The organism is Marseilla massiliensis, assembly GCF_023336985.1.
In the GTDB taxonomy this organism is placed as follows: domain Bacteria; phylum Bacteroidota; class Bacteroidia; order Bacteroidales; family Bacteroidaceae; genus Prevotella; species Prevotella intestinigallinarum.
The window spans coordinates 1-57671 of the sequence record NZ_JAMBLP010000020.1; the positions used below are offsets into that span (position 1 = coordinate 1).

Sequence of the window (57671 nt, forward strand, 5' to 3'; positions counted from 1 at the left end):
ATAATAGGCGGCGCTTGTCGCAGCACGGCCTGAAAGCCCTGACGCCCCGAGGGCCGTTTAGGCCGCACAGGCATGCCGGCATAGCAACATGGCGCCCCAGCATGCCAGGACAACAGGCAGAGGCATTGGCAGAAAAATGTTTACCCTAACCCCAGCCCTACCGATACCGCAGCGCAAAACGGCACGAAACGCACCACAATACGGGCCGTTCGGCCGTGAAAAACGGCCCGTATCGCAAAGGGCAACGGGCAACGCCGCAACAGCCTGTGGGCCACGACGTTGCGGCGCCACACCGAAACGGACATGCCGAGAAATAATGTTTACACCTCGAACGTTAGTTTTTTCAACCCATAACCATTAAAATTTACCGATAAAAATGCTATTTTTGTGGAATAACAATATCAATATTCCACCATAGCCACGCAAGTGCGCCACCACCGGCCGGCTTGTGGCAAAAGCATGGCAAACGAACTGACGAAACAAAATCACCCTATTAACCACAAAGAATCATGAGAGCCATCGACTTTTACAAGCCTCGCGCTGTCACCGCAACAGCCACAGACGGCCACGCCACAGCAGGACGGAGCCACCGGCAACACAAGGACGGCCTCTACGGCACAGGCGGGCTACCGGCCATCCACACGCCAACAATTGCGTGAGGCACGCCAACCATAACATAATAACGACTAAAAACAACAGCAACATGAAAGGAAAACGAAACACAGCGGCAAGGCTGGCAGCGGCAATGACGATTGCCCTGGCGGCCACGGCATGCAGCAATGACGGCAATGCCCCCGCGCTCACCGACCCGCAGGAGATGTGCAACCCCAAACTTGTAGGCTATTCACAGCAAGTGACCGTGAACGGCACCGACACCTACAGTTGCATGGTGGAGTTTGCGAAGAATGCAGACGACACCACGAAGATGGACATGAAGATAGTTGGCATAAGCCCCGACAAGACGGAGTGGAACGCCACCGTGACTACCGTTCCGGCCGAGGGCTGCGTGAGGTTCGCGGGAACCGACAGCACAGACAACTACCGCCTCAGCGTGGAAGGCACATGGACGCCTCCGGCCAACGGCGAGACGTATGCCACGGTGAGGGCAGCCTGCAGGATAGAGAGGCGCGGCAGCTTCCCGGCACTGGGCCGCAAGCTCACGTTCCCGTTCACCGACGGATGGGCCAACACCTACGTCAGCGGGATGGACGAGGTGGAATATGAGGGTCAGAAGTACAGCGCAAGCATGGCCGTAGACAGTGCCATGACTTACATAGCGCGCCAACTGGCACGCGACTACGAGGCCCTGGAACTGTGCTTCAACCAAGACGGCACGCTCACGGTGGGGCTGAGGGGGCACGGCGCTCTCCAGGCCGAACCGTGGATGACGTTCAAGTACTGGCTCGACGGCAACACAGTGACAGTAGAGATAGACGACGAACAGGCAGCGAAAGTGGAAAACGACTGGTTTGGCGAGATGGACGCCCTGTGGTGGGAGCCCTTGTTTGCCGGCAGCTACGGGCGCAACACCCTCGTGCTGAAGTTCAACCAGCAGCGCGACTATATGTCGATGCTGCTATGCGGCCACGACTTCTCGGCCGCCATGCGCATGTACTCAAAGGGCAACGGCACACGGATGGCCGACCCACGGGGCAGCAAGTGGGTGAAAATAGCGGCCAGGGCCATGAACGACGACTGGATTGTTACATGCAAATCTGAGCCATTGGCCAATTGAGTTTGCCATCAGCCGCCGCACCAAAGGCCGCAATGGGGTTTGCGGCCCAGGCCCGGGCTACAGCCTACATTCACGTCAACGCCATCCGACGGGCTTGGGATGCAACGGCCCGGATGCAACAGAGACGGCCCGCCACAGCGTGTGTGGCGGGCCGTCTTGCCTGTCAGGCCGGGCTGAGAAGCTGTCTGTTTACATTTTTAAGTAGTTGTTGTCGGCGCCGCCCCGGGTGGCCCTGCAGCCATGGCCGCACGCCCGCCTTGCGGCAAACCGGCCGTGCACCCGGCCAGGCAGCCAATCCGGCCTCGAATTCCGGCCCCGGCAGGCAGCGGAATGTATAGCAACAGCCTCCGAAAGCCAATGGCTCAATATCCCGGGTTCTGCATTTTCTCCTTCTCTTCCTTGCTCAGCGAAGCCCCGCCCGCATTGGTTATGCCGTCGAGGAACGACTGCGGTATGGGACGGTAATAGTGCTTGGCAGGGTCGAACTTGCCTATTCCGCGCTGCGAGCCGTCGTTGAACGCATTCCAGCGAGCCTCGAGCGTCTTGGTGCGGGCCAGGTCTTCCCAACGCTGGCTCTCGCCGATGAGCTCGCGGGTGCGCTCGTTGAGCAGGAAGCACATCATCTTCTCTGCGTCGGTGTTGCACTTCAGGGCCTCGTATATGGGCTTGTCGGCCTCGGAGTTCAATATGTCGGCCACGCTGCCCAGGTGCATCCGGCCCTTTGTCGAGGCTGTGGTCACAGGCATGTTGTTAGACTCGAAGTAGGTGTTCTCGTCGGTATAGATGGCACCCTCGGCCGAGAATCCGCCGCCTTTGTTGGCACAAACGGGGTTTTTCTTGTATGCCTGGCCTCCGTCACGGCTCACCGAGCGGTCTTCACCCTCGGCATATCCGGCGCGGTCGCGCACCATGTTGAGATATACTATGGCCTTGTCGTAATCGCCCTTGCGTATGTATGCCTCGGCCACCATCAGCACGTCGTCGGCCGAACGGGCAATGATGGCGTCGCGGGTTCCAAACTGCGAGGCAACAGAGTTGCGCGCGCCGTCGCGGAACTTAGACAGTGCCACGCCGCGGTTGTGGGGATAGATGGTGTAGTAGTTGCCCGAGTGGGTGGTGTTGTCACGGGCCGTGTTCCACTGGAAAGGCTGGCCCGCATAGTAGCGCACAAACGTGTGCTCGGGGCAAACCTTGCCGTCTTTGAGCACGTAATCCTCCGACTTGGTCTCACGTCCGTCCTTGTCGTGACCCGGAGTGAAGCGCGGGTCGCCCGGATTGTTTACTATATACTTGAGCCCTATCTGCCCTCCGACAAACCGATGCTCGCCGGCCTTGGCTTCGGCAGGATACTCGCCGGGGTTCCTGGCCATGGCATCGGCATCCCACTTAGGGGCGCCGTTGGTGTAGTTGCAGCCGTACTTGGTGACAAACGACTTCCAGAAACGAGAGTCGTTGACGCGGTCGAACACCTGCATGGCATACTCGGTGGCACTGACATAGCTGAACTCGCGGTCGCCGGAGATGTCGCGCTTCATGCCGGCCAGGTTCTGGTAAACCGACGGGAAGCACAGGTGCATCTGGTTGCCGAAGCGCCCCCAGGAGTCGCTGTTGTCCGAGAACTGGGCCGCCAAGACCACTTCGGCCACCTTCTCGTTGGCCCCGTCGGGCTCGGTGTAATCCCAAAGCTCCTGGAAGTTGGCGCACAACGGGTGGGCCTTTATCACCTCGTCGCCATACCTTATGACCGCTGCCAGGTCGGCATCTTTATAGGGGGCGTTCCAAGAGTCGTGCAGCTCGGAAGCGCGGAACAGGTGGGCCTTGGCCAGGAAGTGGGCCGCAGCCGACTTGGTGAGCCGGCCCAGCTGGTTGTCCTCGGGCTTTTCGGGCAGCAAGCTGTACGCCCGCTCAAAGTCGGATATTATCTGTGCGAAGCATTCCTCCTCGGTGTTGCGCGTGTAGGTGTAGTTTATCTTGCCGTTGCTCGGCTCGAGCTTGAGCGGAACGCCGCCAAACTGCTTTACCAACTCAAAGTAGGCGTAGGCCCGGAAGAAGTAGCCCTCGCCCAGGCGCCAGCCATACTTGTCGCTGCCCTTGCTGTAGTAGCGCTCCACGTTCTGTATCAATATGTTGGCAGGCTCTATGGTTCCGTACATGTTGTCCCACAAAGGCTGGTTCGACGACGTCTCTCCCGAGTTCAGGTCTGAGCCATAGTGGTTCCATGCGGCCATGTCGTTGTTGCCGCCCGTGAACTCGTCGATGCCCATGTTGTACATGTTGTAGCCCCAGACATAGTTGAACTTGAACTTCAGCTTCTGGTATGTGCCCGTGGCCAAGTCGTTGAGCCCCGCCTCGGTATTGAAGTATGCGGTGCCCTTTTCCGTTATCAACTCCTCGTCGAGGAACGATTCGCTGCACGACGTCACGGCTGTTCCCAATGTCGCCCCCACAAGGATGGACGCGAAGAATATCTTGTTTGTTTTCATTATGAATCTTCTTTTTTAGAATCCGATGTTTAATCCGATGACCCAACTCCTTATCGTTGTGCCCGACCCATAGGTCGTTGTGTTGTTGTCATAGCTCATGAGGTCGGTGTCGAGCCACTTGCATTTCTTGTAGATGGTGAAGGGGTTCATGGCCTGAACGTACACCTTGAGGTTGCTCATGCCGATCTTTCCCGCGATGGCCTTGGGGAAGGTGTAGCCCAGCGAGATGTTGCGCATCTTGATGTACGAGCCGTCTTGGTAGTTCATCGAGCTCGAGTAGGCATCGGCCGACTGCCCGTTTGAGCCGGGCGAATAGTACTCTGCATCCTCATTGGCGCCCTTTACCCAGTAGTCAAGGTCGCGCATGGCATACATGCCGCCCAGGGTTTCGGCTCCCTTGGGCACTGTAAACTTCCACCGGGCGTATATGAAGAACGACAGTTCAAAGCTCTTGTAGCTCAACGTGTTGTGCCATCCGCCCGACCACCGTGGCCTTACCTTGCCAACAATCTCCCTGTCGTTGGCGTCAATCTTGCCGTTGTTGTCGGTGTCTTTCACCTTTATCTGGCCGGGCTTGCGTCCGTACTTGGCCGCCTCTTCGGCCTCCGACGACTTCCAGATGCCGTCGTAGACGTAGTCATAGTACACGCCTATCTCCTCGCCGACAAATAGACGGTCGTTCACATTTTCCTCGACGCCGTTGTTAAGCTTGTCTACCCGGTTGCGGTCGATGGTCCATGTGAGGCTGGTAGTCCACGTAAAGTCTTTCGTCTTCACCGGTATGGCGTTCAGCTGCAGGTCGACGCCCCAGCCGGATGTCTCGCCCACGTTGGCGAAAGTGCTGACATAACCCGACAGCGACGGTATGGTCGTGGCCAGTATCAGGTCGGTGGTCTTGTTGTGGTAGTAGTCTACGGTACCGCTGATGCGGTTGCCTATGAACCCGAAGTCGAGCCCTACGTTCCACTGCCGTGTCTTTTCCCAGCCGAGGTCGAGGTTGGCCATCTTGTTTGGGTTCTTTGCCGATGCGTCGGAAGGCAGGTATCCCACCGACGTCGACTCGCCCCAGGTGTACACGTTTGACTGCACGGCGCCCTGCGTGGCGTATGCCGACACGGCATAGTTGCCCGAAACGCCATAGCCCAGGCGCAGCTTCAGGTTGCTCACCCACTCGGCCTTCTGCATGAAACGCTCTTCGGTGACGCGCCATCCGAGTGCCACCGACGGGAACGACGCCCACTTGTGGCCGGGGGCCAGCTGCGATGCGCCGTCGGAGCGCACACTGGCGGTCAGCATATACTTGTCGGCATAGGTGTAGTTGATGCGCGCCATGTATGAAGCCAGCTGCGTCTCGGTAAGCCCGGTGGTATACTGCAGCGGCTTGCTCAGCGAGCTCGTGTTCCACCAAAGCTCGTCGGCACTGGCCACGTAGGCCTTGATGTTGCCGTTCTCATAGTGGTACTTGGAAGCGCTCTGCAACAGGGTTATGCCTATGCGGTGGTTGTCGGCAACGGTCTTGTTGTAATAAATGAGGTTGTCGAGCGTCCAGGCCACCTTGTTCGAGGGATTATACTGAGCCACGTTGTTGCCGTCGCCGTTGATGCCCTCGGCCGCGTTGGCAATGCCCAGACGGTAGTATTGGAACTCGGGGCCGAACTGCAGGCGGTATGACAGTCCGTCGAGCGGCGCCCACACCTTTCCGAAGTCCACCTGCGCATAGGCGCTGCCATTGATGCGGAAGTCGTTGCGCTTGTTGGTGTTGTACCTCAACTCGTCGATGGGGTTGATGATGTTTACGTTGTACGACCACGGGTTGCGTATGTATTTCCCGTCGGAATCGTATGGCACCGTCCATGGAATCATGCCGTTCAACGCCGAATAGTAATCGCCGGCACCTGTCACCGACTTGCTGTAGTTGTAGCCGTAGTCCTGCACGCCGTACGAAGCGTTCATGGTGAAGCCCAGGCGCAACGGATCGACAGGGTTGGCCTCGAACGACGTGTTGAGCGTGTAGCGCTGGTATTTCTGCCCCGGCTGCACCCCCTTCTGGCCCAGGTAGCCGAAAGAGCCATACCCCTTGAACTTGTCGGTGCCGCCCGATGCGCTCAGCGTGTGCTCGTTGGTGACGCCCGTCTGCTTGCCGTGCGAAGTCCAATCGTACGAGCCCACCAGCTCGGGATGGTACTTGCCGTCTACCCATGCCTTATCGATGTTGGCCCAGCTTGCCGGCTCTCCGCCAAACAGTTTCTGGTCGCTGGCATAGTCGGGGGCAAACTCCGAGTTGGGGTCGCCGTAGCCGCCATAGTTGTAGGCCGCACGGCGGGCATAGTCCAACCACTGGCGGGCGTCCATCATCCTGGTCACGTCGTGCAGCGTAGATATGGTCACGGCACCCGAATAGTTGAGTGTCACCTCGCCGGCCTTGCCCTTCTTGGTGGTGACAAGCACCACGCCATTGGCTCCGCGGGCACCATATATGGCCGTGGCCGAGGCGTCTTTGAGCACCTCGATGCTCTCGATGTCCTGGGGGTTGATGTTTTCAATGCCGCCGTTTTGTATGATCATGCCGTCGACCACATACAGCGGGGCGCTGCTTGCTCCGATGGAACGCTGGCCGCGGATGGTGATGCGGCCCACCGTGCCGGGGCGTTGCGAGTTGGTGATGTCCACGCCGGCCGTCTTGCCCTGCATGCCCTCAAGGGCGTCTTTCACCGGCATGGCCGTCAGCGACTTGGAGTCCAGGTGCACCAGGGCGCCCGTGACGTCGCTCTTGCGCTGCACTCCGTAGCCCACAACGACCACCTCGTCGAGGGCCTTGTTGTCTTCCTGAAGCGTCACCCTGATGTCTGTCTTGCCCGCTGTGCTCACCCTCTGAGAAATGTAACCGACGTAGGACACTTCGATAACGGCGTCCTTGGCCACACGCGACAGGGTGAATCCGCCGTTGAGGTCGGTGACCGCGCCGTTTGCCGTGCCCACAACCTTTACCGTGGCGCCTATCACCGGCTCGCCGGAATTGTCGACCACAAAACCTTTCACAGTCCTTACTTGCTCCGCTATTGCTGTGGCAGCGCCAACCTGGCCCATCCCCAAGGGTGGGAAAGCTAAGGCTGAACATAACAAAACGGCAGGCAGGGCAGTGTGTTTTGAAAACAAATCTTTACCCATTTTTAGTTCGTTTTAAGTTAATTTACTATTGGCGTTAATTGGTTTTTGCTTGAATTGCTCTTGCAAAGTTATGCCTTTTAAATGTGGCATACACTAAATTATTTGACGTCTGTCTGCATTATTTGTCCAATAATACACAAAACAGGAGTTTTGGTAGATATTATTTCTGAATATGAACTACCGAAACAGTATTTAAAAACTGCCACATTATTTAACCCAAACCGTATATATGAACTTAAGCCAACGCCTTGCCGACTGCCGCGCACATGGGTCTGCCTGCTTGCGCAGAGCCCACGGGCCACCATTGGCCATGCCGCAAAGGCAGATGGCGGCCAAGGAAATCGGATGTTGTGGGGGCCGGGCTGACGCCAGGGGGCAAACGGGGCGGTGGGCTAAGGCAGCCGGGGTGAGAGCCGTGGGGAAACCTTGGCATGCGCGCCACAGCCACGGCCCATGGCTGCCACGGCGGCACTGCAAGCCGCGGCGGCCATGGGCCACGGCTGCGAATTTACATTACATTTTATAAAAAAGGTCGTATTGTCGGCCGAAACGGGCCGTGCTGCAACCCAAGACGGGCCGTTCCACAACGTGAAACCGGCCGTATTGCACGGCAAAAGCCGCCCTGTCCGGATGGCACACTGCAAACCAGGCAGTTGGCCAACGGGCGGGACGGCTTTCGGAAGGTAAAAAACATTTTACAGCCACGGGCGCGGCCACGGCCGGGCCGCCCCGCAGCTGTGGGTCAGAGCGGAGCGCACGCGCTGGCCAGCCAGCTGCACTCGTCGGCGGTGAGCAACGGCGAGAGGCGCTCGTAGACCGTGGCGTGGTAGCCGTCGAGCCATTCGCGCTCGCCGGCGGTGAGCATTTCGGCCACTATGGGCTCGCGGTCGATGGGGCACAGCGTCAGCGGCTCGAAGGCCAGGAAGCGGCCACACTCGGTCTCGGCATGGGGAACGATGAGCAGTGTGTTCTCAGTGCGCACGCCGAAACGCCCTGCGAGGTATATTCCGGGCTCGTCGGTCACGGTCATGCCCGCACGCAACGGGGCCGGCTTCCACTCCATGCGTATCTGGTGGGGCCCCTCGTGCACGTTGAGGTACGAGCCCACTCCGTGGCCCGTGCCATGCAGGTAGTTGAGGCCCTCGCGCCATAGCGGCTCGCGGGCTATGGCGTCTATCTGCGTGCCCGAAGCCCCGTCGGGGAAGACGGCGCGCTCGAGGGCTATGTGGGCCTTGAGCACAAGGGTGTAGACGCGGCGCTGCTCTTCGGTTAGCGGGCCGAGGGCGATGGTGCGGGTGATGTCGGTGGTGCCGTCGAGATACTGAGCGCCGCTGTCTACGAGCAGCAGCCCTTCGGGGCGCAAGGGGGCATCTGTGGCCGGTGTGGGCTCGTAGTGCACTATGGCACCGTGGTCGGCGTAGGCCGAAATGGTGTCAAACGACGGCCCGCGGTACAGCTGCTGCCCGGCGCGCAAGGCCTCAAGGCGGGCGGCGGCGCTCATCTCGGTCTGGCCGCCGGCCTCGACAGCCGGGCGCAGCCAGCGCAGGAAGCGCACCATGGCCACGCCGTCGCGAAGCATGGCACGGCGGAAGCCCTCGATCTCGGCGCCGGTCTTCACGGCCTTCATGGCTGCCACGGGCGACGGCAGCCCAACCACCTCGACCCCGCGCACGGCGTTGAACAGCGTGTGGCAAGTGGCGGCGGGGTCCATGAGCAGGCTGTACTCGCCGTAGGCCCTCAAGGCCCGGGCCACGTCGGCATACGGGGCAACGCCCACACCGACAGAGGCAAGGTAGGCGGAAACCTCGGGCGAGAGTTTGGCCTGGTCGACGAAGAGCGTCGTGCGGTCGCCCTCCATCAGCAGGTAAGCCACGAAGACGGGGTTGCAGTGAACGTCGGTGCCGCGCAGGTTGAGCGTCCATGCAATGTCGTCGAGCGACGACATGAGCATGCCGCAGGCGTGGTCGGCGCGCAGGGCCGCGCGCAGCCTCGACAGCTTAGACACGGCCGTCTCGCCGGCCAGGCTTTCGGGGTAGATCTCAACGGCACCGCGGGGCAACGGCGGGCGCGAAGTCCACACCGGCGCCAGGGCGTCGAAGTTGGTGCGCAGGGTGATGCCGCCCCGGCTGCGGAGCTCGGCGGCAAGGGCATCGACCATGGAGGCAGGCGCAGCCATGCCGTCGATGCCGGCCGCCGTGCCACCGCTCACGGCAAGCTGACGGGCAATCCACTCGGCAACGCCGGGAGTGCCGTCGACACGCTCGCGCATGAGCACATAGCCGGTGCCGCGAAGGGCCTCCTCGGCAGCTATGAAGTAACGCGAGTCGGTCCACAGGGCGGCAGCGTCCAATGTCACCACCGCCGTACCGGCCGAACCGCCAAAGCCACTCACCCACTCGCGGCACTTCCAGTGGTCGGGCACGTACTCGCCGCAATGAGGGTCGGTGCTGGGAAAGATGAAGGCGTCGAGCCGCTCGCGCCTCATCACCTCCCGCAACTCAGTCAATCTGTTTTCAATGTTATCATCCATCGCGTGAAATTGTAAATTAGACTTTACAAAGGTATTACTTTTCAGAATTAATAACAAATTAAAGCCCATATAAACACACAGCATACACTTTTTTTTCTTAACTTTGCGCTGAATTTGAGTGACCAGGAACGTTTAATCATTATATAATAAAGATTATGGCATTTTTAACTAACGAAAAACTGACAATCGTAGGCGCAGCCGGCATGATCGGCTCAAACATGGTTCAGACAGCCCTCACCATGGGCCTGACAAGTGACATCTGTCTTTACGATGTGTTCTCACCGGAAGGCGTTGCCGAGGAAATGCGCCAGAGCGGGTTCGGCGATGTGAAGATCACAGCCACCACCGACCCCGAGGAAGCATTCACCAATGCCAAGTACATCATATCATCCGGCGGAGCTCCACGCAAGGCCGGCATGACCCGCGAAGACCTCTTGAAAGGCAACTGCGAGATAGCCGAGGGTCTTGGCAAGAACATCAAGCAGTATTGCCCCGACGTTAAGCACGTGGTCATCATCTTCAACCCGGCCGACCTCACCGGACTCGTTACACTGCTGTACTCCGGCCTGAAACCATCGCAGGTGACAACGCTGGCCGCCCTCGACTCAACACGCTTGCAGAGCGCCCTGGCAAAGAAGTTCAACGTGATGCAGAGCGAGGTTAAGGGATGCGCCACCTACGGAGGCCACGGCGAGCAGATGGCTGTGTTCGGTTCACACGTGACCATCGACGGCCGCAAGCTGACCGACATCATCGGCACCGACGAGTTCCCCGAGGCTGAGTGGGAGCAGATGAAGAAAGACGTTACACAGGGCGGTGCCAAGATCATCGAGCTCCGCGGACGCTCTTCATTCCAGAGCCCTGCCTACCTGTCGGTAGAGATGATACGTGCCGTCATGGGCGGCGAGCCGTTCAAGTACCCTGTTGGCACATACGTAAGCAACGACAAGTACAACCACATCATGATGGCCATGGCCACCACGCTCGACACCACCGGTGCACACTATGAGGTTCCGCAGGGCACTGCCGAGGAGAACGCCAAGCTTGACGCAAGCTACGAGCACCTCTGCAAGATGCGCGACGAGCTGGTTACACTGAAAATCGTTCCGGCCATCTCGGAGTGGAGCAAGGTTAACCCCAACCTGTAATCAACATCCAGCAAGATAAAACAACTAAAAAATGGCGCAGGCATCACATTGCCCGCGCCATTTTTTTGCCAACCGGCGCCGCCCAAGTGCCCTAAGCCTCCTAGGCTTCCTAGGCTTCCTAAAAATCCTAAGCTTCCTAAGCCTCCCATCCTCCCTAGTCTTCCTAAAATTCCCTCTTCACTTCCTCCCTTTTCGGCTCTGCAGCCTCACACGCGTCATCTCCTCCCTTATGCCACCCCGCTCAACGAAGTCGCATTTCAGCCTCTCTATCAAACCGCGCAGCAACACATCAGCCTGATAAATCAGCGTAATAGCAATGTTAGCGATGGCAGTATCGGTGCGCACAGCAATAGCCTTGCGATAAAAAGCGGACTCATTGTGAGCCATGCAAGCCCTCCGGCATTGCTCATATTTATCCGAGCCAGGCAACCATAACTCAAGGTTGCGAACCCGCAGATAGTCCTTGTAGTCAAGTAGCAACTCCTGCAGACTGGCACGGGCCACATTCACAAGCTTAATGGCAGTCTCGCACGACGTCGCGCCGGCCTCAACGCCCTCAGCAATATTCTGCTTACCGCTGCGTGCAGCCTGCACCATCTGGTCGACAGTACGGTCACCCCGGCCAAGAAAGCGATGTGCAAAATAGTAAGTGACATCATATATACACTCACTCTTCTGATACGCCTTCAACCGGTCATAGTTTTGTGTCAGCGGAATAAAGTCACGCTTCGGGTCAATCATAGGCTTGTCATTTATCGGTAGGTATTTTAGTAATATTCGCGCACAGAAGACATCGAGATGCGCAAAGCGCCTTATAGCACAGAGGAAACATCCGGCCATATCAAGGAGCAAGCAACCCAACGCCCACTCAGCCGCCCCTCTCTCGCTCACAGGAGCCAAGGTAACGGGCGCCTCGCGCTTCCAAACAGTAGTCCTAAGCTTCCTAGGATTCCTAGGATTCCTAAGCTTCCTAAGCTTCCTAAAAGCCCCAGGCCTCCTAAGCTTCCTAAGAGCCCTAAGCCTCCTAAGTTTCCTAAAAGCCCCAGGCTTCCCAGGCCTCCTAAGCCTCCTACTCTACAGCTTCACCATAAACCGCTCGCGGTCGACAATAAAGCGCAGGTGAGTTCCCTCGCCAATCACCTTGTCGCCCTGAAGAGCTATGACATTAAAGTAAAGCTTGCGGCCGTCAATCTTCTCGAGAGTGGCGCGAGCCCTCACCTCAGCCCCGACAGGCGACGGCGCAAGGTGTGAAGACGAAATCTGCCCGCCAACAGTAGTGCTACCCTCGGGCAACTCTGCTGCCACGGCAAGCATGGCAGCATTTTCCATCAATGCAAGCATGGCGGGTGTAGCTAATACCGGCATGTCGCCCGAACCAAGGGCGATGGCAGTGTTGGCGTCGCTGACGACCACACTGCTTGTGTGTGAAAGTCCTGTCTCTAACATAAGATAATATTCTAAGCAAACCCAAAATTAATAAATATCCCGAAAAGCGCAAAACAAAACGACACGCTTTTGAGGAAAATAAACTAATTTTGCAATATCAAACAAATAAACAACAACGCAAAAGAAATGGCACTGATAAAACCAATCAACGGACTGACACCCCATTGGGGTAAAGACTGCTACTTCAGCGAAAACGCCACCATCGTGGGCGAGGTGACCATGGGCGACGAGTGCTCCATCTGGTTTAACGCCGTGGTGCGTGGCGACGTGGCCCCCATAACCATCGGCCACCGCACCAACGTGCAGGACGGAGCCTGCATCCATGTGACCAACACCACAGGCCCAACGGTGATAGGCAACGATGTGACCATCGGCCACAACGCCACGGTGCATGCCTGCACCATCAACGACGGGGCCCTCATAGGCATGGGAGCCACACTGCTCGACGGATGCGAGGTGGGCCGCGGAGCCGTCGTGGCAGCCGGCGCCCTGGTTCTTCAGGGCACAAAGATAGGCGACCACGAACTGTGGGGCGGCGTACCGGCCAAGTTCATCAAGATGGCGCGCGAAGGACAGGCGGAAAGCTTCGCCCAACACTACGTGGAATACTCAAGGTGGTACCGCCCGGTGACGCCACAGCCCTGACAGGCTTGCGGCGCACACCGACAAGCACCGCCCATCACTTCAGGCCAAGCACTGTCCTGGCTGCATTGTTGTCGGGGTCTATCTCGAGAACCATCTCCCAGTAGACGCGGCCGCGGGCGCGCTGCTTGGCCACAAAGGTGTAGTAATAACCAAGGTAATGGCAGGCTGCCTTCATGCGCTCGTCGGCAAGGCTCGTGCGATCGGGCATAGCCTCGACAACGGCAATGAGACGTTGCGCATAAGGCACGCCAAGCCCCTTGGCCGACTCAGGGTCCTGGCCGTTGGCCAATGTAAGCTGGCGGTATAGGGCATAGTCGGCATTCGCAGGGAAACGCTCCGACATGACCGTCAGCACCGAGTCGGCACGGCGCCATGCCTCAGCGCGCCCCTCACCAGAAAGAGTGTCACCCTTCTCTATGTATATCTCAGCCAGCAGGTTAAGGTCGTAAGCAGAAAGCAGACTGTCTTTCTGACGCTTGTCTATGTAAGCCAAGCACGCAACCTCGGCCTTGTCGTAATCGCCAAGCTCCCTGTAGGCCTTCACAATCTCCTGCATGGCCGTGACCTTGTCTTTCTCTGTGGCATCGTCAAACGAAGCCACCTTGCCAAACATGTCTACAGCGTCGGCGTAACGCTGCTTGCCAAGGTAAGCATAACCGTAGTACAGATAGTCTTTCGACTGAATGTCGGCGGTGTCGGCATCATGAAACAGGAGACCGGCAAACTCCAGGGCCTCATCATATTTCTTCAAGTCGGTATAGTTCCAGAATGCCAGACGGTCAAGGGCCGCATTACCCGGAAACCGGCCATGGCCATAAAGGGCCACGCCAAGGCTGCTGTCGAAATTGCCCAACAGGTAATGGTAGATGGCATAACTCACAAGGTCGTCGACATCCATGCTGTCCCTGTCGGCCTTGTCGTAAAAGCCGATGGCGCGCCTCACGTCAGACCTCCGCTCGTAGGCCCGGGCAACAGCCAGCTCCACAGGGTAAGCGGGCAGGCAGTCGCGAATGGACGACATGGTCGAAACAGCCGCAGAAGAATCGGCATCGAGTGCCACGTCGAGGTAAGACAGGTAGCCGTCGGGCACAAACTTGTCGGCTGCGATGGCACGCCTGTACCAGTCGAGGGCTGCATCGCGGTTGCCCATGGTCAGCTGTATGTCGCCGCCGTGGATATATGCCGGCACATAAGAACGGTCGTTGGCTATGGCCAGGTTGATGTATTTATATGCGTTGGCACTGTCGCGCGTTACAAACGTGTAATACATCTGACCCTCAGGGCGCGAAAACGAATAATAAGCCTTCGCAATGCCGGTGATGACTTCGCTGTTGTTGTCAAACTTCTTGTATATCTTCTCTACGTACGGGTCAAGCACATTCTTATAATGAGAGTATTTGCGCACCACGCTGTCTAAGGCTGCCATGGCGGCCTCGGGGTCGCTCTGGGCCGACAAAGGCAACGAAGCCGCAAACACGACTGCAGCCAATGATAATCTGAAGAACTTAATAATCATAACGCTTTGGAACAAACACGGAACTAAAAATCATACTGCAAACCGAGGTTTAACGTCTCGAGATGCTTTGTGCCAAGGAAGTTGATGCCGGGCAAGTCAAACTTGCGCCACACATAAAGGGTCGGAGAAAGATAGACACTCCAATTGGGCGTGACATGGGCAGTGAGGCGCACGCCTACGTTGGCGCCAAACACAGTCTTGTTGTCAACAGGCTTTGCCAGCGCAGTGCTGTGGCCCTCGGGCAACGACTCTGACTGATGCAGCGAAGCCGACTCTCCCCAAAGCATAAACAACGAGGGGCCGGCATATGCCACGGCACTGAATACGCGCCCGGGCCTGTAGCCTCCCATAAGCTCGGTGAAATCGAGCGAATAGTCCAGCGACACTATGCCCATGCCATAGCGACGGCGCCATACGCCCGAACGCCACGTGCGACTGGAGTTGCCGGCGGCATCGGCAGGCGCATAATCGTAGAACCCTGTCTTGTGCAGTGTGGGCACCGACTCATAGTCAAACGATGCACGCACAGCCGACAAGCGGTCGATGCGGAACTCACCCCATAGCTGGGCGTTGAACCCCATGCCGGCGCCGTCGAGCGCCGAGCGCGTATATCTGAGGCTTGTCCCCATGCCGGCACCGACACTGAAGCGGCTGTCGAGCACCCCGCTGACACGGCGCGACTTAGGCAATCGGTTGGCCGTGGTCACGGTAAGGCCCATGTTAAGCGAGAACCCTGTGTCGGTACATCTCATGCTGCGCTCTGCGTCTGAATAAGGAATGTCGTACACATACCATGCACCACGCGGTTCCACAAAGAACTGAAGGCCGGGCGACAACTGTGCCCAGGCATGGGCGCCCAACGCCCACGAGCCGTAAAAACGGTTAAGGCGCTCGGATGGCTCGTAACGCAATACACGGCCAAGTTCTCCGCCGAACAGCACATAAAAGCCGAAACGGGAATCCCATGAGAACCGCTTGGAAAACCCAAGGGGATTGACAAGGGCATCGAGGCGGGCGCCACCGTAGAACTTGTGGTACAGTTCGTCGTACGACGCGGTGCCGCTCATCACCTCCGACTTTGACGACCGGGCCGAACGCAATGAAGCCGTAAGCCGTAGACCGAGCACCGGCGACAACCACTTGCCGACAGACACCGACGTCTCGTGACCCACAGAGACGCCTTCGTCACCCGACGCGTCCATGAAATGTGGCCCGGCCGACAGTTCCATGAACCACGGCTTTCGCCACGACGAAGGAGTAGAGTCGGGCTGCAGGGCACCGTCGCCGTGCAGCTCACGCGCCAGCTTGCGACGCAGTGACTCGGGTATGGTATTGCCAAGATAATAGACATAGCTTATGCCGGCGCCGTAGAAAAAGTCGTACTTACGCCAGTTGAGCGTCTCGCTGACATCCATCTGGTCGGTGCCAATGCCTACGTAAGGCTCGAATGTGACGAATGCCTGGGGCCCTGTGTAAAACTTAAACTGTATGCCGAAGTGACCTTCCAAAGACTTGCGCCAGCCCGGCTTGTAGCGCTGGCGTGACAACTGTGCGCCAAGGCCGATGACGGACGACACGTCGAGCGGGCGCGTCGGGGCATAGCCGTCAAAATAAGAAGACAAGCTGAAAAGGTAATCAAAGCGTCCGCCTCCCTTTGCCAACATGAGGTTGTTGCCCTGCTGGTAGCCTAAGTCGCCGTGTAGCATCAATCTCAATGTGTTCAGGCGGTCCAACCGCTTGCCCACTCCGAAATGCACCGACGCCAATGCGCCGAACCCATAGTCGTCGGTTGGCGGCACCATCTTCTCGACACCGATGCCTCCCTCAAGGAACACACGGCTGTACCATGGTGAGCTGAGCTCTGACCCACGGTCAAGGTAACGGCGTTCCATGACATAGTCGAGGGCATTGAAGCCTGTCCCCTTGCCACCGCGCCTCGATGCCACTGTGTCGGCGGCGGCGCCACTGCCGGCCACCGGCCCCGAAGCTTCGGAACCGACAGAGTCGGCCACGGTGCAGGGCAGCTTCCTTACGGCCGCAACGCCACAGCCATGGGCCGGCAAAAGCCCCGACACCGAGCCGGCCAACGCCATTGGGACAAAGCACGACCCAAATAGCATCACCACAGATACAGGAATATACATTAACTTCATCTTACTATTTTGTCTCCTCTGTTTGTTTGTCTTGAACGGCTGGCGCTTCAGCATCGCTGCCGGAAGAAGGCGCGCTGCCGAAGCCGGCTCCATTGCCGGCCGCCTTGCTGCGCGACGCTGCGTAAAGCATGTCGAACTTACGGCGGTAGGCGTCGGCCTTGTCGTCATCGTATGGATATTTCTCACGAATGTCGTCGCTAACGTTTCCCTCGTTGGCATAAAGGCTCTTGTACTTAGGCTCCAGGTCGAAGCTGTGCTGGAAATAAGCCAGGAAGAACGGCGTACGGTCGGTGCCGGCAGCCTCTTGCAACTTGGCATGCCTCTCAAGAGCCTCCGTGTATTTTACCGCTGCAGCGGGGTCGGTGTTCTGAAGTTTCATGAACTCTACATCGGAAAGTTCCCTGAATCCGTCGTCGGCTATTCCCACGGGAGGCTCCTTGCCGGCCTCTTCGCTCCAAAGCAATCCCTTCAGATACCACTTCTTTGCATTCGAATCGTCCATCTTGTCGACCAAGGCCTCTGCCTCCTGTCGGGTCTTGTTAAGCTGAGAATGGAGCTCCGAAAAGATGATGGCCCTGTTGTCTGCGCTCAACTGCATGACATAAGCATAAGCCTCATTGCACATCTTTTCCTCCTCGGGGGTGCACTGCCCCTGTATATACTTGATGAAATAACGCTCAAAGTGGATAAACTTTTCGAGCTTCGACGTTATTGAATCCTTGGGAGCCCAGTCTACAAGATACTGCGCAGTGTCGAGTTTCTGCTCCTGGAAATATATTATAGCCTGATTGATGAGCATCTCGCGCAAGTTCTTGCGCACAGCCACGCCACCCTCATATTTGCTTGCTGGCACACGCCTGTCGGTGTAATCTATGAACGGGGCCAGTATTCTCGGGTCGGGCACGCCTCGCCTCATGCTGAGCAAAGCCATCCTGTTGGCCACGTACGGTGCGAAACGCAGCTTGTCGTATCCGGGCTGGGCGGTGATCTGGCGGTAAGCCATCTCCGTTATTGTGTCGAGTTCGGCCTTGTCCTTGACCGTAGCAAAGAGATTGTAATAATCTCCGTCAGAGAACCGTTTCTTCCCTGCGATATAGTCGGGCTTGAAACTGTAATAAGCCTCGACAGCCTCGTCGGGAGTCATCACATGGTCGCGCTCGTATGAATAAGAGCACTTCATCATGCGCTGGCCCGCCAAGACGGGTTGAATGACAGAGGCGTAGAACGGCAAGTTGCGCAAAGCCAAGTTTACCCTGCGGCTGTCGGTCGTTGCGACAACGTTGCGAACCATCGACACAATGGCCGTGTCCGTGCCGTTGCCCTCGAGTTCGGCAACAACATCCTGCCACGTATACACCTTCACCGTCGGCGCCGGCAGCTGCACGTCGGCGCCCGGGCCGAGGCCGCTCTTTATTATGGACAATGCACGGGCTGCACGCTTGCCTGCCAGCGCCTTGTTGCTCTCATAGATGCCATCGGGCGAGGCAGACCCCTCGACACGCACACGGAACAGCTTGTCGCCATACGACTTGAGCTCGTCGATGAGCTTGCGGAACTCAACGTCATTCAGCGAATCGGTAGTGAGCCTGTCGGTGCCAACCTCAAAAGTAAGCATAAGGTTGCGTGGCACTGTGGTAAACTGCGACTCGGCCTCAACCTTGAAGTCAGTTATGTCGAGTGGCGCCGAAGCCACAGACAGGTCGAGGAACTTGAACGGGCGGAAAGCCAGGCACGACCCCGTGCCCTCGCCACAATTATTATAATACTCACGATGGAAATCCTCGAGCACACAGTAATAAGCCCCTTTGTAGGTCTTGTCCTTGTCGGGCTTCTTGAACGTCACTGTGGTGTCCATCGAGAATGGCTCGCCATCGGCCAGCACCACGGCATCCTTGTAAGCAAAGGCCAGCGGGTCTTTGCCATAATAGTCAAAGCGCATGCGCCTGTCCTGCATCTTGTGGTATTCGCCGCCCTCATACACCATGGGCTCCAAGTAAGCTATGGTGTCTTCCGTCTGGCAGTCAATGGCCATGGGCTGTATGATGAGGCGCGAGTCGTCTTTGGTCCATCCTTCAGGCAACACTACGTTGACGCTAAACTGTGTCTCATAGCCGGTGTCCATGCTCGGCACCTTCTTGAATGTGGGCTTTATTATCCTACGGCGCCCGTCGACAATGATGTCGCGCAAGGCGCGCCGCATGCGCACCACGATGTCGTACCGCGTCTTGCCCTCGACAATCTCAAACACCTCGGCCTCTTCCTCGTCGCAGAACACCACGACGGCCTGGCCTGCCATGACCGAGAGGTCGAACGAGCCATTGGGGCGCGAGTCTTTCCACGAGGCCCCGCTGGCAACGATGGCATTGTCTATCTCTGCGCCCGTGGCACCGATGGCGTTTACGGCAGCCACGGCCTCCACAAGGCTGTTCTTCACCTTTATCGCCCGCTTCAACGACTTGAACGTGGCATACCTTACCTGCGAGTATGTCTTGCCGTTGTTGGTCAACTTGGCCACTTGGCACGACACATGCATGGGTGCATCCTGTGCGGCCGCATTGCCGACGCCAATACACGACAGCACCATGGCGACAACGACAGCGTAGAATCTAAATACCTTTATCCCAAAAACCATGAAACTCATTTTAATATGTACACCACAGACACACCTATGCGCGTTGGCAGCAGGCAATAGCCGCTGGCGTTGGCCTGTGCCGTCCCGCCGTAGCTGTAGTCCTGGTCATAGTTGTCCGACTCAAAATACTCCTTCTGCCTGTAAGCCACCAATCCCACACCGGCGTGCAAATCGATGTTCACCCTGCTCGATAGTGGTATGACATAGCCAAACGTCAGGCCCAGGCCTACGGCATAACCGTCATACACCTTGCCCTTCCACGTGATGTCGTACTGGGTGCCCAATGCCCCGACGCCCACAAAATGGCGGTGCATGGGGCGCCCTGAGAAATAGTAACGCCACTCGGGCTGTATGCCGACAATCTTCATAGTCTTGCCCCAGGGGTTGTGGTTGCCAAAGAGGTTGAGACTGATGGAAGAGCGCTCGCACACCACCAGCTCGGCCCCTACGGACGGGGTCTGCAATGCATCCATCAACACATCTGTGCTCACAGCCACCATCTGCGCACGCGACGTGCTGCAGGCAAAAGCCATCAAGGCGGCAAAGACAAGTTTATTCATTTTTCTTTTTCAGTTATCTGTTTGTTATTTCCCGCCAGAGGGAACGCCGGCGGCCGGCATGATTTGCTCAGGCCTGGGGTGGTCACTGCGCCCGGGCCTCTACGATATCCATTATGCCGGCGCCGCTCCGGGCTTGCCTCGCGGCAGACAAGGTGTCGAGGCCCATGCCGACAACCAGTTTCACATTGTACGACTTGCCGGCCTCAAAGGCCCTGCCGCCGGGCAGCCCAACTTCTTGCGGGGCACCATGGTACACGTTGCCCTGCCTGTCTCTCAGCGTCACGGCCACCCGGTAGCGGTGCTGTCCGGCCCCAGCCGGGGGCACCGGAAGCATGATGCCCTGTCCAACGGCCATCTCGACAGGCTTGCCGTCGGCCACCTGCATGAAGTAATCGCCATGCTCAAGCGGCCTGTCGCCTGTGCCGAGCAGCAAGAAGTCTTCCATCGCCGCTTTGTCGGCCCAGTCAAAAGACACCTTGCCATCTTCATTGCCGTCGGCCATGTCGGCCACCGTCAGCCGTGCCTCGGCCGGCACCCCTATCACCTTGACACTGTCTATAGCCATGTCGCAAACGGCATCAAGCTGCCCGTCGGCGTCGGCCACGGGCTGGGCCGTAAACGTCAGGCGCATCAGCTTGTGCTCAAAATGCACCGATGGCACATTGCCCTCGTTGCCTGGCCGCCTGAAATAAATGGCGCTGAAAGCCTCCGGGTCACTGCCCACGGCCTTGCCGTATATCAAGTCTTCCTTGCCCGTAAGCCTGATGACTGCCACACGAGTGGAGTCGGTTGCCTCTACGTTGCAGGTGCGAGGATGGTATGCATAGAACGAATAGCTGTAAACGCCATCGTTCGGATAGAAATATGGGCCGTCGGCAAATGCCATGTCCGTATGCGTGGCGTCGGGCGAGCGCCTGGCGTTGGCGGCCACGTTATCCAGCAGCACCGTGCTGCCACCCCACCCGCCGTCGGTGGCCCATGCCAAGCCGCCGTCGGCCGACACACCGGGCAAGAAGCCGCTGGCCAAGGCAAACACTCCGATGCTGTCGGCCTCAAACAAGCCGTCGGCACCCGACTCTATGCTTGCGCGCGTCAGGCCCGCAGCGGCAAGGCTCACCGCTACGTCGCCCGGGCTGTGGCTGGTGCCTCCGCCTGCGGCCATGCCCTCATCGTTGCTGCACGATGAAAGCATGGCCACCACGGTCAGCGCCAGAGAGTAAAAACGTATGTTCATTTCAGTTGCAATGTTGTTTGTTGTAAGTGGGCCTGCAGGATAGCCGGTGGGGCACAGGCCCGGCCATCACCGTCACTCGCCCTGTGCGGCAAGAGACGCAGCACCGTCTATCGGGTCGAGGTAGATGTCTTCGCCCTCGGTCCATGGCGTCAGCGTTGCGTTGACGTTGACCTTCTCAAGGCCATACACCACAATCTTCACGTTATATGAGTTGCCGGCAAGGAAACCTGCTGCCGACGACGATGACGAAAGGCTTATCACATCCTTCACTATGAGCTCCTTGTCTTCCATCACAGGGCGGTCGCTGCCGTCTACCCCTGTCTGCACACGCTGCCTCAACGTGATCTTCACTTCATACGACCTGTCGGGAGCCACCAGCATGGCGTCGCCGGCCTGCACTTCGTTGCCGCTGTTGGATATCGAGTTCCACGTTGGCATCACCACGTCCATAGGCTCGAGGTCTACATTGTCGGAAGCTCCCTCGGGGCGCTGCATGAGCACCAGCGTATCGACCTCGCTGTCAAACTGCAACGAACCGGCCGATGTCCTGTCGCCGCCGGCCTTTGCTATGGTCAGGCTTCCTGCCGACTTCGACAGCACTTCTATCTTTGTCACCCTCACGCATGTCTCCTGGCCGGCGGCCTCGCCTGCCTTGACGCACGATGCCTCGTTGCCGCCAATGATCTGGAAGTTGAGGCGTGTCAGCAAGTGACGGAACAGCAGGTTGGGGTTGACCCCGCGGTGTGCCGAATAAGAAGAGTAATACCTGTCGGGATACGACGACAGCAATGCCAGCTCTTCGTCGGAGGGCACGGCCACTGCACTCATGATGTCTTGCGTGCCGTCTATCTTAACCCCGATGACAATGCTGTCGGGATTTGCCGGGTCGCTGCCCACGGCTGTGGGCACGGCCGGCGTACCCGTTGCATCGTCTATGCGGTAGGCGACGAAGTCAAACGAACCCGACGTAGGGTAATACTTCACCGACTGGTCGAAGGCAGTGGCAACGCCCGACTCGCCGGAGCCCGGCGCCCTGAAGTCGTAGTTTTCGTAAATGGCGGTATGCCCGTCAGACTCGGTGGCGGGCACCACCGTTCCCTTGTTGAACATATACAGCCTGAAGCTCTGCCCGGCCCAGTCGTTGTCGCCCTCGACGCCGCCGACCGTTCCCGTGCCGCGCGTGGCCACGGAACCGTGTGACGACACGCCAATCTTTATAGGCTCAAGGCCTGCCGAGTCGAGCGAACCTGATGTTTCAACATCATCTTGAGAGCAGCTGCACAACACTCCTGCAAAGGCGGCTGCAAATAAAATCGTTTTCTTCATAACGAGACTGTTTTAATAATTAAATAATATATTTATCATTACGAGTTGTCAATGGCTGGTCACCGTCAGACGGCAAAGCCCCGGCCGGTCATTCGAGCAGCACGCCGTCGTCTTCCATCGGGTCGAGCACGATGTCTCCGCCATACTCCCATCCCTCGATGTTGGCCGACACCTTGATTTCCTGGAGCCCGTATACCACTATCTTCACAGAGTATACATAGCCCGGCCTGAAGATGTAAGCCCCCGTTTCGGGGTCTTTGAAGTAAGACGTCTCCTGGGCCTTGAGCAGGTAGCGCGATTTCAGGTCGCGCTGTTCGGTCTTGCCTCCGCCAACGTCGACAGTCTGTGTGTAATACAATGTCAGGGCATACTCCGAGTCGGGGGCAAGCATCAGGCTCTCGCCTATCTTCAGCCCGGGGCGCTCGTCCCACGGCAACGATGCCATGCTGCCGTCGTAGCTCACCACATATCCGTCTGAATTGAGCGGCGGGCACGGCGACACTCCGTCGGGCGACGCCTCCCTGAGTTCGAGGTCGCGCCTGTCGCTGTCAAACTCTATGCCTGTCTCGTCGGTGTTACGGGCTGCCACGGTAAGCCTGCCGCGATAGCGGCTCTCAACGCTGATGCCCTTGATGACCACGTTGTCGGCCGACTCGTCGCCGGGATAAGCCAGAAACTGCATGCGCGTTAGCCTGTGCTTCATGGCCATGACTGGGTAGACCCCGCGGTGGGCGGCAAACGTGCAGTAGTTGCCAATGTCCAGAATCTGCTCCTGGTCTGACTTTGTGATGGTGAGCTTTCCGTCTCTTATCTTCTCGTCAAGCACGTCTCTTGTCAGTTTTGGGGCCATTCCGCTCATGATGTCCTGCGAGCCGTCAATCTCCAGGTCATAGTATATCCTGTCGGCTTCGCGGTGTGTGTTTGCGGCCGTGGGCTCAAAGTCGTCGATGTGGTAGACGAAGAAGTCGTAGCCAACGTCTTGGAACGCCGAGCTGAAATATAGCTTCTGCGTTGTTTGAGGCTCCAGCGTGCCGTTACGGTCGGCGGTCAGCTTGGTTGGCATACCGAAGTTGTAGTCTGCCCCGTCGAGCAAGCAGTCGGCAGCGGTGAGCCTGTCCTGGTCTGACGCCGTTCCGCCCGAAGACGTCTCGCGGTAGTCGGTATTGTGCACAATGTTGCCGTCGGCATCCTCGGCGGCTCGGAAAGCGTAGACGTAAAACAACGAGTTGGCCAGCTTCCCGGCATGTTCGTCGTCGAACACCCCGGTGCCCCTGGTGGCAATGATTGAGAAATAGTCTTGCTCGTTGACAAACATCATCAGCGGCACCCGGTCGTACACCTCGTCATTGCCTATAGTGCTGCCGTCGTTGTGAATAAGCGTCGGGTATGAGTCGGTGCAGGCTGCAAGCACCATCAGCGAGGCAGCCGCCGACATTACGCCCTTGAGCAAGGCGGTTGTCTTCGTTTTATGTACAACATTCATCGTCATAATATTTCTTCGTTTTGTGGGTGGCGCGGCACCCGTTTTCACATTTTTGCATATTGACAAGGGTCCAAGGCCCGGCTACCGCGGCCATATCAGATGTCGACCACGATGTCAGAGCACGATATCCAGCTGTCTATGCCCCAGTCGTTGTCGGGGTTTTCTATTATGGTTTCGCCGTCTATTACCAGGTTGGCCTTGATGTTGAGCACCCCGTGTGAGGCTGTTCGCCTGACAAACGACATGTCGTCGGTATAGTCTATCAGCCGCGCGTCGCGCAGGGTGTTGTAGAGGTTGATCTTGCCTTGCAGTTTCTTCACGAGTGTTTCGGCAGGGTCTGCGGGGTTGGTTGTGTGCACATATATTATTACCTGCATGATGCCCGGCCCCGTAGTCACGTCTGCCGACCTGCCCGGCACCAGCCCCGGCACGTTGATGTTGCCATAGCACCTCACGCTGCTTGCCGAATAGGTGTCGTCAATGTGGGCTCCCGATGCGTCGACGCAGTCCATGCGGAACATCATCTTGTATGTCTTTGATATGTCGAGGTCGCCGGTGACGAGCCTTATCCTGTAGGGCAGGCCCGATATCTCGCCCATCACCGAGTCGACGATGAACGGCGCCGCCCCTTCTTTCTTCTGTATGTTGAAGTACAGGTCGATGTTCTGGGTCATGGGCACCGGCCTGAAGTGGCACGACAGGTGGCGCCCCACGGATACCGGCGCCGCCACGGTGTCGAGCAGCACGGAGCGCATGTTGGGCTGTATGTAGCCTGAATACGGGTTGTAGTCTTGCCAGTCGGGCAGCGTCTCGCGCAAGCCCGGCTCCTCCTTGTCGTACGAACGGTATTCCACGTATATCTCGTCCATGCCCATGTCCGTGTCGCCGCGGGCTATGAACCGGTAGAGGTCGTCGTACTTCAGCTCTGTGGTGTCAAGGTTGAAGGTCATGAACCGGTAGTCGCCCACCGGCAGGTCAAACGACGACAGGGCCGCCGCTGCCGTGCTGTCGCCGGCCGCCACCGTGTCGGCAGAGGCTTCTGTCCCGCCAAGCAGAAACTTGCCATCGCCCGTGGCCGAGCTGACCACCATGGCGCTGAGCCTGCGGTTGACTATCCTGTTGGCTATGACAAACATCGAGTCGGTGGCATCCTCGTCGGCATCAAACGCATACGAGAAGCTCACGCCGCCCGAATGCGGGTGGCTGCCCATGCGGCACAACTCCACATCTGTGGTGCACGACATTGCCGTCAGCACCATCCAAGATACAAGCGCCACTGCGCGCACACCGTCAGCGAGCCTCATCCTTGTCCTCCTTTCTTTCATTTGCTCTCTTGTCATTGTCTTTGCCTGCAGATGCTTTCTTCTCTTTTTTCCGCTCGGCCTTATCCTTGGCGCGCTGCTTGCGCACGGCCTCCTTCTGCGCTTTCTGCCTGGCTTCTGCCTCGCGGCGCACCGAGTCGGCGTGGATTCTGTTCACGCGCGCGGCGGCGTTGTACACCTTCCAGAACTCCGCGTCTATCACCTTGCCCACGCTGTCGGCATAATGCTGGTTTATCTTGGCCGTCTCGCGGGCGGTGTTGATGCTGTCCTGCAAGGCCGCAAACGTGTAGTCGCAATCGTAACGCCATCGGTATTTGTGGGTCGACGGGTAGTCGCCCAGGCGGTAGACCAGGCCTACACGCAGGTCTCTCACAACCGGGAAGGGCACTATCTTCCAGTCGCCGGTCGACACCAACGGGTAGCAATCGCTCTCGCGGTCATGCCGGTAGGTGTCGTAGCGCGCATAGCACACGCCCACGCTAAGGCCGAGCTCCATATCGAGGCTGCTGCCGTTTGCAAAAACGTAGAGCGGGCGCACAGCACCAAGGCTTAGGCCGGCCGAAAGGGCCGTGCCCTGCTTGCCTTCCGAACCGAACTTGACGGAAAAATCCGAGTATGATGCGTAGAGGCCGCGATAGTATGTCACCGTGGGATGCTTTACCCTGTCGCGACGGCAAGAGAAGAGCTTGTCTACAAAACCGGTGTGACGCTTCACGCCACGCCCGTCTATCTGGCGAATGCGCCAGTAATTGCGCAGTTCGACATTGACTTCGGCCAGGTTGAACACTATGCCGGGCTTGAACGTATGCGAGCCGCCGACATTGCCGCTGACGTCCACGCCCAAAGCCCACCGGCTCCAGTTCTTGTTGCCAAGGTCGAACTCTATGCCGACGCCCGGCATAAGCAAAACCCAGTCTAAGGCATTGAACCGCAAAGAGAGCCTGTCTTTGAACGACAAGGTGTCCGTCTGTGGACGTTTGTCTACGACTTGTGCCCGAATGGGTATCCCTGCCAACAAGGCAAGGGAGCACACTATCACCTTCAAATTTATCAGTTTCACTTTCCCACGCATATTGGCCTGCACAAAAATCAGGCTCTATCGCGAATGTAGACAACCACTTGCGACAGGCCGACCTTAAAAAGCACAGACTTTGCTATTAAACATATAGAGTGGTGCAAAGGTAGATATATTATTTAGCATAACTTTGCACCACCGTGTTAACATATGTAAAATTCTAATATTTTACGACGAGTTCCGTTTACCATATTTTAGAGTTGACACGCCATACCTTAATATATATAAAATAAAAACGTATTAAACCGGCGTGTCAAAACTGTTAAATGTAAATGAATATCGGCAATTTGCCCATGCCCGCATACAGGCCAACCGCAAGCAGCGGCAACACCGCCGATTTCGCGCTGTTGCCATACCGCGCCTCAAAACGGCCCGTATTGGGCTGCCATACGGCCTGTTTCAGGGCCCGGAACGGCCTGTTTCAGAGTAGCGGGCAATGGCGCTTGCAACTCGCTGTATGCCAGCCTGTTCACGGCGAAGCCTCTTGCCGCAGCCTTAGGTTGGCCTGCCATGCGCCGCATGGCGCATGGGCTGTCTGCCTACATTCGCACAAAAGCACATCAGTCCAGACATCATGCCCCCATAGCTCATTAGGCGGCATGATGAACCGCAGGTGACAACAAACATTGCCGGCATGGCTTTGGAAAAGGGCCGGAGGCTATACCGGCCCGCCGTGGCGCCGACGTCAGCGCCCGCCGCCGGTGGTGACGAGCAGCAGCGTGTCTACACCTATGCGCGCCTTGAGCCACCCGCCCATGCGGCTGCGCTCCTGCGGGCTGAGCGTGGCGCGGCCTTTCAGCTCTACCACGGCCACGGGCAGGCGGCGCACGGCCGCAGTGTCGACGGCGGCCTGCGACGACAGCGAGAGGCTCACCGCCCCCACCGCGGGGAAGAGCTGCCCCATCTCGCGGGCCACTTCGGGCGCCACGGCGTCATAGCGCACGTAGGCGTTGAGCCGGTCTTGCAGGTCGGCCACCTTGGCGGCCTCTTCACGGAGCATGGCCGAATAGTTTTCCGATGTTGTGCGCATGGTGGTAAGGCGGTCGTTGAGCATCATCACCGAGTCCGACTCAGTGCCCTGTATCACCCGCAGGGCATACTTGCCCATCTTGTAGTCGCCCAAGCGGCGGCCTGCCGCGGCTATGGCGCTGTCGGTGAGCTCGCGGCCCACGGCCACCACGCGCAGGGCCAGGCTGTCGTCGTCGACGTCGTACGACACGATGCGTGTGCCGGCGTTGTCGAGCTGCTCGCTGACAAACCGCCGAGCGTTGGCCTTGAGCACGGTGTCGCGCACTATGTCGTAGGTCATGATGGCCGCCGGAATCATCGTCACCACCACTATCATGGCCATGTAACGGCGCAACTCCGACTGCCGGCGCCCTCCGTCGGACGGCCGCTGGCCAAACCGCAGCATCCTCACGCCTACGTAAGTGGCCAGCGCTATGAACACGGTATTGATGAAAAACAGGTAGAACGCACCGAGGAAATACAACACATTGCCCGTGGCCAGGCCGAAGCCCGCGGTGCAAAGCGGGGGCATCAGGGCCGTGGCTATGGCCACGCCGGGCAGCACGTTGCCCTTGCCTTTGGTGGCCAGGGCCACTATTCCGGCCGCGCCGCCGCAGAGGGCAATGAGCACATCGTAGAGCGTGGGCGCGGTGCGGGCCAGCAATTCCGACTGAGCCTCGTCGAGGGGAGTGAGCAGGAAGTAGACCATGGCCGTGATGACGCTTATCACCGTGGCCACGATATAGTTCTTTACCGAACGCTTGAGCAGCTCGAAGTCGTTGATGCCCACGGCGAGGCCCATGCCGATGATGGGGCCCATGAGCGGAGATATGAGCATGGCGCCAATGATGACTGCCGTGGAATTGACGTTGAGACCGAGCGAGGCTATGAATATGGCGAACACAAGCACCCACAGGGTGGCACCGCGAAACGACACGCCGGCACTGATGGCGCGCACCGTCTCGGCCTCATCCTCCTTGTCGGGCATGGCATTGAAATATCTGCGCAACGTGGCCATGGCGGCCTGCAAGAAGCGCTTGGCCAGCACGGCCAACTGTTGTTCTTCTCTTCTTCTGTCCATCTCTTTATTGCATTTTGTGGTTATGGGCAGCGCGAACCGCTCGCGCCACATTCGGCAAATATACACAATTATCTGCAAAGCGATGCCCCATCTATGTTATTTATTGGCAACGGGCATCGACTTACGGCTCAAACAGGCGGCTCACAAGGCCGGCACCGCCACGGCAAGGAGCAGCCCCCTGCCGATGGAATGGGCAGAAAACGCTCGTTTTACTGTCTTTTCGGGGGTTCTGCCACCATAGGCACCTGTGACGGCATGGCCTTCGACGGGACGCAACGGCCGGCCAACGCCACCGGCGACAACAACCCGCAGGGGGCAGAATGCATGCAGAATACACGCAAGACGTGCTATTTTTGCCCATTCCATCGGCAGCAATGGCTCTGTAGGGCAGGCGCGCCACGGGGCCTCTACACCGCCACGGGCCGGGCCTGGGTGCATCGGGAAATGGTGGCCAGCGCGTTTCGGTACTGCCACCCGGCCACGGCCAACTGCCAACATGGGCCTTGCATTCATGCCAACCCGGCGCTCCTACAGGCCGGCACATACGGACATGCCGAGAAGCAACGGGGCCATCACGGCCGGAAATGACACTAAAAACGGTGGCGGAACAGGCTATACTGGCCACATCTATACGGTTTCTTAATGGTTATTAAGCATCGGCAGACATCGGCTTAAGGGATTTTTGAGTACCTTTGCAGAATATGACATACGCCGACATCATACTGCCCGTGCCGCTCGACGGCCTGTTCACCTATTCTGTGCCTGCACCCATGGAGGGACAGGTGCGCTTCGGCGTGCGCGTACTGGTGCCGTTCGGGCCCAAAATCACCCATGTGGGCGTGGTGGCCCGAGTGCACGGCAAGGCACCCGAGGGCATAGCCGTGCGCGACATCCTGCGCGTGCTCGACACCGAACCCGTGGTCACCGCCACACAGTACAGGCTGTGGCAATGGATGGCCGACTACTACATGGCGCCCATAGGCGACGTGCTCAAGGCCGCGCTGCCGGCAGGGCTCAAGGCCGAGGAGGGCTACAAGCCGCGCACGGAGCTTTACGTAAGGCTGCGCCCCGAGTTTGGCAGCGCCCGTGGGCTGCACGTGGCGCTCGACATGATTGGCCGGGCCGACAGGCAGCGGGCGGCATTCGAGACATACCTCTCGCTGTCGGGATGGGCCGCGGCGGCCGACAGCGGCAATGGCGCGACGGTGGCGGAAGTGACGCGCGACGAGCTTCTAAACGCCAGCCACACCACCACGGCCATCGTCAACGCCCTGGTGAAGCGAGGGCTGCTCGATACCTACACACGCGAGGTGGGCCGGCTGAACACCGGGGGCGAGCCCGACTTCACCCGCATGAAGCAGCTGGGCGAGGCGCAGCAGCGGGCTTACAACGAGATAATGTTTTCTTTCCTCAAGAAAAACGTGGTGTTGCTCCACGGGGTGACGTCGAGCGGAAAGACCGAGATATACATTCACCTCATCAAGCAGGCCATCGAGAGCCACAAGCAGGTGCTCTACCTGCTGCCCGAAATTGCACTGACGGTGCAGATAACCGAGCGGCTGCGCCGCGTGTTCGGCGGGAAACTGGGCATATACCACTCGCGATACTCTGACAACGAGCGCGTGGAGATATGGCGAAAGCAGCTCTCGGCAGCCCCATACGACGTGATTCTGGGGGCGCGCTCGGCGGTGCTGCTGCCGTTTGCGCGCCTCGGGATGGTCATTGTCGACGAGGAACACGAGCAGTCGTTCAAGCAACAAGACCCCGCACCGCGCTACCACGCCCGCAGCACGGCCATCATGCTGGCGCAGATGACGGGTGCCAAGACGCTGCTCGGCACCGCCACGCCGAGCCTGGAGAGCTACCACAGCGCGCAGACGGGAAAGTATGGGCTGGTGAGGCTGGCGCAACGCTACAAGGGAATTGAGCTGCCCGAGATACGCATTGTCGACGTAAAGGACCTGCGCCGGCGCAAGATGATGAAGGGACCGCTGTCGCCTCTGCTGATGGCCAAGGTGCGCGAGGCCGTCGAGGGGGGCCGACAGGCAATACTCTTCCAAAACCGACGTGGCTTCGCTCCCATGGTTGAGTGCCGACAGTGCGGGTGGGTGCCGCGCTGCGAGCGGTGCGACGTGAGCCTGACGCTGCACCGGCGCACAAACAAGATGACGTGCCACTACTGCGGGGCAGCCTACGACGTGCCGCAGGTGTGCCCGGCCTGCGGCAGCAGGGAGCTGCACACAAGGGGGGCGGGCACCGAGAAGATTGAAGACCGCGTGTGCGATGCCTTCCCCGAGGCGCGGGTGGCGCGCATGGACCTCGACACGACGCGCACCAACGGGGCCTACGAGCGCATCATCGACGACTTTGCCGAGGGGCGCACCGACATACTGATTGGAACGCAGATGATTGGCAAGGGGCTCGACTTCGACCGTGTGAGCGTGGTGGGCATACTCGATGCCGACTCTATGATGAATTATCCTGACTTCAGGGCCTACGAACAGGCTTTCATGATGATGGCGCAGGTGAGCGGCAGGGCGGGCCGCAAAGGTGGGCGCGGACTGGTGATTCTGCAGACGAAAAGCCCCGACGCGCCGCTGCTCGACTATGTTGTGCGCAACGACTACGGCGCGCTCTACCGCGAACTGATTGCCGAACGGCAGGCTTTCCGCTACCCGCCGTACACCCACCTTACATATATATATATGAAGCACCGCGACGAAACGGTGGTAGACCATGCCGCCAACGAGATGGGCTCCATGCTGCGCCGCTGGTTCGGCGACCGCGTGCTGGGCCCCGACAGGCCCGCCGTGGCACGGGTGAAGACGCTCTGCATACGAAAGATTGTGCTGAAACTGGAACTGGGCATCGACATGGCCAAGGTGAGGCAGTATCTGCGCGCGGCGCAAAAGGCTATGGCCGACGACCCGCGCTTCCGCTCTGTGCAGACATACTTCGACGTAGACCCGGTGTAACCGCAGCCTGCTTCAAACCTAAATCACGACCAGGCAACGGGCATGCAGGCCTCCGCCAGAGGGGCCCCAACACCGCACCGGCCCAATGCCGGTGGCCAGGGCAGGATGCCATTTGGCAAAACCCTATTTGCAAAAAACAAAATACATTGAATCATTATGCAACAACCACCCTCCCTATTGCACCGCAAACACAGTCTGCCAAAGTGGCTCATAGCCGTCAATGTGGTGATGATGCTGCCCATATTGGCGGCACCGCTCGTGTTCTACGCCTCTATTTTCATATTCGACAACCCGCATAACATGCCGCTTGCGATGCTGGTATTTTTTGCCATCAACTCCTACTCGCTTGTGCTTGCGGGCTGCGCCGCACTAAGCATACGGCTGTACAGGCGCACGGGCAAGGCCGTCTTGGCATTGCTCCCCCACGTCCTTTCCACGGTGGTAATTGTTCTTTTGTTTGCCTGAGCAAAGAAAACGAGGCTGCAAAGGCAGCCCCACATTACAGTTACGGCTTGCCTGCAACCCGCCACCGCAGGCTGCAGGCAAGCCGGACACACTGGCTTATGGCTCAAAACTTCAGGTCGACGCCAAGACCGATGACGCGGTTTGAGCGCGTAAACGAGTTGGTGGTGACTGCCGGGGCCGTGCCCGACGTCATGTCGTAGTCGTCGTAGAGGGTCTGGAAATAGGCCGCATTGACTTTCACGTTTTTCGCAACAGTCACGCCGACTCCCAGTCCGAACGAGTATGAATCTACGTTGTAGCTGATGTCGTTCATGCCCGCATCGTTGAAACCGTACTTTGTGCGCTGCCCGCCGGCGCTCACTTGGATGCGGTCGGTGATGTCGTATTCGGCGCCGAACAGATACTCGTTGGTGTCGCCGAGCATCTCCTTGGTATACTGCTCGGTGTCTACGTCGAAATAATGGTGCCAACCGGCCATGACGCGAAGCTGCGGGATAATCTCCCACTGCGCGCCCACGGCGAGCAGGGCAGGCGAGTCTTCGGGCACGCGGCGGCCGTCGGCAAACTTGTCGAGCATGGCTATGCCCTCGGCACTGAGGCTGTTGGCCGACTTGTTCTTGAGCCTCATGCGCGTCTTGAACTCATATTTTGCAGCCAGGTTCACCTTGCCCCACTTGTAGTCGACGCCGATGATTGGTGCCACGCCCCACCCCGTCTGGTCGCAGTTGAGCTCGATGTCTTGCGTGGCGGCACTGAGAAGGGCCGTCGTGGCGGCAGCCTGGCGCACCCCGGGCAGGGCCTGCTCGGCAATGGCGGCAAGCGTCGGGTCGTCGCCCTGGGCCATGGCCTCGAGCCGGCCGACGTGCTGGTTGAGCATGGCGCTCTCGCTCGCGAAGTGGCGCGATGCGCCCACCATCTCCGAAGAGCCGTTGTATGTGTGCTCCACCTGTATGTTCCTGACATAGCCGTAGTAGTTTGACGTGCCGTAAAGCATGCGCAATCCGCCGTAGACGGAGAGGCGGTCGGTCACCTTGTAGGCCGCGCCGAGTGTGAAACCATAGTAATACTGGCGGCCGCGCATGTATGAGTCGTAGCCATAGCTGCTACCCATGCCGTGGCCGGCAAGGTCGCCCATGCCCGGAATGCGGCTCAACTGGTCGTACATGCCGGTGATGGCCGAGGCGTATGACGTTACTCCCGAAACCACTTGTTCAAACGATCCGAGGCCGCCGTCAAACTCACATTTGCCGCCGCCACCGGTGATGGCAAAGCCAAACTGCAGGCTCCAGCGCCCCTTGTTGTAGGCAGCCTGGAGCGAGGGAACTACCGGGGCGTCGGCCTCTCCCTTGAATTCGTGAACGCTGTTGCCCGGGTTTTTCACGTTGTTTACAAACAGAGGGTAGCCCGTAAGTATGGTTCTCGTCTGGTGAACGTTCTGGAGGTTGATAGACAGATGGAATCCCTCGTCGAGGAATGCCACCCCGGCCGGGTTGCTGTAAACGCCGTCGATGCCGATGGCGGCATCGCGGGCGGGGTTGCGCAAGAACACAACGTTCTGGTTGGTGTTGGTGAGCAGCCCTCCGGCGAGGGAGTTGCCGGCCACGGCAAACGCCGCGGCAAGAAATACTAATCGCTGTTTTACCATTATAAATAAAAATTAAAGAACAGGCTGCAAAGTTAAAAACACCATTCAAAAAATGCCGAACAGCAGGTTAATTATTAATATTTATTAACCACAAAACGCATTTTCCTTGCACAAACTCTGCCTTTTGTGCAAAGAAAAATGCAACATTCCGTCTCTTTTAGCCGCCACCACTTGGAAACTGTTCGTATTTTACCAACTGCAGGCATGAGCAGTAACATCGGGGCGAAACAGCCTGCTTGCAGTGTAGCGCCATTGGCATGGCGACACCGCAAACTGCCGGGAACGGCCAGGAAGCCCACCTACCCAGCGCCAGCAAAATACGGTCCCGGCAGCGTCAAGACTGCTTCTTGTCGTCGGCCGAGGGCGCTTTCTTCAGTTCCGGGTAGCTCACACGGGTGTGATAGATGGTCTTCAGCTTCTCGATAAGCACCGTCTTGGAGTAAGCTATGTCGCGGAAGGTTATCGGACACTCACGGAAGAAGCCGTCGGCAAGCTGCCCGTCGATGATCTTGTTGACCAAGTCGCGTATCGACTGGTCGGTGTATTCGGCCAGCGAACGTGACGATGCCTCTACCGAATCGGCCATCATCAGTATTGCCTGCTCGCGTGTGAACGGGTTGGGGCCGGGATATGTGAACAGCAGTTCGTCGACATCGTCGCCCGGGTGCTCGTTCTTGTACTTCACGTAGAAGTACTTGGTCTTGCCCTGTCCGTGGTGCGTGCTTATGAAATCGCGTATCACAGACGGCAGGTTGTACTTGTCGGCCATCTTGAGCCCGTCGGTGACGTGGCTGATTATTATCTGCGCGCTCTCTATGCACGACAGGTTTTCATGGGGGTTGACGCCCGACTGGTTCTCGGTGAAGTATATCGGGTTGTTCATCTTGCCTATGTCATGGTACAGAGCGCCCGTGCGCACGAGCTGGCTCTTGGCCCCTATCTTGTTGGCAATGGCCGCCGCGAGGTTGCCCACCTGTATGGAATGCTGGAAAGTGCCTGGCGCCACCTCGCTCATGCGCTGCAACAGCTCGTTGTTGGTGTTCGAGAGCTCTATCAGCGTTATGTCGGAAATGAAGCCGAACGTCTTCTCCACCACGTAGAGCAGCGGGTAGGCAAAGAGCAGGAGCACACCGTTGACGATGAGGTAGTTGTAGTTTGTCATGTCGAGGCCAGCCAGTTCCGACGCGTGCATGAGGTCGAAGGCGAAGTTGATGGCCGCCGCCGCCAGCGTGACCACTATGGCAGCCTTGAACAGCTGCGAGCGGTACTGCAGTTCGCGCAGGCTGTATATGGCAGTCATGCCGGCCACCGTCTCGAGCACAATAAACTCAAACGGGTTCTGCAACATGCAGGCGCACACCAGCACCATGGCCAGGTGGGTCATGAGGGCCGTGCGCGAATCCATGAACACACGTATGAATATTGGCACGATGGCGTAAGGCAGCAGGTAGACATGGAACCACGTGTTGCGCACCAACAGCGATGTGAGCAGCGCGAAGATTATGATCAGGCAGTAGAGCATGGCTATGCTGCGCGACTTGTCGAAGTAATCCTTGCGGAAAAGGCTAAGGTAAACCGTGAACGCAATGATGACTATGAGCACATAGAGCGCCTCGCCGGCCGTGGTCATGCGTATCTGGCGCGTGTCGCGGCTGCGCCTCTCGTTTTCCTTCTTGAACGAGTCGAGAATGCGGTACACCTTCTCGTCGACGATGCCTCCGCGGTCAATGATTTTCTGTCCCTTCTGAACCACGCCCACGGCCAGTGGTATTCCGTTCATGAGGTCGTTGAGTGCAGTGCTGCTCTTCTCCCTGTCGTAAACCACGTTGGGCGTGATGTAGTCGTTGAGGTCGCATTTTTGCAATATCTGCCTGTGCTGTTCGAGCGTCTCGTCGATGAACAGGCTCTCGTAGGCGGTCTTCGTAGTATACAGCGAGTTGAGCCTCACGCTGACGGCACTCTTGCCGCTTACTATGCGTATGGTGCGCGAAGTGTCGGTGTTGAGCTTCTTGTAGTCGGCCGCACTTATTATCCCCCGCCGGTAGAGAGCGTGCAGCCTGTTGGCTATAATGCTTATGTAGTCGTCGCTGAGCCCGGGAATCCCGTTGCTGAAGTCGGACACAAACTTGCGCACCTGCTCCCCCTCGGCGTCGCTGTTCAGCCGGTAGTATGGCTCATAGGCGCCCAGTATGCTGTCGCGCTGCTGCCTTATGGCCTCCTCCGACTTGTATATCGGGAAGTCGAAAGGCGCCGTGAGATCGCCATACTTCCACGGCTTGCCCTGCTCCACGCGGAAATAGTTGCGGCTGTCGTTGGGCATGGCCCACACCGTTATGGCCACGGTGCAGATGATGACAGCAGCACGCACGAGTATGTCGCGCCACGTTATGTCTTCCCTATTGTTGAATGTGCTCATAAGCCATGAATGATTTCAAGTCTGGTTTGCGATTGCGAAAATACGAAAAAAAACTGATACGGCAAAGTGGCTGTGTGATTATTTGGCCTTCAAGCCCGCCTGCAACGTGTGCCGGGGTGCAGAAGCCGGTTGATGGCGTGGCGCTGACACATGGCGCCGGGCTACGGACCGCGGCCTGCCACGGGCGGCCTTTTTGTTTACAACCGATGGCACGACAGGGCCGGACGGGGTGCAGGGGAATGCCGTACAGGCCGCGCCACGCCACAGGGCCGCCCGTCAGGCCACACCTGGCTACCTTTTCTACGATGCAGTCATATCGCCGGCACAACCCGCTGTAACCCAAAGCGTTGCAAACAGAAACCACGTCCACCGGCGATTTTCTGGCTGCCCCCGTACCCGCCCCTGCCGCCCGGCAAGCCTGCCGCAGGCTGCTTTTATGCAGGAATAAGCTGATAAATATGGTGGAAAAGTATAAATAGTGAAAAATTTATTGTAATTTTGCACAAAAATATTTGCTGATATAGATTTTATTATAATGGCGGAGAGAAGAGTAAGGGTGCGCTTCGCGCCCAGCCCAACCGGGGCATTGCACATCGGCGGCGTACGCACCGCACTTTACAACTATATGTTTGCACGCCAGCACGGCGGCGACTTGGTGTTCAGGATAGAAGACACCGACTCGAACAGGTTCGTGCCCGGCGCCGAGGAATACATCATTGAGTCGTTCAAGTGGCTCGGCATAACGTTCGACGAGGGGGTTTCCTTCGGAGGCGACAAGGGCCCGTACCGCCAGAGCGAGCGCCGCGACATATACAAGGAATACGTCAGGCAGCTGCTCGACGCAGGCAAAGCCTACATTGCCTTCGACACGCCCGAGGAGCTGGAAGCCAAGCGCGGCCAGGTGCAGAACTTCCAGTATGACGCCCACACGCGCCTGTCGATGCGCAACTCGCTCACCATGAGCAAGGATGAAGTGGACAGTCTCATAGCCCAGGGGGCCCAATACGTGGTGAGATTCATGGTTGAGCCGGGGCGCGAGGTGCATGTCGACGACCTCATTCGCGGCGACGTGCGCATAAAGAGCGACATCATCGACGACAAGGTGCTATACAAGAGCGCCGACGAACTGCCCACCTACCACCTGGCCAACATCGTAGACGACCACCTGATGGAGATAACCCACGTGATAAGGGGCGAGGAATGGCTGCCCAGCGCCCCGCTCCACGTGCTGCTCTACGAGGCTTTCGGATGGGCCGACACCATGCCCCGGTTCGCCCACCTGCCACTGCTGCTCAAGCCCGAGGGCAAGGGCAAGCTGAGCAAGCGCGACGGCGACAGGCTCGGGTTCCCCGTCTTCCCGCTCGAGTGGCACGACCCCAAGAGCGGAGAAGTGTCGGCGGGGTTCCGCGAAAGCGGCTATTTCCCCGAGGCCGTCATCAACTTCCTCGCCCTGCTGGGCTGGAACCCGGGCACGGAGCGCGAGCTATACAGCCTCGACGAGCTGTGCCAGCTGTTCGACATAACCAAGTGCAGCAAGGCCGGAGCCAAGTTTGACTACAAGAAATGCATCTGGTTCAACCACGAATACATGCTCATGAAGAGCGACGACGAGGTGGCCGCGCTCTTCGCCCCCATAGTGAGGAGCCACGTGCCGGCCGCCACCGACAGCCAAGTGCGCGCCGTGGTGGCCATGATGAAAGACCGCGTGAACTTCGTCAGCGAGCTGTGGCCGCTCTGCTCTTTCTTCTTCGTGGCGCCTACGGCCTACGACGAGAAGACGCGCCGCAAGCGCTGGAAGGAAGACTCGGCCCGCGTCATGGGCGAGCTGGCCGCCCTGCTCGAAGCCACCGACGACTTCTCGATAGAGGCACAGGAGCACACCGTGGAGCAATGGATTCAGGACAAGGGCTACAAGCTGGGCGATGTGATGAACGCATGGCGCCTGACGCTCGTGGGCGAAGGCAAAGGCCCGGGCATGTTCGACATCTCGGCATTCCTCGGCAAGGATGAAACCATTGCACGCATGAGGCGTGCCATCGACACACTCGGCTGACAAGCGCAATGTACGACATAGCGATATACATCTACATGCTTGGCGTGGCAATAGCCAGCCTGTTCGACTCGAAGGTCAAGAAGATGTGGCACGGCGAGCGCGAAGCCTTCGACGTGCTTAAACGCAAGGTCGACCCGGCGGCGCGCTACGTGTGGTTCCACGCCGCCTCACTCGGCGAGTTCGAGCAGGGCAGGCCTCTGATGGAGCAGCTCAGGCGCGAGCATCCCGAGTATAAAATACTGCTCACGTTCTTCTCTCCGTCGGGCTACGAGGTGCGGAAAAACTATTCTGGCGCCGACATCGTGTGCTACCTGCCCCTCGACACGCGCCTCAACGCCATACGCTTCCTGAGGCTCGTGAGGCCGGTAATGGCTTTCTTCATCAAGTACGAGTTCTGGTACAACTACCTGCACATACTCAAACACCGCGGCATACCGGTCTACAGCGTGTCGAGCATATTCCGGCCGGGCCAGGTGTTCTTCCGCTGGTACGCCCGCAGTTACGCCGGCGTGCTCAAGTGCATCACCCACTTCTACGTACAGAACGATGTGAGCCGCCAACTGCTGGCCTCGCTCGGCATCACCGAGGTGACCGTCGCGGGCGACACGCGCTTCGACCGCGTGCTGCAGATAAGGGAGCAGTCGAAATGCCTGCCCATTGTGGAAGCATTCGCAAAAGGCAGCAACGTGTTTGTGGCCGGCAGCAGCTGGCCCCCCGACGGCGACGTGTTCATACCCTACTTCAACAGCCGCGACGACTGGAAACTGGTAATTGCGCCCCACGAGATAGGCGAAGACCACCTCAGGCAGATAGAGCAACGCGTGGAAATGAAGACAGTGAGGTACACCCAGACCACGCCCGACGAAGCCGCCCGGGCGCGCTGCCTCATCATCGACTGCTTCGGACTGCTCTCGAGCGCCTACCGTTACGGATGCGCTGCCTATGTGGGCGGCGGCTTCGGGGTGGGCATACACAACGTGCTCGAGGCCGCCGTGTGGGGCATACCGGTGATTTTCGGCCCAAACAACAAGCACTTCCAGGAAGCGCAGGGGCTGATGGCCGCCGGCGGCGGATTCGAGGTGGGCTCGGCCGACGACTTTGCCTCGCTCATGGACGGATTCGCCGGCGACGGCAACAGGCTGGCCGAGGCCGGCAAAGACGCCGCCGACTTCGTGGCGGGATGCACCGGGGCAACAGCCAAGATACTGGCCGACGTACCGCTGTGACAACGGCACCGCCGCCCAGTCCATGCATCTTCGCTCGGGCTGCAGGGCAACGGCGCGGCACACGGCTAACACAACAGCAGGCCGTGAGCCGCGCCGACTTCTCTTGCTGCGGCACCGACAAGCCGGCACGGAGGCAGACGCAACGCCGCCTACGGCATGGGGCTGCATCGGGGCAAACAGGCCATCGGCCACCAATGCGGCTGCATCACGCCGCCGGTCCGGCATGCCGGCCCACATTGCCGAAGGCAAGCAGGGCGGCGGCGTGGCCGGGCGGCGGGCAAGATGCCGGCATGACGGCGAAAGCGCCCGGCAGGCGCGGCAACGCCACCTAAACGACATACTGCGGCATGGCGCCCGGCATGGGATGAAGCCGCGGCCAACGCAACCAACTACTAAAGCATAAACAGACAACCGACATGTGGATAATTATCTTTTTCGTGCTGCCACTGGCCGGGCTGGCATACGCCCTGTGGCACATCTGGTGCCTGCTGCCGTTCGGGGCACCATGGCGCGGGGCTATAGTGGCAATGTGCACCCTGGCCTTCCTCACCCTGTTTCTCAACTTCTCGCGCCTCATCGACAGGCTGCCGCTCGGACTGGCCTCGGCATGCTATGAGACAGGCAACTCTTCGATATTCATACTGCTCTACACCGTGATGGCGTTCCTGCTGCTCGACATCGGCAGGCTGGCCCACGTGGTGCCGAGGTCGTGGCTGCACGCCAACGGCTACACCGCGGCCGCCCTGCTGGCGCTGATGGCCGTCACGTTCACCTACGGCTACTTCAACTACAGGCACAAGGTGAGGCAGCCGCTTAAGCTTGCCACGGCCAAGGACATAGGCCGCGACATGAAGGTGGTGATGATGAGCGACCTGCACCTGGGCTACCACAACCGGCGCAAGGAACTGGCCCGGTGGGTGGACATGGTAAACGCCGAGCGCCCCGACCTGATACTCATTGCCGGCGACATCGTGGACGGAAGCCTGAGGCCGCTCGAAGAGGAAGGCATGGCCGACGAGATGAGGAGGCTCGACGCCCCGGTGCTGGCCTGCCCGGGCAACCACGAGTACATAGGGGGCATGGCCGGGGCCGAGAGGTTCATGGCCGAGGCCGGCATAACGCTGCTGCGCGACAGCGTGGCAACGGTGGGCGGATTGTGCGTGATAGGGCGCGACGACCGCTCTAACCCGCGGCGCAAGAGTGTGGCCCAGCTCATGGGCATGGCCGACAGCAGCAAGTTTACCATCGTTGTCGACCACCAGCCATACCACCTGGAGCGCACCGAGAGGGCCGGAGCCGACTTCCAGCTCAGCGGCCACACGCACCGCGGCCAGCTGTGGCCCATATCGTGGATAACCGACGCCGTCTACGAATGCTCCTTCGGACAATGGCAAAGGGGCGGCACACGCTACTATGTGAGCTCGGGCATGGGCATATGGGGCGGCAAGTTCCGCATAGGCACTCGCTCGGAATATGTTGTGGCAACTATAAAGAGGGCCACCCGATAAACACAGGGGGCTTAAACGTACAGGGAGTTAGGGAGTTACAGGACAATGGCATTATTCAATGAATTGTTTTAGGAGTTAAGGAGTTAAGGGGAGTAAAGGAGTTAAGACAATGGTTTAGTGGATATTTTGGAGACAGGAGGCAGGAGACAGGAGTGCAGACAGTTGTCCTCTAACTCCATATAACTCCATAAATCCCGCAATAAGAACCATTGTCTTAACTCCCTTACTCCCCTTAACTTCTTAACTTCCTAACTCCTAAATATACCCTAAACTATTGTCTGTACTCCTGAACTCCTGAACTCCTGAACTCCCAAGAATATGCAAAGCCATTGTCTTAACCCCTTAACTCCCAAACTCCTAAATATACCCTAAACTATTGTCCTCTAACTTCTTGTAACTCCTTCTACCTCCCTCTAACTCCATAATACACAAAAACTATTGTCTTAACTCCTTAACTTCCTAACTCCTTAACTCCCCAAAAGCCCCCTGGATTTATCCAGTGAGCCCCAAAAGAGGCTATAGCTTTACGCCTACGAACATGCGGGCGCGCCACTTGGTGTTGCCAACCGACAACTGGCGGCTGTCGCCCAGGTGTGAGGTGTTGACCACGGCGGTCATGCCAACGAAGTATCTGTCGAAGTGGCGCACCACGGCCATGCGCCCCACGGCTATGACGTTGGGAAAGCGGTAGGGCATCTTCTCGCGGCCGGCGGGCGTGGTGAGGCGGCTGCGGCTGAACACCACGAGCTCGGGCAGCGTCGAGAGGTGCAGCAACCACTTGCCTCCCACCACCCAGTTGTAGCCATAGCCCGCGCCTATGCCGGCACAGATGATGCCCAGCGTGCGCTTGCCCGACAGCCCGTCGGCACCCTGGGCCGACTTGAGGCGGCCGCCCATGAGGGTAAGCCCGAGCATGAAGCTGCCGCTGCTGCGCAGTTGCAGCCACGACTGGGTGAACGCGGCAGGAAACGAGAAGCGCCGCCCGCTGAACACATAATATGCGTTTACCGTCAGCATGTCTTGGCTGACGCTGCCCACAGGCACGTCGCGGTCGCCCACCCCGCCGCCGAGCGTGCCCTCGTATGTCTTCGACGACTGCAGTATGACGTCGGCACCGCAACGGTTGCCGTAGGCGTTGAGGTTCAGCTCGTAGTCTCTGTCTTCGCCCGTAAGCTTGGCCGGGTTGAGCGCCACGCCCACCGACAGGCCGCGGTATGAGGCGCCGAAGCTCAGGGTTGTTCTCAGCTTGGCCTCGAGTCTGGCCTCGTAGGGAGCGCCGCCATACACGCCACGAGTGTCGATGTCGGAGCCCGAACAGTTGATGCGCACCTTCAGCCTCAACCGCTCTGGCGCACGGCGCAGGTAGGTGGTGTCCACGCGCGCGCTGTCGCGCGTGTCGCGGCGGTTGAGCATGCTGTCGATGGCATGCCTGACTCGCCCCACACGCACGGGCAGGCCGCCGTCGCGGCCCAGGGTGTCGGCAGCCACCGACGCGCGCACAGAGGCGACGCACAGCACTGCCAATACGGCCAAAGCTATTGTCCTCATACTTTTCATAACGCAAGGGCGGCCCGATTATTTTGCACTGTCGGGCGTTTTTGCTATCTTTGCAGCCATCATCAACACACGACGACAATGAGACCAAGCACAAAGACGGCATGCGCCCTGCTGGCGGCAGCCCTGCTCACGGCAGGGTGCAAGACGGCAACGGGCAACAGCGACAGCAGCAGCAACACACAGACGCAGACCGACGCCCGCACGGGGGCATCGCCCGAAGGGGGCGGCGGCAGGTAGGCAAAAACCGGCCGGCCGGCTGCCGGAGGCTTCTTGCCGCAGCCGATGCCCCATCAGACAGGGCGTTTTCCACAAAAGCAAATGCACACGCCTTGACGCGCACACCGCTTGCTGCCTCTGCATAAGGCCCAGCGTGGCCAGCCGAGGCAAGGCGGCAACAAGGCTGCAAGGTGAGGAGGGATGTGCCTGCAAAGCCAAATGCAAACACAGAGACCACTGTTTCGCTGCCTCGCAGGCCATCGGTGGCCATGCCATACAAAGCATTAGGCATCGTGCAGCCGCAGCAACTAACCCACGGCCGTGGCCCAACGCGCCACGCCCCAGGCGGTGGCCGAGGCCTGTGAGCGCTGAAACGGGAAGTGGCTTGGCGGCTGCATGATCACGCAGTTGGGCCTGACGGCCCATGCACTAAGCCGACCGGGGACAGGCCGCCAGCCATGCGGCCATGCGAAACGGGTCGTTTCACAATGCGAAACAGGCCGTCTTGCAACGCAAGACGGCCTGTTTTGCCGTATGGAATGGCATTGGCGGCCAACAGCCTCGGCCTCAGCCATTTAGGCAGGCATAGGCGACGAGGTGGAAAGAGGGCACAAACCTTTGCACTGAAGCAACGGGCGCGGTTGCCCAACCCGCCACATTGGCCATCGCTGCCGGGCCATCAGAAATAGTAGGCTGCCGACACCTGCCATGCGTTGGCACGGCCTTTGGTAACTTGGTTCCAGGTGTTGTCGACCACGTCCAGCACGTTCACCTCACCCGTCTTGCCGCAGGCAATGTTGTAGGTGAAGCCAATTTCGAGGTGCTGGATGAGCGACACGCCCGCACCGACGTTGATGCTGAAGTTGGTCTTGCTCATGTCGTAATTGATTCCATCGTCAAACGAGAACGTCTTGTCGCCGATGTTGAAGCCGAACTGCGGACCTGCAGCAAGGTAAATGCCGGCCATGCTGCCCAGCCCGATGTTGTAGCGCAGGTTGATGGGAATGTTTATCGCGCGCTGCTTCAGCGTAAGCTCGTCGCCTTCGTCGCCCACCTTGGCGTCGCGCTGGTCATACAGGGCGGCGGCATCGATGCCCAGTCCCACCAGCGGCAGGGTGAACTTTACCGTCGGGCCTACGAAGAATCCCGTCTGGTTTGACTTGTCAATCACGTCGGTGCTGAAGCTCATGTTGGTCACGTTGAGTCCGCCCTTTAGTCCGAACTTAATCTGTGCCTGGGTGGCCGTGGCCGTCATGAGAGCCACGACGAAAAGAATGGCTGTAAAAACTCTCTTCATAATTGTTATTGTTTGATTGATAATAGTAGGCTACGGCTGCACCGCGGCATTGCGACCGACACAAGCCGACCGCCGGCAAGCGCGGCCGGCGGGCCGGCCACAGCCACGTGCCGTCAGTGGCGCTGGCGGCGCACGGTGACGCGCGGGGCCGACGAACCTGACGACACAGGCGTCGACGAGCCGACCGACGAGCGGCGCGAACGGCGGTTGCGCTTCTTCTCTGCCTTCTTGGCTGCCTTGACAGCCTTCGGGTCGTTCTTGGCTATGCTGTCGAGCGAGTCTTTGCGCTCCTGGTCGCCGAATATGTTCTGCTCAAACTTGGCCAGCTCGGCCTCTATGCGCCTCTGCTCCTTGGTAAGCGCAGAGTCGGTGGTGCAGTACTGGGCGAGCGTTCGCCCGAGCATGTTGTTGGTCTTGTAGATGCTGCCCTCGTAGCGGTTGAGCGTGAAATAGTCGGCCATGCTCATCGTGGCGGCGTTGTTTAGGTTACTGGTCATCACCTCCTGGCGGCTGAGGAACGGCTCGAGGTCGGAATACTTCACCCAGAACAGCGGATACTTCGACGGTTCCCCGCCGAAATCGTCGTCGCGGGTCATCACCGGGCAGATGGCTATCACCTTGCGGTGGAACGACGAGTTGGCCTGGTCGAAATAGGCGCTCTCCTTCAGGTAGTACGACTTCACCTCGGCCGACGGTATGTCGCTGTTGTCAACCCTTACCTTGCCGTTGCTCTCTTCATAGAAGATGTGGTAATTGTCGAGCACGGTCTTCATCTGCACCTTGGCCGAGTCGGTGAACGCCTCGTTGCCGTCGAGCCTGTATTCGTAGACGGGTATGTAGCCGTTGAGTGCCAGCTTAAACACGTAGGTAAACAGGTTCAGCTGCCTGCCTATGGGCTCCACGGGGTAATACAGGCCTGCGTTGGCGTCTTTCATGAGGTCTATCTCGCGGTAGATGTCGCGCCGCCACACCACGTCCTCGGGCATGTCGATTGTCGTGGGGAACATCAGCTGTGCACGCCTTGTCATCTGCCCCGAGGCCTGCTGGGCCTGCTTGGCGGCAGCCTGGCTGCGCCTCATCTTGGGTTGTGCCGATGCCGCCCCCGCGGCAAGCGCTATGATCGTAATGAACAACAGTCGTTTCATATCTTAAAAGGCTTTATGTCTGGTTTTACTTTACAATGACCTCCATCGACGTGGGCAGCGTGCGCTGGAGCCCGTCGGGGCCTACGGCCGTGACGCGCGATATGTAGAACCGGCGGTTGCGGGCCAGTCGGCGGAACGTTGTCTTCTGCCTGTCGGAGAACTTGTCGCCGTCGCTCACCATGGGCACGGCGTTGCCCATGTTGTCGAAGAACACCGTCTCGAAGCTGAGCACGCGGAACCCTATGTCGAGTATGCCGTCGTCGATGGCCGCCCCGATGCCGTCGGCAGCCATGAGGCTCGCCTTGGGCAGGCCGCCGCCCTTGTATCGCGTGGGGTTGCCGTGCTCGTCGGCCATGGCTATGTATGCCGTCGGGTCGGGCAGCTTGCGCACACGGAACGTGAACTGGCCCATCTGCTGCACACGGCCGGTATTGGTCGACGACACGGTGATGGTCACGTCCTTGCCTATGGCGGTGGGACGGGCTATGTAACGGCCCGGGCCCACGGGCTGCAACGTGCCTCCGGTCATCGTCGCCGTCACCTTGTTGAGCGGCACACCGGGCACGCTCACGCTTATCGGGTTGCTGTAGCCGGCATAGAGCATGTTCATGAGGTCGGCCGAGACGGTGGCGCTGGGGTCGACAACGGTGTATTTCTGGCTGAAATCGCGGCGCACGCGCTCTCCGTTGCCGTTGAGCATCTCGATGTATCCGGCCAGGGTGAAGTCGCCGGTACGCGAGCATACCGTCTCGTAAAGGCCGTCCTTGAGGTTCATCTTGCGGTTGCCGATGTATATCTCGGGCACCTGGGTGGTGTCGACGGCGGCCATTACGATGTGAGCCGAGAACTTGTCGCCCCTCACGATGGTCTGCGAGTTGGGTATCACGAAGGCATTGAGCGAGTTGACACGTATGTCCTTCAGGTCGATGTTCGACACGAGCGTGTGCAAAACCTCGCCCTCTGCGTAGCGCACATCGCTCTGGAGCTTCGACAAGAGCGTGACGGCCGCGGCCACGGGCATGTCTTCAAACATGTACTCCTGCCAGTTCTTGCCCATGGTCTGTATGTTGCGGGGCACGTCGGTAGACAGGTTGCTGCTGATGATGGCCTTCTGCGTGGGGTCGGTAACCATGGCCAGGATGCGCTCGCGGAACGAGTTGATGGCGTCGTAGAGCTTACGGCCGCGCCCGCGCCCGGGGGCAAGCATCACTTGGTTGGCTGCCTCGAGGTCTTCCTTGCCCACGATGTTCTTCACATCTCCGTCTTCGCCGTCGGCCTCTTTCACTATGGCCACCTTCAGTTCGTCAGCAAAGTTATACAGCGAATCGCTCATGCGCCTGACGGTCTGGGCCTTGTCGAACCATGCCTTCACCTTAGCCGGGTTGGCCTTGAGCTGCTCGCTGAAATCATCGTATATGACCTGGTTCTCCTTCGCGGAGTTGGCCGTTGTGCGGCTCAGGCTCTCCTCCACGATGGAAAAGCCGTTGAGCACCTCTGTCGAGACGTTCAAGGCGAGCATGGCCATAAGGACGACATACATAAGGTTTATCATCTTCTGGCGCGGGGAAACAGGTCTTTTCTTTATTGCCATATCGTTATATTTTCCAATCGGGCGGCCGCCGCGTCACGGCAGGGGCCTCCCATGTAAACAAAAATGCCTCGGCACGCTCGCCGCCGGCCGTCAGTCCTTGAGCGGCGCGGCTGCCTTCATGTTGACAGTCATGGCTTCTATCATGCGCGAGTAGATGGCGTTGAGCTCGGCTATCTGCTCTGCCATGCGGCGCGACTGCTCGTTGATTTGGTCGATGGTGCCAATTTGTGCGCTCGCGCCCTTGAGTTGCATCTCGTAAACCTTGCATATTCCGGTGAGGGTGCGGTTGAGGTTTTCCATCTCCTCGGAGTCGCGGGTGAGCCGCTGGCTCTGTTCCGACACCTTGGCGAGCATCTCCGTGAGGTTGCGCAGCTCGTCGATGTAGTTGGCGGTGGCCTCCTCCATCTCTTTTGCGGCCTCCTCCATCTCGGGGGTGACCTGTGGTTGCGGCTGCACAAAGGCCATGCCGCCCAACGGTACGGCCACCGAAGCCCCCTGCGGGCCCTGTGCCCCTGACGCCACGGCGCCATCGGTGGCGCCTTCTGCGGCTGCGGCGCCATCGGCGGAAGCCGCCGCGACAGCGTCAGACGGCGAGCCCAATATCACCGTACCGCCGCCACCGTAGACCACGGGGCCGGCACCGGCCGCCTGGGCAGGCTGCCCGACAGCGCCGGCAGCGCCCTCCTCGGCTTCTTCTTCGCCGAAAGCGTGGGTAGGCAAGTCCTTTCCGTCGGCCGTCTTGTCGAACGGTCGGTCGAAGGCCGAGATGAAGAACACAATCACCTCGGTGCCCATTCCGATGTAGAGCATTATGTTTGCGCCGGGCAAGTGAGTGAGCTTGAAGAGCGTTCCGAGGATAACGATGGATGCACCCCAGCTGTAAGCGTAATTAAGGAACGTCTGGCCGGGCACGCTGTCGAGCCACTTCTGCAGGCGGTAGATTATGTTGAACTTGCTGTATTCAGTCATCTCTTCTTCGATTTTTTGATTTTCTCACTTGTGGTATTGGCCAGGCTGCGCACACACCTGAACCCGATGTACGACCGCGGCTGGTTTTGGTACTCGTAGGAGCGCCATGCCGAGCGTATGTAAGACTCGGGGTCTTTCCACGACCCGCCCCTGACGCTCTTGCGCTTCAGGCGGTACGGGTCTTCGAGGGCGGCCTTGTATTCGAGCTGCGGGTTGATGTCGTTCATCATTTCCACCCCGGCCTCGGTGTAGACGGTGCTTGTCCATTCGGCCACGTTGCCCGCCATGTCGTAGAGCCCGTTGGTGTTTGCCTGGTAGATGCCTGTCTTGCTGGTTATCAGGTTGCCGTCTTTGGTGTAGTTGCCGTTGTCGGGCTTGAAGTTGGCAAAGAAGCATCCGTCGCCGCTCGCGGTGTTTTCCATTTCCCATGGGAACTCGTCTTGGTTCTTCCCCCTGGCGGCATACTCCCACTCGGCCTCGGTGGGCAGGCGGTAACGCTGCACGAACTGTGCGGCGCGCCCCAGGCCCCTGAGCAGGAACTCTGTGCGCCATACGCAGAAGGCGTTGGCCTGTTCCCACGTCACTCCTACCACGGGGTAGTCGTTGTAAGCCGGGTTGCTGAAGTAGAGCCTCATGTACGACTCGTTGTCGGCATTGGGGAAGTCGTTCACCCAGCATGTGGTGTCGGGGTAAATGTTTACGATGTAAGTGTTGAGGAAGTCCCACGGGCCGCTCCTGGGGCGGTTGATGGTCTGCCTCACCACCCTTCCCTCGTCGTCGATGTATGCAGTGTCCTTCGATATCCACACCTGCTCGTCGGGGTTTACGCGCACGTCGGTGTTGAGGTTACGCTGCGCCGGGTCGGTGCGGTACTTGCGCTTGGCTGCCTCGGCATAGTCGTAAATCTCGTATCGGTAGTTCATCTGGCTGGCGTCGAGCATCTTCTCGCCGGTCACGGGGTTGGTGGTATATACGCTCTCGATGGCCCTCAGCTCGTCTTCGTTGGGCTTGCGCGGGATGGCTTTCTTCCAGTTGAGGTACGGCTTTACCGGGTCGCCGTTTTCGTCTTCCTCAATCTTGTATGTCTCGTCGCCCCCGTATGCCGGGTCGGCCAGCCGTTCGCGTATTATGGAGTCGCGCACGTAATACACGAACTGGCGGTACTGCGAGTTGGTGATTTCCTTCTCGTCCATCCAGAAGCCTTCGACAGAGATGTCCCTTACGGGAGTCTGCTTTCCCCACAGGCTGTCTTCCTTTTCCAAGCCCATCTTGAGGTGGCCCCTCGGTATCATCACCATCCCGTAGGGCGTAGGCTCCGAGAAGGCCTTGCCGCCCGTGCCGGTGACCTCGCCTCCCGACGCCATCGACGCCTTGCCGCCGAAGCATCCCGCGAGCGAGAGCGTAGCCACGGCGCAGAGTGCCGTTATGATTGTTCTCTTGTCCATATCTGTTACAGTAATCTCACACTTTTATGCTTGTTCCGTCCCTTCTTGCCCAGGTCCATGTCGGTTTGGTAGCCAATGAATATCTCGTGGCTTCCGTTACCGATGCTTATGGCCGAGGTGTACACTTCGTAGCTGTAGCCGAGGCTTACGCCGTGGAAGTTGCCGCCAACCATCACCGTCACCGAGTTGGTTGGGCTGTACGACAGTCCGCCGTACATCATTTTCTTGCCGTTGGTATATTTCACCCGCCCTGTCACGTCGGCCCTGTAGGCTGTGCCGTCATACCGTGCCATGACGCTCGGGTGTATTGTTAAGAACGGGTTTCTGAGCTTAATATTGTATCCTCCGGTCAAATAATACGTGCGGTCTATCTTGAAACTCTGCGTCTCGCCGATGTCTATGGTGGGCGCATTGACGTGCAGCACGGAGAAGCCTGCCCACCAGTTGCGGTGCATATAGTACAGCCCCACTCCGATGTCGACGCCCGTGCCGGTGGCGTCTGACGACGGGAACGCCGGGTCGTCGGGCTCGCCGGTGTCTACCCCGCTGCCGTCGAAGCCCTCGCTGAGCAGCCCCAGGTTGACCCCACCGCTTATGTTGCCTCCCAGCAGCGGGTACTTGAGCGCATACTGCAGCGCGAAACGCTTGTGGGAGAACAGGCCTATGGCGTCGTTCATGAACTGTACGCCTACACCGTGATAGAGCTTTAGCAGGTAGAATGGTATGTCGGCGCCGGCATACATGGTGCTCGGGCTGTTTTCAAAGCCCGACATCGTCTTGGCGTAAGCGGCGGCGATGTTTATCTTCTGCTCCTTTCCGACCGAGGCAGGGTTGAACGACGGCTCCAGCGCCCAATAATGAGAGAAGGCCGGGTCATACTGGGCCTTGGCCGAAATGACGGCCAACACCACCATGGTCAATATTACGCTACTTCGCTTCAACACATCTGTTATAACGCTCCGACGGCTGTTTTTATTGTGCCGGGCGGCAGCTTTTCGACTTTTTTGACGCCCGATGCGCAACAGCCTCGCCGTCAGCGGTTTCGCAGAGATGCCGTTTTGCGTTGCGATACGGCCTGTCTTGGCCTGCCGAACGGGCCGTTTCTCACGCCCGTACGGGCCGTTTGGCAATGGGGGCGCGCCTCCGGCATCTGCCGGAGGCCCAAACGCCTGCCGACGATGCCGCCGCTTCGCCACCCGGGCGGCCGCCCAGTACCGCCATTGCCCCTGTGCGCATGCCTGCGCCAAGGCCGCCGGCAGCCCCGCGACAGCGGCCCCCGCAAGGCCGCGTAGGCCCACGGTGGTGGCGCCATGCCACAAAAAAAAGGAGGGCGCCCGGCTGATGATGGCGCCCTCCCTGCCTATTGCTACCGGCCTGTGCCGGTGACGTCATTTCACTATTACCTTGTATGACTCACCGGAAACCCTTACGACATAAAGGCCATTGGCAAAGGCATGCGATGCCATGTTGCCCACGGTGCCCGAGTAAACCAGCGCTCCGGCAACGGTGTACACCTCGGCTACGGTGGCTGCGTCGGCGCCGGCAACGCTTATCGTGCCGCCCGACGCTCCCACTGCCATGCCTGCGGCCTTCGGCGAAACCATGCCTGTGGCATACTTGTCCAGGTCGACAACGGGGTAGCCGTCGTTCTCATTGCCTGCGCCCAAGGCCCAAAGCTCGGCGCCCTCGGTCTCGTTGTTCAGGCGCGTCACAAAGTCTTCAGACGTCATCAGGCCGGTGGTGAATCCCTTGGCGTTGTCTATGGTATACGAGGCGAACACGTCGTTTGAAACGGCGATGGCCGGGCCACCAAACAGGTTGATGTCGAAATAGACGTTGCGCATATTAAACTTGTTGGGCTCGATAAACACCAGGTAGCCCAAAATGCCGCCGCTCTGGTTGGCCTCATACGACATCAGCGACGCTGCCGAGTAGCTGTTGTATATCTCGCAATCGCCCTCACGGCCTGTCACCGCTCCGCAAATGCCGCCCACCATCATGGCCGACTCCACCTTGCCGCGGTTGTAGCAATGGCGTATCACGCCGCCTTCCATGGATGCCGCAATGCCGCCGGCACCGCTTGTGGGCGATTCAACCGAGCCGTAGTTTACGCATCCCTCCACGACAGCCGAGTTTGCGCCTACTATGCCGCCTGCCGATATTCCGTTGATGCCGCCTGCCCCGGCCACCACGCTGCCGTAGTTGACGCAGTTCCTGATCCGTGAGGTCATGCCATCGGTCTTGCTGTTGCAACCAACGATGCCGCCACAATAGAATATGATGCAGCTTACCTGGGCATAGTTGGTGCAACCGTCAACCAGGCCGCGGTTGTAGCCGACGAACGCCCCGACCATCGAGTTGCCCTTTACCGAACCGCTTTCGATGGTGAGGTCGTGGAGCTCGAAGTGCTCTCCTGTGGTGCCCAACAACCCGGACGATATGATGTTCTCGCCTGTGTTGACGTTGAGGTTGCGTATCTTGTGCCCATTGCCGTTGATGATGCCGTCAAACACGAACTCCCTCATTTGCGTATCTTTATAGCCTATGGGCAGCCAGTCGTAGCCGGCGAGGTCGATGTCGGCAACAATGTCAAAATAAACACCGCTGTAAGTCTGGGTTCCCATGTCCACGTCGTTGGCAATCTTGGCCAGCTGCTGGGGTGTTTCCACTTGGTACGGGTTCTGCTTGGTGCCATCGCCGCCGGCAAAGGCGTCGGCAGCCAGCTCGCTCCACAACGGCAGCACCTCGAAGGTGGCTGCTATGTCCGTGGGTTCCTTTATCTGCAACGAGAGCTTGCCCTTGACCTCGGCCGCCATTTCTACGCCGTTCACCGTAAGGCTCGTGAGGCTGTAGCCCTTGGCCATCATCGGCTTAATCTCTATATAGTCGTCTTTCACCACCTTGTCGCCCGACTGAAGCACCTTGTTGCCGCAGCGAACGCTCAGGCTGCCTTCGCCCGTAACGGTCCATGTCACGGCGCACTCGTTGTCGGGTTTCTCCTCGCCGGTGAACACGGCGGTGAATATTGTCTTCTCGCTGAGGGTCAGGGTGACTTGGTTTTCGCCTAACTTCAAGTCGGACAGCATGTCGCGGTCGTTGGCCTTGAACTCTACGATGCTGTTTCCCGGATCGGCGACAGCCTTGACCGTCACGCTCGAACCGATGGTAACCAACTCGCCCGACTCTATGGCCCGGCCCTCGCTGTCGTACAGCTCGAGACGGCCGTTGCCCGAAACGCTGCTTATCACGGGCACCTTCTTCAACTCGGCCAGTGCCTCGATATGGATGTCGCCGGTCACCCGGTACATGTACTGGAACTCTCGCCCGCTCCCATCGCTGTCGCCGAGCTTGTCTGTGCAGTCTTCACCATTTATCGTAAAGCTCTTCAAGCCATAACCATTCTTGCACGACAGGGCTATCATTATGTTTTTGCCTTCTGCCACATAGCCTCCGTTGTCAACCGTGTTGAACTCGGAGTCGATAACATACATAACAAGGCCCTCGTCAAGGGCGTAAGTAACTTTACAATCATTTGCGTAAACACCGCATAAGTTCGCAAACAACAAGACAATTAACGTAACAAGATTTCTCATAACTTTAATTATTAAAATTTCCGTAAATATACATATTATATAAGTTGCAGAACGCGCCAAACACATAATTTATCTTAATTTGATACAACGAGAGCGATATTTCCATCATACCCACTAATTAATGTTACATAACGAACAGCGCCAGGTTGACACGGCGGGCGGTTGGGCCCAATGCGCCGGACAGAAGCCAAGCCGATGGCCCCATGCCGCCGTGGATACTGTCGGCTGCCCCTGGCAAAGGCGCATCGGGCGGCCGGGAGCCACGACCAAGGCCGGGATGCGGGCAAGAGACCGGTTGCGCCCGGCCAGCGCTACGCTTTACTCAACACACATTCAGGCAACATTCAAATGCCTGCGAATATGCTGCCAACAAACAGCCGCCTCTTTCCTGTTTTCACGCATGCGCCGCATGGCGCCACGAAACGGCCTGTATCGCACCCTGGAACGGCCTGTTTCGGGCTGCAAAACGGCACATTCCGAAAGCCCGAACGGCACCTGTCGGCAACTCGCTGAATGGCAGCGGGTTGGATGGGGTGGCAGTATGGTGGCACAGAAACACCGGATTGCAACGGCCACAGGCCCACAGCAGCGCAACCAGACGGCGGCCGCCGGGCCGGCATCACAACTTTTGGGGAGATGCAAACCAAAAAAAACCTAAAATCAAAGACTTTATAACATGGTATAGGTATCACTTCTGCAAAAAATGATTACCTTTGCTTACAGAACGAATACCTAAAATAATTTAGCAAGAACAACAAACTAACGCGCAACGCAAGCGCAACTCCCTACCTACGGCAAGCGCCGCAATGCAACCGCGGCAGACCGGAATGGCAGAACAATGCGAAGGAACTAAAACGAGTCAACGGGCACAATCCCGTAACGCAGCAACCGATGCTGCTCACGACTACCATACAAACAACATATTATATGTAATGTAAATGGAAGACAAGAAGAGACTATCTATCAAATTGGCAGAGGACATTGGCGTCGACGTCAGCCGCTGCTACCAGTGTGGCAAGTGCACTGCCGGTTGCGTGCTCGCGCCCGACATGGACATTGCACCGAGCTTCCTGATGCGCCTGCTGCAGACGGGCACGGAGAAAGCCGACGCACGCGTGCTTGGCTCGACGGCCATCTGGCTGTGCCTGAGCTGCGAGAACTGCGTGGCACGATGCCCGATGGAAATAGACCTGCCGGCCATAATGGACCACTTGCGCGAACTGTCGCGCACCGGGGGACGGGTAAACGAAAAGGCCAGGCCCATAGTTGCATTCCACAAGTCGTTCCTCGACATGGTGAAGCACAACGGCCGGACATACGAGATAGGTCTCGTGGCCGAGTACAAGATGCGCACGATGCGGCTCATGCAAGACGTGGACATAGCACCGACGATGATGGCCAAGGGCAAGCTGAACATCGTGCCGGAAAGGCTTAAGGACAACGGCGACAAGGTGGGGCACATATTTGCGAACACCATCGACAAGAAAGACAGAACCTAAAACTAAACATCTATACATGAATACAGGTTTCTATCCGGGATGCTCGCTCAACGGCACATCCCGCGAATATAACGAGTCGGTGAGGGCCGTGGCCGCTGAGCTGGGGCTGAAACTTACCGAGATTGACGACTGGAACTGCTGCGGGGCCACCGCGGCCCACTCGATGAGCCGCGAGCTTTCGGTGGCACTGCCGGCACGGGTGCTTGCGCTGGCCGAGCGGCAGGGCTTCGACGAGGTGCTGGTGCCATGCGCCTCGTGCTACAACAGGCTCAGCGTGGCCGCCCACGAGCTGGCCCGCGACGAGGAGCTGGCCGCCAAGGTGGGCGCTGCCGTGGGCATGGCATACTCCGGAAAGGTGAGGATTGTCAACGTGCTGCAGTACCTGCAGGAACACGCCGCCCAACTGCTGCCCGGCAAGATAAGGCATAACTTCGCCCACCGAGTGGCCTGCTACTACGGCTGCCTGCTCGTCAGGCCACACAAGGTGCTCGGCTTCGACCGGCTGGAAGACCCGCAGTCGATGGACGGGATGATGAGGGCCATTGGCGCCGAGCCCATAGACTGGGCCTTCAAGACCGAATGCTGCGGGGCCGGCCTGTCTGTGTCGCGCACCGACCTTGTGGGCAAGCTGTCGGCAAACATACTGGGCGACGCCCGCGACCGCGGTGCCGAAGCCGTCGTGGTGGCATGCCCCATGTGCCACTCTAACCTCGACATGCGCCGCACGGCCATCAACAAGTGCCTCGACGAGCCTACGGACATACCCGTATTATACATCACACAGGCCATCGGGCTGGCCCTGGGGCTGAGCCGCAAGGCGCTCGGCCTGCAGCGCCACATCGTGGAAGTCAAACTACAATGAAACATGAAGTATGTCAAAAATAGGAGTTTTCATCTGCCACTGCGGCGAGAACATCGGCGCAACGGTTGACTGCGCCAAGGTGGCCGAGGCCGCCGCGTCAATGGAGGGAGTGGCCTTTGCCACCGATTACAAGTATATGTGCTCCGACCCGGGGCAGACGCTGATAAAGAACGCCATACGCGAGCACAGGCTCGACGGCGTGGTGGTGGGCGCATGCTCGCCACGGATGCACGAGCCTACGTTCAGAAAGGCATGCGCCGAAGCCGGGCTCAACCCCTACCTGTGCGAGATTGCCAACCTGCGCGAGCACTGCTCGTGGGTGCATCCCAAGGGCGACGACACCACGGAGAAGGCCATCGAGATTGTGCACGGGCTCGTGGAGAAGGTGCGCCGCAACTCTCCGCTGACGCCAATCCACGTGCCCATAACAAAGAAGGCACTGGTGATAGGCGGCGGGATAGCCGGCATACAGGCCGCGCTCGACATCGCCAACTGCGGACACAAGGTGATATTGGTTGAGAAAGAGCCGTCGATAGGAGGCCACATGTCGCAGCTTTCCGAGACATTCCCTACGCTCGACTGCTCGCAGTGCATACTTACGCCGCGAATGGTCGAGGTGGCACAGCACCCCAACATAACGCTCTACACCTACGCCGAGCTCGACTCGCTGAGCGGGTTCATAGGCAACTTCGAGGCAAAGATACGCCTCAAGGCCAAGAGCATAGACGAGAGCCTGTGCACGGGCTGCGGGCTATGCACCACGAAATGCCCACAGAAAAAGATTCCGAGCGAGTTTAACGCCGGACTGGGAAGGCGCACGGCCATCTACGTGCCGTTTCCGCAGGCCGTGCCCAACAAGCCCGTCATCGACAAGGAGCACTGCACCCACTACCGCACGGGCAAGTGCGGCGTGTGCGAGAAGGTGTGCCCAACCCACGCCATACGCTTCGGCCAGGAAGACCGGATAATCACCGAGCAGGTGGGGGCGGTGGTTGTGACCACCGGTTTCAACGTGCTCGGCACCGACTTCTTCCCGGAATACGGCTACGGGCGCTACGCCGACGTCATCACCGGGCTGCAGTTTGAGCGCCTGGCATCCGCATCCGGGCCCACGCTTGGCGAGATACGGCGGCCGTCGGACGGCAAAGTGCCGGAGAAGGTGGTGTTCATCGCCTGCTGCGGGTCGCGCGACCCGGCCAAGGGAATACCCTACTGCTCGAAGATATGCTGCATGTATACGGCCAAGCACGCCATGCTCTACCAGCACAAGGTGCACGGGGGAGAGTCTTATGTGTTCTACATGGACATACGGGCCGGCGGAAAGAACTATGAGGAGTTTGTGCGCCGGGCCATCGAGGAAGACCACGTCAACTACGTGCGCGGCCGCGTTGCCCGCATATACGAGAAAGAAGGCAAGCTCATTGTCAAGGGAGTCGACACGCTGCTCGGGGCCACTCCCGTAGAGATTGAGGCCGACATGGTGGTGCTGGCCACCGCGGGAGTGTCGAACCAAGGCTCTGAGGAGCTGGCGCAGAAGCTGCACATATCCTACGACCCCTACAAGTTCTTCGCCGAGGCCCACCCAAAGCTGCGCCCCGTCGAGACCAACACGGCTGGCATCTTCGTGGCCGGGGCATGCCAGGCACCCAAGGACATACCCGAGACCGTGGCCACGGCGTCGGGCGCGGCGGCCAAGGTGGCCGCGCTGTTCTCGCAGCCCGACCTGGTGCGCGAGCCGCTCGTGGCTGTGGTCAACCGCTCGGCGCCGCCCGTGTTCAGCACCTGCGTGGGATGCTTCATGTGCCAGACGGCCTGCCCCTACCAGGCCATCGAGCGCGAAGAGATAAAAGACCGCAGCGGCAAGGTGATAAAGGTGGTGGCAAAGGTCAACCCCGGCCTGTGCCAGGGCTGCGGCACCTGCGTGGCCTTCTGCCGCTCCAAGTCGATAGACCTGCAGGGATTCTCAAACCAGCAGATGTTTGCCGAGGTGGAGGCCCTGCTCGAAACAACCAACTAACAGCAAGTGAATAGCATCAATGACAATGAGCAATGACAATAATTCTGCGTTTGAACCGCGCATAATAGCATTCGTCTGCAACTGGTGCACATACGCCGGGGCAGACCTGACAGGCACGAGCCGCATAAAATACGCCACGAACGTGAGGATAGTAAGGTTCCCCTGCACGGGCCGAATCGACTTCCTGCTGCTGCTCAAGGCGTTTGCATCGGGGGCCGACGGCATCATAGTGTCGGGGTGCCATCCCAACGACTGCCACTACACCTCGGGCAACTTCCACGCCCGCAGGCGGTGGATGGTGTTCCGCAGCCTGCTCGACACGCTGGGCATCGACACGAGGCGCATCCGCTACTCGTGGGTGTCGGCGGCCGAGGGGGCCAAGTGGGCCGACCTGGTCAACGATACCGTGGCCACGATACGCGAGCTGGGGCCTTACAATGAATACAAGAAAGTGGCTGATTATCTCGGAAAGGAGGCTGGCGATGAATAACCTTACTGAACTTGCCAACAAGTTGCTGGGCGACGGAACGGCAACGAAAGTGATTGGATACGAAGAGGCCCACGGCAAGACGAGGCCCTGTTTCTGCACCGAGGCCGCCGACACGGGGCGGCTGGTGCTCGACGAACGCTGCACGAACAACATAGCC

39 protein-coding genes (1 of these 39 running past the window's edge) are annotated in these 57671 nt (G+C 58.8%); 14 read left to right on the forward strand and 25 right to left on the reverse strand.

Annotated features, from left to right (window positions below):
• The first annotated feature begins 703 nt into the window (after positions 1–703).
• On the forward strand, positions 704–1735 hold the full coding sequence (locus tag M3089_RS12240; RefSeq protein ID WP_249084411.1) for a hypothetical protein: 1032 nt from the start codon (positions 704–706) through the stop codon (positions 1733–1735).
• Between the two features lie 362 nt (positions 1736–2097).
• Here the strand turns inward: M3089_RS12240 and M3089_RS12245 are convergent, their stop codons facing one another.
• The 3 genes from M3089_RS12245 to M3089_RS12255 form a co-directional block, all read right to left on the reverse strand.
• Complete coding sequence (locus M3089_RS12245) at positions 2098–4218, reverse strand: RagB/SusD family nutrient uptake outer membrane protein (RefSeq protein ID WP_249084412.1); 2121 nt, start codon at positions 4216–4218, stop codon at positions 2098–2100.
• 15 nt (positions 4219–4233) lie between these two features.
• Positions 4234–7305, reverse strand: coding sequence for a SusC/RagA family TonB-linked outer membrane protein (locus M3089_RS12250; RefSeq protein WP_249084413.1), 3072 nt, complete (start codon positions 7303–7305; stop codon positions 4234–4236).
• An 823-nt stretch (positions 7306–8128) separates the two neighbouring features.
• Entirely contained in the window at positions 8129–9916 is a 1788-nt protein-coding gene (locus M3089_RS12255; protein ID WP_249084414.1) for an aminopeptidase P family protein, read from the reverse strand.
• Positions 9917–10071: 155 nt separating this feature from the next.
• Between M3089_RS12255 and M3089_RS12260 the strand changes: the two genes are divergently transcribed.
• Positions 10072–11064 (forward strand): malate dehydrogenase, encoded by a 993-nt coding sequence (locus M3089_RS12260; RefSeq protein ID WP_249084415.1) that lies wholly within the window; start codon positions 10072–10074, stop codon positions 11062–11064.
• Positions 11065–11241: 177 nt separating this feature from the next.
• On the opposite strand, the gene M3089_RS12265 is transcribed toward M3089_RS12260, so the two are convergent.
• Positions 11242–11805, reverse strand: a complete 564-nt coding sequence (locus M3089_RS12265) for a four helix bundle suffix domain-containing protein (RefSeq protein ID WP_249084416.1) — start codon at positions 11803–11805, stop codon at positions 11242–11244.
• 333 nt (positions 11806–12138) lie between these two features.
• Positions 12139–12510: a thioesterase family protein gene (locus tag M3089_RS12270; protein ID WP_249084418.1), complete on the reverse strand. Its 372-nt coding sequence runs from the start codon at positions 12508–12510 to the stop codon at positions 12139–12141.
• 126 nt (positions 12511–12636) lie between these two features.
• On the opposite strand from M3089_RS12270, the gene M3089_RS12275 reads away from it, so the two are divergent.
• Positions 12637–13155 (forward strand): gamma carbonic anhydrase family protein, encoded by a 519-nt coding sequence (locus M3089_RS12275; protein ID WP_205111247.1) that lies wholly within the window; start codon positions 12637–12639, stop codon positions 13153–13155.
• A 34-nt stretch (positions 13156–13189) separates the two neighbouring features.
• Here the strand turns inward: M3089_RS12275 and M3089_RS12280 are convergent, their stop codons facing one another.
• The 10 genes from M3089_RS12280 to M3089_RS12325 all read right to left on the reverse strand — a co-directional run bounded on the left by M3089_RS12280 (position 13190) and on the right by M3089_RS12325 (position 28482).
• Positions 13190–14671 carry a tetratricopeptide repeat protein gene (locus tag M3089_RS12280; RefSeq protein ID WP_205111245.1) on the reverse strand — a complete coding sequence of 494 codons (1482 nt, stop codon included), beginning with the start codon at positions 14669–14671 and terminating at the stop codon, positions 13190–13192.
• A 23-nt stretch (positions 14672–14694) separates the two neighbouring features.
• Entirely contained in the window at positions 14695–16824 is a 2130-nt protein-coding gene (locus M3089_RS12285; RefSeq protein ID WP_249084420.1) for a hypothetical protein, read from the reverse strand.
• 4 nt (positions 16825–16828) lie between these two features.
• Positions 16829–19456 (reverse strand): OmpA family protein, encoded by a 2628-nt coding sequence (locus tag M3089_RS12290; RefSeq protein ID WP_249084422.1) that lies wholly within the window; start codon positions 19454–19456, stop codon positions 16829–16831.
• Positions 19457–19461: 5 nt separating this feature from the next.
• Positions 19462–20016 carry a DUF3575 domain-containing protein gene (locus M3089_RS12295; RefSeq protein ID WP_249084423.1) on the reverse strand — a complete coding sequence of 185 codons (555 nt, stop codon included), beginning with the start codon at positions 20014–20016 and terminating at the stop codon, positions 19462–19464.
• Between the two features lie 82 nt (positions 20017–20098).
• Complete coding sequence (locus tag M3089_RS12300; protein ID WP_249084424.1) at positions 20099–21250, reverse strand: fimbrillin family protein; 1152 nt, start codon at positions 21248–21250, stop codon at positions 20099–20101.
• Between the two features lie 72 nt (positions 21251–21322).
• A complete protein-coding gene (locus tag M3089_RS12305) occupies positions 21323–22576 on the reverse strand; it encodes a fimbrillin family protein (protein ID WP_205111237.1) in 1254 nt (417 codons plus the stop codon).
• Between the two features lie 88 nt (positions 22577–22664).
• Positions 22665–24065: a hypothetical protein gene (locus M3089_RS12310; protein ID WP_249084425.1), complete on the reverse strand. Its 1401-nt coding sequence runs from the start codon at positions 24063–24065 to the stop codon at positions 22665–22667.
• 89 nt (positions 24066–24154) lie between these two features.
• On the reverse strand, positions 24155–25399 hold the full coding sequence (locus tag M3089_RS12315) for a hypothetical protein (RefSeq protein WP_249084426.1): 1245 nt from the start codon (positions 25397–25399) through the stop codon (positions 24155–24157).
• Entirely contained in the window at positions 25350–26441 is a 1092-nt protein-coding gene (locus tag M3089_RS12320) for a DUF3575 domain-containing protein (RefSeq protein WP_249084427.1), read from the reverse strand. Before M3089_RS12320 ends, M3089_RS12315 begins: the two co-directional genes overlap by 50 nt.
• Before the next feature lie 700 nt (positions 26442–27141).
• A complete protein-coding gene (locus M3089_RS12325) occupies positions 27142–28482 on the reverse strand; it encodes a TIGR00341 family protein (RefSeq protein ID WP_249084450.1) in 1341 nt (446 codons plus the stop codon).
• A gap of 764 nt (positions 28483–29246) precedes the next feature.
• Between M3089_RS12325 and priA the strand changes: the two genes are divergently transcribed.
• Together priA and M3089_RS12335 are read left to right on the forward strand one after the other, a co-directional pair.
• A complete protein-coding gene (gene priA / locus M3089_RS12330) occupies positions 29247–31520 on the forward strand; it encodes a replication restart helicase PriA (RefSeq protein WP_249084428.1) in 2274 nt (757 codons plus the stop codon).
• Positions 31521–31676: 156 nt separating this feature from the next.
• Positions 31677–31985, forward strand: coding sequence for a hypothetical protein (locus M3089_RS12335; RefSeq protein WP_249084429.1), 309 nt, complete (start codon positions 31677–31679; stop codon positions 31983–31985).
• Positions 31986–32088: 103 nt separating this feature from the next.
• On the opposite strand, the gene M3089_RS12340 is transcribed toward M3089_RS12335, so the two are convergent.
• Entirely contained in the window at positions 32089–33630 is a 1542-nt protein-coding gene (locus M3089_RS12340; RefSeq protein WP_249084431.1) for an OmpP1/FadL family transporter, read from the reverse strand.
• 334 nt (positions 33631–33964) lie between these two features.
• Entirely contained in the window at positions 33965–36046 is a 2082-nt protein-coding gene (locus tag M3089_RS12345) for an HD family phosphohydrolase (protein WP_205111223.1), read from the reverse strand.
• Between the two features lie 535 nt (positions 36047–36581).
• Here M3089_RS12345 and gltX point away from each other — a divergent pair.
• The 3 genes from gltX (at position 36582) to M3089_RS12360 (ending at position 40833) form a co-directional block, all read left to right on the forward strand.
• Positions 36582–38099, forward strand: a complete 1518-nt coding sequence (gltX, locus tag M3089_RS12350; RefSeq protein WP_249084432.1) for a glutamate--tRNA ligase — start codon at positions 36582–36584, stop codon at positions 38097–38099.
• 8 nt (positions 38100–38107) lie between these two features.
• Positions 38108–39325: a 3-deoxy-D-manno-octulosonic acid transferase gene (locus M3089_RS12355; RefSeq protein WP_249084433.1), complete on the forward strand. Its 1218-nt coding sequence runs from the start codon at positions 38108–38110 to the stop codon at positions 39323–39325.
• Between the two features lie 416 nt (positions 39326–39741).
• Positions 39742–40833 (forward strand): metallophosphoesterase, encoded by a 1092-nt coding sequence (locus M3089_RS12360; protein WP_249084434.1) that lies wholly within the window; start codon positions 39742–39744, stop codon positions 40831–40833.
• A 516-nt stretch (positions 40834–41349) separates the two neighbouring features.
• On the opposite strand, the gene M3089_RS12365 is transcribed toward M3089_RS12360, so the two are convergent.
• Positions 41350–42381, reverse strand: coding sequence for a DUF4421 family protein (locus tag M3089_RS12365; RefSeq protein ID WP_249084435.1), 1032 nt, complete (start codon positions 42379–42381; stop codon positions 41350–41352).
• A gap of 87 nt (positions 42382–42468) precedes the next feature.
• Between M3089_RS12365 and M3089_RS12370 the strand changes: the two genes are divergently transcribed.
• On the forward strand, positions 42469–42627 hold the full coding sequence (locus tag M3089_RS12370; RefSeq protein ID WP_249084436.1) for a hypothetical protein: 159 nt from the start codon (positions 42469–42471) through the stop codon (positions 42625–42627).
• 658 nt (positions 42628–43285) lie between these two features.
• Here M3089_RS12370 and M3089_RS12375 read toward each other — a convergent pair.
• From M3089_RS12375 to M3089_RS12405, 7 genes are all read right to left on the reverse strand, one after another.
• Positions 43286–43903: a porin family protein gene (locus M3089_RS12375; protein ID WP_205111211.1), complete on the reverse strand. Its 618-nt coding sequence runs from the start codon at positions 43901–43903 to the stop codon at positions 43286–43288.
• 113 nt (positions 43904–44016) lie between these two features.
• Entirely contained in the window at positions 44017–45048 is a 1032-nt protein-coding gene (gene porN, locus M3089_RS12380) for a type IX secretion system ring subunit PorN/GldN (protein ID WP_205111209.1), read from the reverse strand.
• A gap of 25 nt (positions 45049–45073) precedes the next feature.
• The gene (porM, locus tag M3089_RS12385) at positions 45074–46639 is read right to left on the reverse strand and encodes a type IX secretion system motor protein PorM/GldM (protein WP_249084437.1); all 1566 of its coding nucleotides are present in this window, start codon (positions 46637–46639) and stop codon (positions 45074–45076) included.
• A 90-nt stretch (positions 46640–46729) separates the two neighbouring features.
• Positions 46730–47608, reverse strand: coding sequence for a type IX secretion system motor protein PorL/GldL (porL, locus tag M3089_RS12390; protein WP_249084438.1), 879 nt, complete (start codon positions 47606–47608; stop codon positions 46730–46732).
• Entirely contained in the window at positions 47605–49053 is a 1449-nt protein-coding gene (porK, locus tag M3089_RS12395) for a T9SS ring complex lipoprotein PorK/GldK (protein WP_205111203.1), read from the reverse strand. The genes porL and porK overlap by 4 nt, the downstream gene beginning before the upstream one ends.
• Positions 49054–49058: 5 nt before the next feature.
• Positions 49059–49997: a PorP/SprF family type IX secretion system membrane protein gene (locus tag M3089_RS12400; protein WP_205111194.1), complete on the reverse strand. Its 939-nt coding sequence runs from the start codon at positions 49995–49997 to the stop codon at positions 49059–49061.
• Positions 49998–50441: 444 nt separating this feature from the next.
• The gene (locus tag M3089_RS12405; RefSeq protein ID WP_249084439.1) at positions 50442–52544 is read right to left on the reverse strand and encodes an InlB B-repeat-containing protein; all 2103 of its coding nucleotides are present in this window, start codon (positions 52542–52544) and stop codon (positions 50442–50444) included.
• 1040 nt (positions 52545–53584) lie between these two features.
• Here M3089_RS12405 and M3089_RS12410 point away from each other — a divergent pair.
• The 5 genes in view from M3089_RS12410 to M3089_RS12430 are tightly spaced (at most 25 nt apart) and all read left to right on the forward strand, a layout consistent with a single transcriptional unit that may run on beyond the window.
• Complete coding sequence (locus M3089_RS12410) at positions 53585–54145, forward strand: 4Fe-4S dicluster domain-containing protein (protein ID WP_249084441.1); 561 nt, start codon at positions 53585–53587, stop codon at positions 54143–54145.
• 16 nt (positions 54146–54161) lie between these two features.
• Positions 54162–55007 carry a CoB--CoM heterodisulfide reductase iron-sulfur subunit B family protein gene (locus M3089_RS12415; RefSeq protein WP_205111188.1) on the forward strand — a complete coding sequence of 282 codons (846 nt, stop codon included), beginning with the start codon at positions 54162–54164 and terminating at the stop codon, positions 55005–55007.
• 10 nt (positions 55008–55017) lie between these two features.
• On the forward strand, positions 55018–57024 hold the full coding sequence (locus M3089_RS12420; protein ID WP_249084443.1) for a CoB--CoM heterodisulfide reductase iron-sulfur subunit A family protein: 2007 nt from the start codon (positions 55018–55020) through the stop codon (positions 57022–57024).
• A gap of 25 nt (positions 57025–57049) precedes the next feature.
• Entirely contained in the window at positions 57050–57514 is a 465-nt protein-coding gene (locus tag M3089_RS12425; protein WP_205111184.1) for a hydrogenase iron-sulfur subunit, read from the forward strand.
• A protein-coding gene (locus M3089_RS12430; RefSeq protein ID WP_249084445.1) for a 4Fe-4S dicluster domain-containing protein crosses the window boundary here: on the forward strand, positions 57507–57671 show its 5' end (the start). Its footprint extends 636 nt past the window's final position; only the first 165 of its 801 coding nucleotides appear in the window; it begins with the start codon at positions 57507–57509; the stop codon falls past the right edge of the window. Before M3089_RS12425 ends, M3089_RS12430 begins: the two co-directional genes overlap by 8 nt.

What these genes read in the sequence shown, in the direction of transcription:
- M3089_RS12245 (WP_249084412.1), bottom strand. Translation starts at nt 4,218, where the DNA reads ATGAAAACAAACAAGATATTCTTCGCGTCCATCCTTGTGGGGGCGACA.
- M3089_RS12375 (WP_205111211.1), bottom strand. Translation starts at nt 43,903, where the DNA reads ATGAAGAGAGTTTTTACAGCCATTCTTTTCGTCGTGGCTCTCATGACG.
- M3089_RS12410 (WP_249084441.1), top strand. Translation starts at nt 53,585, where the DNA reads ATGGAAGACAAGAAGAGACTATCTATCAAATTGGCAGAGGACATTGGC.
- M3089_RS12260 (WP_249084415.1), top strand. Translation starts at nt 10,072, where the DNA reads ATGGCATTTTTAACTAACGAAAAACTGACAATCGTAGGCGCAGCCGGC.
- M3089_RS12355 (WP_249084433.1), top strand. Translation starts at nt 38,108, where the DNA reads ATGTACGACATAGCGATATACATCTACATGCTTGGCGTGGCAATAGCC.
- M3089_RS12420 (WP_249084443.1), top strand. Translation starts at nt 55,018, where the DNA reads ATGTCAAAAATAGGAGTTTTCATCTGCCACTGCGGCGAGAACATCGGC.
- M3089_RS12405 (WP_249084439.1), bottom strand. Translation starts at nt 52,544, where the DNA reads ATGTATGTTATCGACTCCGAGTTCAACACGGTTGACAACGGAGGCTAT.
- M3089_RS12305 (WP_205111237.1), bottom strand. Translation starts at nt 22,576, where the DNA reads ATGAAGAAAACGATTTTATTTGCAGCCGCCTTTGCAGGAGTGTTGTGC.
- M3089_RS12425 (WP_205111184.1), top strand. Translation starts at nt 57,050, where the DNA reads ATGAGCAATGACAATAATTCTGCGTTTGAACCGCGCATAATAGCATTC.
- M3089_RS12275 (WP_205111247.1), top strand. Translation starts at nt 12,637, where the DNA reads ATGGCACTGATAAAACCAATCAACGGACTGACACCCCATTGGGGTAAA.
- M3089_RS12265 (WP_249084416.1), bottom strand. Translation starts at nt 11,805, where the DNA reads ATGATTGACCCGAAGCGTGACTTTATTCCGCTGACACAAAACTATGAC.
- M3089_RS12280 (WP_205111245.1), bottom strand. Translation starts at nt 14,671, where the DNA reads ATGATTATTAAGTTCTTCAGATTATCATTGGCTGCAGTCGTGTTTGCG.
- M3089_RS12345 (WP_205111223.1), bottom strand. Translation starts at nt 36,046, where the DNA reads ATGAGCACATTCAACAATAGGGAAGACATAACGTGGCGCGACATACTC.
- M3089_RS12415 (WP_205111188.1), top strand. Translation starts at nt 54,162, where the DNA reads ATGAATACAGGTTTCTATCCGGGATGCTCGCTCAACGGCACATCCCGC.
- porL (WP_249084438.1), bottom strand. Translation starts at nt 47,608, where the DNA reads ATGACTGAATACAGCAAGTTCAACATAATCTACCGCCTGCAGAAGTGG.
- M3089_RS12340 (WP_249084431.1), bottom strand. Translation starts at nt 33,630, where the DNA reads ATGGTAAAACAGCGATTAGTATTTCTTGCCGCGGCGTTTGCCGTGGCC.
- porN (WP_205111209.1), bottom strand. Translation starts at nt 45,048, where the DNA reads ATGAAACGACTGTTGTTCATTACGATCATAGCGCTTGCCGCGGGGGCG.
- M3089_RS12250 (WP_249084413.1), bottom strand. Translation starts at nt 7,305, where the DNA reads ATGGGCCAGGTTGGCGCTGCCACAGCAATAGCGGAGCAAGTAAGGACT.
- M3089_RS12240 (WP_249084411.1), top strand. Translation starts at nt 704, where the DNA reads ATGAAAGGAAAACGAAACACAGCGGCAAGGCTGGCAGCGGCAATGACG.
- M3089_RS12270 (WP_249084418.1), bottom strand. Translation starts at nt 12,510, where the DNA reads ATGTTAGAGACAGGACTTTCACACACAAGCAGTGTGGTCGTCAGCGAC.
- M3089_RS12325 (WP_249084450.1), bottom strand. Translation starts at nt 28,482, where the DNA reads ATGGCCACGTTGCGCAGATATTTCAATGCCATGCCCGACAAGGAGGAT.
- M3089_RS12255 (WP_249084414.1), bottom strand. Translation starts at nt 9,916, where the DNA reads ATGGATGATAACATTGAAAACAGATTGACTGAGTTGCGGGAGGTGATG.
- M3089_RS12285 (WP_249084420.1), bottom strand. Translation starts at nt 16,824, where the DNA reads ATGAAGTTAATGTATATTCCTGTATCTGTGGTGATGCTATTTGGGTCG.
- M3089_RS12335 (WP_249084429.1), top strand. Translation starts at nt 31,677, where the DNA reads ATGCAACAACCACCCTCCCTATTGCACCGCAAACACAGTCTGCCAAAG.
- M3089_RS12295 (WP_249084423.1), bottom strand. Translation starts at nt 20,016, where the DNA reads ATGAATAAACTTGTCTTTGCCGCCTTGATGGCTTTTGCCTGCAGCACG.
- priA (WP_249084428.1), top strand. Translation starts at nt 29,247, where the DNA reads ATGACATACGCCGACATCATACTGCCCGTGCCGCTCGACGGCCTGTTC.
- M3089_RS12310 (WP_249084425.1), bottom strand. Translation starts at nt 24,065, where the DNA reads ATGACGATGAATGTTGTACATAAAACGAAGACAACCGCCTTGCTCAAG.
- porK (WP_205111203.1), bottom strand. Translation starts at nt 49,053, where the DNA reads ATGGACAAGAGAACAATCATAACGGCACTCTGCGCCGTGGCTACGCTC.
- porM (WP_249084437.1), bottom strand. Translation starts at nt 46,639, where the DNA reads ATGGCAATAAAGAAAAGACCTGTTTCCCCGCGCCAGAAGATGATAAAC.
- gltX (WP_249084432.1), top strand. Translation starts at nt 36,582, where the DNA reads ATGGCGGAGAGAAGAGTAAGGGTGCGCTTCGCGCCCAGCCCAACCGGG.
- M3089_RS12370 (WP_249084436.1), top strand. Translation starts at nt 42,469, where the DNA reads ATGAGACCAAGCACAAAGACGGCATGCGCCCTGCTGGCGGCAGCCCTG.
- M3089_RS12365 (WP_249084435.1), bottom strand. Translation starts at nt 42,381, where the DNA reads ATGAGGACAATAGCTTTGGCCGTATTGGCAGTGCTGTGCGTCGCCTCT.
- M3089_RS12360 (WP_249084434.1), top strand. Translation starts at nt 39,742, where the DNA reads ATGTGGATAATTATCTTTTTCGTGCTGCCACTGGCCGGGCTGGCATAC.
- M3089_RS12315 (WP_249084426.1), bottom strand. Translation starts at nt 25,399, where the DNA reads ATGACAAGAGAGCAAATGAAAGAAAGGAGGACAAGGATGAGGCTCGCT.
- M3089_RS12300 (WP_249084424.1), bottom strand. Translation starts at nt 21,250, where the DNA reads ATGAACATACGTTTTTACTCTCTGGCGCTGACCGTGGTGGCCATGCTT.
- M3089_RS12290 (WP_249084422.1), bottom strand. Translation starts at nt 19,456, where the DNA reads ATGGTTTTTGGGATAAAGGTATTTAGATTCTACGCTGTCGTTGTCGCC.